This window comes from Kitasatospora sp. NPDC085879 (genome assembly GCF_040686255.1).
In the GTDB taxonomy this organism is placed as follows: Bacteria; Actinomycetota; Actinomycetes; order Streptomycetales; family Streptomycetaceae; genus Kitasatospora.
This window is the reverse complement of sequence record NZ_JBFBJZ010000016.1, coordinates 1-56,335: the sequence shown is the minus strand read 5'-3', so window position 1 is coordinate 56,335 and position 56,335 is coordinate 1. Positions and strand designations below refer to the sequence as shown.

Here is a 56,335-nt window from a genome sequence, read left to right as displayed (position 1 = left end):
CGGCTGACCGGCTCCGGCTTCGCCCGCCACTTCGTCCCGCGCCGCTGGGGCGGTGCCGAAGGGAGTTTCACCGAGCTGGTGGCGGCGACCGCCGCACTGGCGGAGGGCTGTACCTCGACCGCCTGGTGCGCCGCCCTGCAGGCGGCCCACGGGCGGCTGGCCGCCTTCCTCCCGGAGGCCGGCCAGCAGGAGATCTGGGGCGACTCCCCGGACGTCCCGATCGCGGCCGCCCTCGTCCCCCCGACCGGCCGGCTGGAGCGCACGGCCGACGGCGGGGCGCTGATCACCGGTAACTGGCGGTGCGTCAGCGGGGTGCGGCAGGCCGTGTGGGTGCTGCTCGCACTGCCCGACCCGGCGGCCCTGCCGGGCGACTTCCTGATCGTGGCCGTCCCCCGGGCGGCGGTCACGGTCCACGACACCTGGCACAGCAACGGATTACGGGGCACCGGCAGCCACGACGTGAGCGTGGCGGAACCGCTGGCCGTCCCACCGCACCGCTGTGTCGGCTTCATGGACCTCGTGCGGGCGTCCGCCGCGACGGACCGGGCCCGCTGCCACGGCGTGCCGCCGCGGCTGGTCGCCGGGCTCGCCTTCGCCGCGCCCGCCGTGGGGGCGGCGCGCGGCGCGCTGAAGGCCTGGGCGGCGCCGCTGGCGGACGCCCACGGGCCCGGCGGACCGGCCGTCAGCCCGGCCCGGTGCGAGGTGATGGCGCGGGCCTCCGCGGAGATCGACATCGCCGCCTCGCTGCTGGCGGACGCCGCGCTGCGGGCGGACACCGGAGCGGTCGGCGACCGCGCCGTCGGCCGCAACCTGCGGGACACCGCGCTGGCGGTCGAACTCACCGTCTCGGCGGTGGAGCGACTGTTCCGGGCCGGCGGGGTGGCCGCCCAGTGGCCGGACTCGGCGCTCCAGCGGGCCTGGCGGGACGTCCATTCGCTGGCCGCCCACGGCGCGCTCAACTGGGACGCCGCGGCGGCCGAGTACACCCGGACGGGCCTGGCCGCTTTCGCCGGCTGACATGCGGGAACGGTCCGGGGACCGGCGGGGTTTCGCGCCCCCGCCGGTCCCCGGACCGCGTGCCCCGGCGCGGGGGCGCGACCCGCGCCGGGGAGTCCGGTCAGGCCGACATCTCCTTGGGCAGCAGCATGTCGCGGGCGATCTGCGGCAGCATCTCGTCGAAGAGCTGCTGCCCGCGCAGCTCGCCGTCCAGGGTGTACGGGATGTCGTCGACCGGGATCACCAGGGCGGGCAGCGCCGGGACGAGCCGGGCGCAGGCCGCCCGGGCGGCCCGTTGGGTGGACTCCTCGTACTGGGCGTCGGCCGGTACGAAGGCGACCAGCAGCAGGTCGCCGTAGTCCGGGAGTTCGCCGATCAGGACGGCGGTCTGGCGGGCGGCGGGCAGCTCGCTGAGCGCCCGCTCCAGGGAGAGCAGCCGGGTGTCGAGGTCGGCCTCGTCCAGCTGGTCGTCGGAGGTGTGCGGCGGAACCGGCGTGGTCATGCGGGGATCTCCGTAGCTGACTGCTTGTCCAGGTGGATGTAGAGGTTGACCAGCGGCATGATCTCGGTGAGCAGCTCGCCGGTGCGGATGGTGCCGGTGGGGCTGTACGGGATGGCGTCGACCGCGATGACGTGCGCGGAGATCCACGGCACGCGGCGGGCGCAGGCCGCGCTGACCGCCCGGTAGGCGGCCGCCTCCAGGTCCCGGGCGACCGGGACGAAGGGCACCGCCAGCACCGGCCCGTGGTCGGGCACGGTGACCCGCAGGACGGCGAGGTCGCGGACGGCCGGCTGGTCGAGCAGCTCGGTCTCCAGGCCGAAGAAGGCGGTGTCGCGGTCGCCGTCGGTGCGGGCCCGCACGGGGCCGCCGGTGCGGCCGGTGAGTTCGAGCCGGCCCTCGTAGTCGATGACGCCGTCGTCGCCGGTGACCAGGAAGGGCCGCGGGCCCTGGCCGTCCCCGAGGTCGACCAGCACGGACGGCGCGGGGGCGTCCCCGTAGGCGTCCATCAGCTGGTAGCTCGCCACCGCGACCCGGCCGCGGACGCCGGGCGGCAGCGGGCGGTGCTCGGCGTCCAGCACGGCGATGCCGATGCCCGGCATGGCGCGGCCGGAGCGGCACGGCGAGAGCGCCAGCTCGTCCGGGCCGAGCAGGGTGACCAGGCCGGTCTCGGTGGAGCCGTAGTAGTGGTGCAGGACGGGGCCGAAGCGGTCCCAGGCCTCGTTGACGATCCAGCGGTTGAGGTGCTGGCCGCCGGTGAGCAGGAAGCGCAGCCGGGAGGTCCGCCGAAGCTCGGCGGAGGCCGGGTGGGCGAGCAGCCGGGAGAGCACCGGCGGCACCATCAGCGTGGCGGTGACGCCCTCGTCGGTGATCAGCCGGCACATCTCGCCGAGGTCGTGGTACGGGCCGAGCACCACGGTGCCGCCGAGGGCGAAGAAGACCCGTGCCCAGCCGGGGCTGGAGGCGTGGTACATCGGCACGGTGACCAGGTAGGTGTCGTCCTCGTCGAAGGCGAACTCGTCGACCAGTTCGGCGAGTCGGCGGGCCTCGAAGGAGCGGCGGCGGATCACCAGCCGGGAGTCGCCGGCGGCGTCGTAGCTCACCGCGAAGTGCTCGTAGGGTTGGGAGATCGGGGCGGTGACCGCGGTCTGCGCGGCGGCCAGCGTCGAGTAGTGCACCGGCTCGCCGGCCTGCGGCTCGGGGACGACCGGCTCGGGTGCGGCGAGCTCCTCGCCCACGCCGTGCAGGTGGACCTGCAGGACGCCCTCGCGGTCGGACCAGCCGGACGCGATGAGCAGCGGGCGGTGCAGCTTGCTGCTGACCACGACGGTCGGACGGAGCTGTTCCAGGGCGTGTGCGGTGGCCTCGGGCCCGGCCTCGAAGTCGAGGCCGGTGATCGGCACGCCCAGGGTCTCGAAGGCGGCCATGGTGACGACCAGCTCCCAGCCGTTGCAGCAGAGGAAGGCGGCGCGGGCGGGCCGTCCCTCGGGCAGCACTGCGGCCAGGCCGCCGGCCACCTTGGCTATCTCGTCGGCCAGTTCGCTCCAGGTGATCCGGCGTCCGCCGTCCACGAGCGCGACGTGGTCCGGCCGTTCAGCGGCGTGCCGCAGGGCGTCTTGCAGCTTGATCATCTCGAACTCCGTTCCAGTGGGCTGGAGTTGGCCCTTCTGGTTCATCCATCGGTTGGGGCGCCGGAACACCTGCCCGGCGGTCTCGCTGGGGAAGGTCGGGCTCTTCTTCGCTGCATGCGGTCGCCGCCGAATGCGCGGGCACGCGTCGGGACACCCACCCGATGGAAACAAACCTTCCCGAAGGTATCAACAGCAATCGGCAGCTCTGATGCGGAGCCCGCCGCCCCTCCCCCGAGCTGCCGGAACCACTCCCACCTGGGCACATGCCCGACGTGCGCGGATCCACGACGCCCGGTGCGCGGACCGGCAACACCCCCGTCCGGGCGGTCGGTAGCTTCGGCCGGGCACCGTCCCACCGCGCCAAGCCAGCGTCCACCGTGGAAGGAACAGCCCCATGAAGCGCCGTTTCGTCGCCCTCGCCGCCGCCCTCGCCATCTCCGCAGGCGGCGCCACCCTCGTCGCCGGCCAGGCCTCCGCCGACGACGGCACCGCAGCCGCGACGACCGCCACCACCCGCACCGCCCTGCCCCCGTTCGCGGGCAAGACCTACCTGATCACGGTCGACAACGGGAACGTCTACAAGAACACCTACTCCGCCGACGGCACCTCGCTGCACTCGGTGACCGTCGCTGGCACCGGCGTCGGCGAGACCTTCGACGCCACCCTGGCCACCGCCCAGGTCGGCTGGGGCCTCTACTTCACCAGCTGGGTCGAGCCCAACGGCGTGACCGTCAGCCACGTCATGAACTTCAACAACAACACGGTGAAGGTCTACTTCACCTTCGCCACCGCCACCGGCACCCGCCTCGGCCAGCTGCACAGCGCCACCCTGAGCTGCGTGGCCTGACGCCATCGGCCCGCATCCGGGGCGCCGGCCCGACCCCCCTTCCGGCCCGGCGCCCCCGGCCGTGCCCGGGTACCGTCCCACCCGGCGGTACCCGGGCACCCCGGCCGACAGTGGTTGACTGGAGTCCATGAGCATTCACGAGAACCTGCTCGGCGGCCCGCCGCCGACCCACCTGCCGGCCGAGCCCGGTCCGCTGGAGGCGCTGGCCCAGGGCGCCTCGCCCTCCGAGGTCGCAGCGAAGTTCCCGACCTCCTCGCTCGCCTGGGCGCAGCTCGCGGACGACGCCTACGCCGCCGGCCGGGTCGTCGAGTCGTACGCCTACGCCCGCACCGGCTACCACCGCGGCCTCGACGCGCTGCGCCGCAACGGCTGGAAGGGCCACGGCCCGGTGCCGTGGGAGCACGAGCCCAACCGCGGGTTCCTGCGCGCCCTGCACGCCCTGGCCCGGGCCGCCGCCGCCATCGAGGAGAAGGACGAGGCCGAGCGCTGCGCCCAGTTCCTGCGCGACAGCTCGCCGACCGCCGCCGACATGCTGGGCTGACCGCCCGCACTCGTCCGCGGGCGGTCGCCACGGCCGCCCGCGGACACCCGGCGGTCCCGCCGCCGGGCAGGCCCCGCCCGCCCGGATTCGCCCGCCCCGACCCGCCCGCCCGGCCGGCCCGTCGGCCCGGCAGACTGTGCGCCGGCACCGGACGGCGACAGGGGCGGGCACGGCATGACGGAACACCGGCGCAGGACACGGCAGCTCGCCTGGGCGGGCCTGGCCGCGCTCGCCGTCCTGGGCATCGGCCTGTGGGCCGGCCGCTCGGGCGGCCCGCTGCTGGTCGCCCGAATCTGCGACCACCCGGTGGTGCTGGGCACCGTCGCGCTCGTCCTGCTGACCGCGGCGCTGGTGCGCCGGACGCGCTCGCGGATCGTCCGGGCCGAGACGGTGCTGGTGGCCGCTCTGCTGACCCCGGTCCTCCCGGCGGCGCAGTTCCTCGGGCTGTTCTGGAACGGCGAGGTGACCGTACGGCAGGCCGCGCCCGGGCGCCCGGAGCGCACACTGGTGGTCGAGGAGGCCCCCGACCTGATCGACACGCTCAGCCGGGTCTACGTCGACGACGGCACCGGGCTCGCCGAGCGGCGATGGCACGTCGGCGAGTTCACCGATGACGACCCGTCGAAGGAGCTGACCGAGGTGGGCTGGGACGGCCCGGACCGGCTGCGCATCACCATCGGCGACGAGGTGCACCTGGTCGAGCTCGCCCCCGGCGGCCGGCCCGCCCGCTCCTTCCACCTGCGCTGACGCCGCCGGCCCGGGTGCCCGCCCGGCCCGCAACCGGCTCCGGTTGCCGCGCGTCTCCACTCGTGCCCGGGGCCCCGGCCCGACCCGCGCGGGGCAGCCGATGCATACCGGGTATGTGGACATGCGGGCCGCTTGCGTGCGAGGGTGGATCGACGGTATCGATCGCGCAACATCATGACGTTCCGTCACGTCCCGTCGTCGACCAGAGAGCCCCTCGTGCGAGCAGCCTCCGCCACCAGGAACGCACCCGCGCCCAGCAGACGCCGCGCCCGACAGCAGCGGCGGCGGCGGGCGCGGCGGCGCACCGCCTTCGGCATAGGCCTGCTCTGCTCACTGACGGTGCTGGGCGGCACCGCGTTCATGGTCATCGGGAGCGGCGGCGACACCGGCGCCGGCGGCCCGACCGCCCAGGCCCGGCCGATCCCGCCGCTGGCCAGCAGCGCCGCACCGGCCGTCCAGAAGACCGAGACGCCGACACCCACGCCCACCCCGACTCCGACCCCCACCACGGTCGTCGAGAAGGGCAAGGGCACCTTCACCATCGCCACCTCGAAGGGCGGCGCGGTCGGCAAGGGCACGATCCGCCGCTACCGGGTCGAGGTGGAGGACGGCATCGGCATCGACCCGCAGGCCGCCGCCCAGCAGGTCCAGGCGATCCTGAGCGACAAGCGCAGTTGGACGGCCGACGGCAAGAACGGCTTCAAGCTGGTCTCCGACGGCGTGTACGACTTCACCGTCAAGGTGGCCTCGCCCACCACGGTGGACCAGATCTGCGGCTCGGCCGGCCTGGACACCAAGGGCGAGGTCAACTGCGACGTCGGCAAGCAGGTGGTCGTCAACTCCAAGCGCTGGCTGACGGGTTCGCCGCAGTTCAGCGGCACGCTGGACGACTACCGGGCACTCATCGTCAACCACGAGGTCGGGCACCGGATCGGCCACGGCCACGAGGGCTGCCCCGGCAAGGGCAAGCCGGCGCCGGCGATGATGCAGCAGATCTACGGCCTCAACGGCTGCGTCGCCAACGCCTGGCCGTACACCGCGGACGGCACCTACATCAGCGGCCCGAGCGTCCCGTAGCCGCCCGGCGGCTGCCGCCGGGCGGTGCCACGGCGGCAGCCGTTCACGCCGTCAGAAGCGGATCGCCGCCACGCCCTCCCCGGTACCGGCGGCCAGCAGCCCGTCGACGAGCGCCAGCGCCCAGATCTGCGAGCCCAGCCGCAGATCGAGCGGCGCGTCCGCGCCCGGGACCCTGAGCCGGACCAGGCCGTCCGCCCAGGCGGCCGCGATCACCGGCCCGGCCGGAGTGTCCGCCGCGGCGACGGCGGTGACCTGGCTGTCCCGGCGGTCGACCGGCTCGGCGGCCGCGCCCTCGGCGGCGGTGTCCCAGCGCCGCACCGTGCCGTCGAACCCGCCGCTGACCAGCAGCGCGGCCGTACCGGCCAGTGCGGTCACCGGGCCCTCGTGCAGCTTCTCGCCGACCGTGCCGCCCTCGGGCCGGCAGCGGTGGACCGTCCCGGCGTCGTCGGCCACCGCCGGCAGGCCCTGTCCGCCGGATACGGTGACGGCGCTCAACTCGCCCTGGACGGCCGCCCGCAGGGCCTGCAGGGCCTGTTCCGCGGCGGCCTCGCCCGGGGTGCCGGGGGCGCCGGAGGAGTCCGGCAGGACGGCCGCGGTGCCGTCCGCGTCCAGCAGCAGCACGGTGCCGTCCGGGGCCGAGGCCAGCCCGCGCAGCGGCCGGGCCTCCGGCAGGGCGACCCGGGCCAGCGGCCGCCCCGACGCCGCGTCCACCGTCCGCACCACTCCTGCGGGGTCGGCCAGCAGCAGCTGCCCCGCGGTGGCGCCGCCGCCGACCGCCAGCCCGGCCACCGGGCCGGGCCAGCCCTTCGAGGAGCCCGGCCACATCGCCCACTCGGCCCGCCAGGGCGCGGGCACCTCGGCGAGCCGCTCGGCGGCGGTGTCGTCCATGCCGATCAGGCGGGTGCGCAGCACCGCGGCGCGGACGGCCGGATCGTCCTCGCCGACCAGTGCCGGCCCGGCCGCCGTCCAGGCGTCGGGGACCGGCCCGTTGACGAAGTCCAGGGCCGCGGTGACGGCCACCGGTTCGGCCCGGCTGAGGAGTTGGGCGTCGGCGAGCAGCCCGGCCACCGAGCCGTCCTTGGCGGCGGCCGTCCACAGGTCGCCGAGCAGCGCGGCGTCGGCCGCCCCGAGGTCGGGGCTGCCGTCGGGGTGCCGCGGCACCCGGGCGATCAGCTCCGCCGCCGTCTCGGCCGGCCGCCCGGCGGTGCCGTCGGCCGCGCCGGGGCTGGGGTAGCCCGCCGGGTCGGCACCCACCGCGGCCGCCCAGGCGGCGAACCGGGCGGGGTCGGTCCACTCCGGCCGGTCCAGGTCCAGGACGGCGGGCTCCGGCACCACCGCGGCGAAGGCGGCGGCCGCCGCGCCGCCGTCCGGCGCCTCGACGACCATCCGCACCAGCTCGGACTCGGCGAGCGGGCTCAGCAGCCTGGCCACCAGGTGGGAGGGGTGCACCGCGCGGCCCAGGTCGGGGACGCAGAGCACCACCGGCCGGCCCTCGTCGGTGATGGCGGTGAGCAGCTCCTCCGGGCTGCCCGCCAGGTGGCCGAGCCGGCGGCCGAGCAGCCAGAGCGCGCTGTCGACGGTGAGCCGATCACCGGCGAGCACCGCGTCCACCCGCTGCCGCTCGGGCACCTGCTCGCCGGTGCAGGCCTCGGCGAGCCAGGTCAGCAGGTGGGTCTTGCCCGCGCCGGGAGAGCCCGCGACGCGGCACAGCCGCGGTGCGCGCGGGTCGGCCAGCCAGCCCAGCAGCGCCTGTCCGGCCGGTCTGCGGCCCGCCCTCAGCGGCGGTATCCGACGCGCGCCGTCACTCATGCCCTGGTCCCCTCGTAGCTTGGTGAACGACCCATGAGCTTACTGAGCGCCGGCGCACCGACGGGCCGTCACCCCGCTGCCGCCGTGCCGACCGGGCGGGCGGCGCCGGCGCAGTGTCAGCCGAGGACGGGCAGCAGGCCGCTGAGGTCGCTGCGCTCGCCGCCGGCGTGCACCTCGGCGGCCTCGACGGCGTCCGGCCAGGCGCGCCGGCCGGTGGCCAGCCGGATCCAGGTCAGCGGGTCGGTCTCGACGACGTTCGGCGGGGTGCCGCGGGTGTGCCGCGGGCCCTCGACGGCCTGCACGACCGCGTACGGCGGGATCCGCACCTCGACGGCGCCACCGGGCGCCTGGTCGGCGAAGGCGTCGGCGAGCAGCCGGGTGGCGGCGGCCACCGCCTGCCGGTCGTGCGGGAAGGCGGCGGTGCCGAGGGCGTCCGCGAGGTCGTCGGCGTGCACCACGGTCTCCACCAGCCGGGTGACCAGGAAGTCGGCGAGCGGCATCGGGCCGAAGCGCATCGCGATCAGCCGGCCGGCCTCGGTCGCGGACGGGCCGGAGAGGACCGCGAGGAGTTCGTCGCAGCGCCGGTCGAACTCGGCGGCCACCTCGGCGGGTGCCCCGGCGAACGGGCCGGCCGCGAGCTCCTCGGCGATGTCGTTGATGGTGGCGGCGGCGGTGCGGGTGCTCCGCGCCCAGTCGAGCGGGGTGACGGCCGGCTGCTCCGGCAGCGGGTCGTCCAGGTGGGCCGGCACCCAGCTGACCACCATGCCCAGGTGGGACACCAACTCCCGGACCCGCCAGTCCCCGAGGCGGGTCGGCAGATCGAGCTGATCCGCGGTCAGGCCGCGGACGGCGCCGCGCAGCGCCTCGGTCTGCCCGGCGAGCGCGGCGCGCACCTTGGCCGGGTCGTACGTGCGGGTCTTGGTCGGCATACCCGGCAGCGTACGCCGAAGGGCGGCCGGCTCCGCAGAGCCGGCCGCCCCTCGGGACGTGCGACGGTCAGGCCAGCAGGGCCTCGATGACGCCGGTGTGGGCGTCCTTCAGCTCCGCCAGCGTGACGGTGAACTGACCCTGGACCTCCAGGGCGTCGCCGTCGACGACACCGATCCGGGCGACGGGCAGGCCGCGGGCACCGCACATGTCGTTGAACCGGACCTCCTCGCTGCGCGGCACGGCGACCACCGCGCGGCCGGCCGACTCGGAGAACAGGAACACGAACGGGTCCATGCCCTCCGGGACGACCACGCGGGCGCCGTTGCCACCCTTGAGGCAGCTCTCCACCAGGGCCTGGCCGAGGCCGCCGTCGGAGAGGTCGTGCGCGGCGTCGATCATGCCGTCGCGGGAGGCCGCGATGAGGATCTCGCCGAGCAGCCGCTCGCGCTCCAGGTCGACCTTGGGCGGCAGGCCGCCGAGGTGGTCGTGCGCGACCTGGGCCCAGGCCGAGCCGCCGAGCTCGTCCTCGGTGTCGCCGAGCAGGTACAGCAGCTGGCCCTGCTCGCCGAAGCCGATCGGGGTGCGGCGGGTGACGTCGTCGATGACACCGAGCACCGCGACCACCGGGGTCGGGTGGATGGCGGTCTCGCCGGTCTGGTTGTACAGCGAGACGTTGCCGCCGGTGACCGGGGTGCCGAGCACCAGGCAGGCGTCGGCCAGGCCACGGGTCGCCTCGGCGAACTGCCACATCACGTCCGGGTCCTCGGGGGAGCCGAAGTTGAGGCAGTCGGAGACGGCGAGCGGCTTGGCACCGCCGGCCGCGACGTTGCGGTAGGCCTCGGCCAGGGCCAGCTGGGCGCCGGTGTACGGGTCCAGCTTGGCGTAGCGGCCGTTGCCGTCGGTGGCGACCGAGACGCCGAGGTTGGTCTCCTCGTCGATCCGGATCATGCCGGAGTCCTCGGGCACCGAGAGCACGGTGTTGCCCAGCACGTAGCGGTCGTACTGGTCGGTGATCCAGGCCTTGGAAGCCTGGTTCGGCGAGCCGGCGACCTTGAGCAGGGCGTCCTTGAGCTCGTCGCCGCCGGCGGGGCGGGCGAGCCGCTCGGCGGTGGGGGCGTCGGCCTGCAGCGCGTCCTGCCAGCTCGGGCGGGCGTACGGGCGGTGGTAGGTCGGGCCCTCGTGGGCGACGGTGCGCGGCGGCACGTCCACGACCTGCTCGCCGTGCCAGAAGATCTCCAGGCGCTCGCCGTCGGTCACCTCGCCGATGACGGTGGCGATGACGTCCCACTTCTCGCAGATGGCGAGGAAGCGCTCGACCTTGTCCGGCTCGACGATGGCGCACATGCGCTCCTGCGACTCGCTCATGAGGATCTCCTCGGGCGAGAGCGTGTTGTCGCGCAGCGGCACGGTGTCGAGGTCGATCCGCATGCCGCCGGTGCCGGCCGAGGCGAGCTCGGAGGTGGCGCAGGAGAGGCCGGCGCCGCCGAGGTCCTGGATGCCGGCGACCAGGTTCTCCTTGAAGATCTCCAGGGTGCACTCGATGAGGAGCTTCTCCTGGAAGGGGTCGCCGACCTGGACGGCGGGGCGCTTGGCCGGGCCGGTGGCGTCGAAGGTCTCCGAGGCCAGCACGGAGACACCGCCGATGCCGTCGCCGCCGGTGCGGGCGCCGTAGAGGATGACCTTGTTGCCGGGGCCGGAGGCCTTGGCGAGGTGGATGTCCTCGTGCTTCATGACGCCGACGCAGAGCGCGTTGACCAGCGGGTTGCCCTGGTAGCAGGAGTCGAAGACGACCTCGCCGCCGATGTTGGGCAGGCCCAGGCAGTTGCCGTAGCCGCCGATGCCCGCGACGATGCCGGGCAGCACGCGGCGGGTGTCCGGGTGGTCGGCCGCGCCGAAGCGCAGCGGGTCCATCACCGCGACCGGGCGGGCGCCCATCGCGAGGATGTCGCGGACGATGCCGCCGATGCCGGTGGCCGCACCCTGGTAGGGCTCGATGTACGACGGGTGGTTGTGCGACTCGACCTTGAAGGTGACCGCGTAGCCCTGGCCGACGTCGACGACGCCGGCGTTCTCGCCGATGCCGACGAGCATGGCGTCGTTCTCCGGGGCCTTCTCGCCGAACTGCTTCAGGTGGACCTTGGAGCTCTTGTACGAACAGTGCTCCGACCACATGACGGAGTACATCGCGAGCTCGGCGCCGGTCGGGCGGCGGCCGAGGATCTCCCGGATGCGCGCGTACTCGTCCTCCTTGAGGCCGAGTTCGGCCCAGGGCTGGGCCGCGTCCGGGGTCTGCTCGGCGTTCTTGACGGTGTCGAGGCTCATCAGGCGTTCACCAGCTGCTTCAGGACGGAAGTGAAGAAGCCCAGGCCCTCGGTGGTCGGGCCGGTGAGCGGCTCCACGGCGTGCTCCGGATGCGGCATCAGGCCGACGACGTTGCCGGCGGCGTTGGTGATGCCGGCGATGTCGCGGTACGAACCGTTCGGATTGACGTCGAGGTAACGGGCCACGACCCGTCCCTCCGCCTCGAGTTCGTCCAGGACGTGCTCGTCGGCGACGAAGCGGCCCTCGCCGTTCTTCAGCGGTACGACGATTTCCTGGCCGCTCGCGTAATCGGACGTCCACGCTGTGTCGGCGTTCTCGATGCGCAGCTTCTGGTCGCGGCAGATGAAGTGCAGCGAGTCGTTGCGGGTGAGCGCGCCGGGCAGCAGGTGCGATTCGCACAGCACCTGGAAGCCGTTGCAGATACCGAGGACGGGCATTCCCTGCCGGGCCTGCTCGATGATGGTGTCCATGACCGGCGAGAAGCGGGAGATGGCCCCGCAGCGCAGATAGTCGCCGTACGAGAATCCGCCCGGCAGCACGACGGCGTCGACCTGGTGCAGGTCCTTGTCCCGGTGCCAGAGGGCGACCGGCTCGGCGCCGGCGAGACGGACCGCGCGCTGGGCGTCGCGGTCGTCGAGAGAGCCGGGGAAAGTGACGACGCCGACGCGGGTTGTCACTTCGCCTCTCCCTCGACGCGGACGGTGAAGTCCTCGATCACGGTGTTGGCGAGAAACTTCTCGGCGGCCTCGCGGATGCGGGCGAGCGCGGCGTCGTCCACCGGCCCTTCCAGCTCCAGTTCGAAACGCTTGCCCTGGCGGACGTCGGCGATCCCGGCGAAGCCGAGACGCGGCAGTGCGCGCTGCACCGCCTGTCCCTGGGGGTCGAGGATCTCCGGCTTGAGCATGACGTCGACTACGACGCGTGCCACTGGCACTCCCGGTGGTGATTGCGTGAAGGCGGGGGACCTTCAGACTACCTGGGATTTCGGGGCTCTCGGCGGGTCGCCCCTGGTGACGCGCGTAGACAAACGCCCCTTACGCCACAAGGGCTCCGGGCCTTCGAGACCCGCCCGGGCACCCCATTTCGCCGGATTCAATCCCCGCCCGGCCGACCGGGCCGAGAACACCCGAATACCGGCACTCCGGACATGTCGACCACGACTATCCCGCTCTATCCGGCATCCTCGTGAAGCCTCGTGAATATCCGGAAAAAAGGAATGCCGAGCCCTTCGATTTCCAGCCTCTTTGGGTGCAGAATAGGGCGACCGGCGGCAGCGAGCGGCTGTCATTCGGCATGGCATGTCCGCATGCCGTCATGCGCGCGCCACCGGCGGACGGGCCACCGGACACCAGCACCCGGCGGCCGAATTGCCCGAGAGGATTGACACCCATGGCTCAGCGTGTAGTCGTCACGCTCTCCGACGACCTGGACGGCGGCACTGCCGCAGAAACCGTCCACTTCGGTGTCGACGGGAAGTCGTACGAGATCGACCTCTCCGTGGAGAACGCGGAGAAGCTGCGGGAGGCCCTCGCCCCGTTCGTCGCGGCCGGCCGTCGGCAGAGCCGCACCGGCAAGTCCTTCCGCCGCACCGCCCTGACGCCCGACCCGCAGGCCGTTCGCGCCTGGGCGCAGTCGCACGGCATGGACCTCCCGGCCCGCGGCCGCATCCCCAAGGCCGTCTACGAGCAGTTCGCCGAGGCCAACTGAGCGTGCCGACGCCCCGCCCCGGTACCCCTCCGGGGAAAGGGTGGGGCAAGCACGTCGATCGATGGGGTAGAGTATTTCTCGTCGCCGCAACCGGAGGCCGAAAGGCAGCCGGGTAAGGCGGCCGGTGCCCAGGCACCGTGCGGACGTGGCTCAGTTGGTAGAGCATCACCTTGCCAAGGTGAGGGTCGCGAGTTCGAATCTCGTCGTCCGCTCGCAGTGTTCCAGCAACACAGCAGTACAACTCAACAGCATGCGGACGTGGCTCAGTTGGTAGAGCATCACCTTGCCAAGGTGAGGGTCGCGAGTTCGAATCTCGTCGTCCGCTCCGAGTACGAAGGGCTCCCTCGCAGAGGGGGCCCTTCGTCGTGTTCCCGGTGCTCGTTCCGGGCCTCCGGCGGCCCGATGACATTTGTCACCGCCGACCCGTGCAAGCGCACGGGCAGTCGGTGACGGCACGCACTGACCGTGCGCGTCGGGCGCCGGGAGGCTGGAGGCATGAAGGACACCAGCCACTCCGGGCCCGCCGTCGAGGCCGTGGAACTGCACCGCCGCTACGGCCCGTCCGGCCCGGGCGGCTTCGACGCCGTCCGCGGCCTCGACCTCACCGTCCACCGCGGTGAGCTCTTCGCCCTGCTCGGCACCAACGGCGCGGGCAAGACCTCCACCATGGAGCTCCTCGAAGGGCTGGCCGCGCCGACCGGCGGGCAGGTCCGGGTGCTCGGTCACGACCCGCACCGCGAGCGCACCGCCGTCCGCCCGCGGATCGGCATCATGCTCCAGGAGGGCGGCTTCCCCGGTGACCTGACCGTCGCCGAGACCTGCCGCGGCTGGGCCGGGCTCACCAGCGGCGCCCGCCCGGTCGACGAGGCGCTCGGCCTGGTCGGCCTCGGCGCCCGGGCCGGGGTGCGGGTCAAGCAGCTCTCCGGCGGCGAGCGCCGCCGCCTGGACCTGGCGGTCGCCCTGCTCGGCCGCCCCGAGGTGCTCTTCCTGGACGAGCCCAGCACCGGCCTCGACCCCGAGGCACGCGCGGCCGTCTGGCGGCTGGTCCGCGAGCTGCGCGGCGAGGGCACCACCGTGCTGCTCACCACGCACTACCTGGAGGAGGCCGAGGAGCTCGCCGACCGGCTCGCCATCATGCACGCGGGCCGGATCGCCGCCACCGGCACCGTCGCCGAGGTCATCGCCGACCGCCCGTCCCGGATCACCTTCGAACTCCCGGAGCGCTGCGGCCCGTACGAGGCGATCGGCCTGCCCGCCCTGCCCGCCGCGGAGATCACCGCCGAGGGCCGCCGGATCACCGTCCGCACGCCGCAGCTCCAGGCCGACCTCACCGACCTCCTCGGCTGGGCCGCCCACCACGGCGTCGCGCTCGGCGGCCTCGAGGCCCGCGGCGCCACCCTCGAGGAGGCCTTCCTCGCCATTGCCGCCGACGCGGCCGCCACCCCCGAGACGATCGGCAGCCCCCGATGACCGTGCCCGCCGTGCCCGCCGCGACCACCACCACCGCCGGCCGCATGCTCGCCCTCGGCCGCACCGAGGCCACCCTGCTGCTCCGCAACCGCACCGCGCTCTTCATGGCCGTCGCCCTGCCGATGGTGATGATGGTGTCCCTCAAGGGCATCCTCGACCAGCAGGCCGAGACCACCCCGAACCTCGACCTCCACGCCAACCTGGTCAACGGCGTGGCCGGGCTGATCCTGCTCTTCGTCGTCTACTACAACCTCACCACCGCCTACGTCGCCCGCCGCGGCGAGCTGGTGCTCAAGCGGCTGCGCACCGGCGAGGCCCGCGACCTGGAGATCATGCTCGGCACCGCGCTGCCCTCGGTCGTCCTCGGCCTGCTGGAGTGCGGTGTGATCGGCGCGGTGGGCGCCGCCCGGCTGGATCTGCCCACCCCGGTCAACCCGGTGCTGATGGCCGCCGGCCTGCTGCTGGGCACCTCCCTGCTGATCGCGCTCGCCGCCGCCACCAGCGCCTTCACCAAGTCGGTGGAGACCGCCGGCATCACCACCCTGCCGCTGCTGCTGGTCTCCCAGCTCGGCGCCGGACTGCTCATCCCGCTGGAGACCATGCCGGACGGGCTCGCCACCGCCTGCCGGCTGCTGCCGACCACCCCGGCCTTCCAGCTGATCCGGCTCGGCTGGTTCGGCACCGACGGCTCCGACGCTCCCACCGACTTCCTGGGCAGCTGGCCGGAGGCCCTGCCGCACCTGGGCCTCGGCCTGCTCTGGCTCGCCGCCGCCGTCTGGGCCGCCCGTCGCTGGTTCCGCTGGGAGCCGCGCGGCTGAACCGCGCCACCGGGCCCGGGGCACGGCCCCCGCCGGTCCGCCGCCCCTGCCGCACCGGAGGAATCCGGCGGCCACCGCTGATGGGAGGATCTGACGACCGTGCATCCGTCGAGAGGGGACGACGTGGACATGCCGAAGCCGTCGCGGCGCTGGCGGGACCTGGGCAAACCGAAGCTCACCGAGATCTTCATCCGCTGGTCCCTCTACCTGACCGGGCTGCTGCAGCCGCTCCTCCTCGGCGGAGCCCTCTCGGGGCAGAAGGAGAAGGAGCTGCCCGGCGCCGTCGCCATCGCCGTCGTCGCCGCCTCCCTGGCCTCCACGGCGCTCTTCATCGTCTGCTGCCGCACCGGCCTCGCGCACTACCTCGGCCGCCGGGCCCGGCCCACCGGCTGGCTGGCCGCCTTCAGCGCCGGCACGTTGGCGGGCTACTGGGTCTTCCTCGGTGCCGGCCACCCGACCGTCGAGGAGCCCGTCCCGGCCGGCGTCGCCACCGCCACCTGGCTGCTGGTCTTCTGGTTCGCCCCGCTGGCCATCGCCCTCCCGGTGAAGGCCTCCGCTCCGCTCGGGCTGGCGGGGCTGGCGGTCAGCGTCCCCGTCGCCGTGCTGGCCGGCGTGCCGGCCGGCGCCGCGGTCGGCCTGGCCGTCGGCGCCGGAATCGCGATGGCCATGGTCGGTGCCACCTGGCGCGGCTCCGCCTGGATCGTCGCCGTGGTCTGGGAACTCGACGCCGCCCGCGAGGCCCAGGCCCGGCTCGCCGTCGCCGAGGAACGCCTGCGCTTCTCCCGGGACCTGCACGACGTGCTCGGCCGCAACCTCACCACCATCGCGCTCAAGAGCGAGCTCGCCGTGCAGCTCGCCCGCCGCGGCCGGACGGAGGCCGCCGACCAGATGGTCGAGGTCCAGCGGATCGCCCAGGAGTCGCAGCGCGAGGTCCGCGAGGTGGTCCGCGGCTACCGCACCGCCGATCTGGCCGCCGAGGTCGCCGGGGCACGCTCGGTCCTGCGTGCGGCCGGTGTCGAGTGCGAGATCGACCTCGGCCCGGACGCCGCCGCCCTGCCGGCCGTCGCCCAGTCCGTGCTCGGCTGGGTGGTCCGCGAGGCCACCACCAATGTGCTGCGGCACAGCGAGGCCGCGCACTGCACCGTCACCCTGCGCCTCGACGGCGGCCACGTCCGGCTGGAGGTCGAGAACGACGGCGTCACCGAGCGGACCGCCGGCCGCGAGCAGCCCGGCACCGGCCTGCTCGGCCTGCGCGAGCGGCTCGCCGCCCACGGCGGCGGGCTCGCCCTGCCGGCCCCCGGCGCCGGCCGCTTCCGACTCACCGCATCGCTCCCCCTCGCCCTTCCGGCCCTGGAGGTGGCCGCCCCGTGACCGATCCCGTCCGCATCCTGCTCGCCGACGACGAGCACCTCATCCGCGGGGCCCTCGCCACGCTGCTCGGGCTGGAGGACGATCTGCAGGTCGTCGCCCAGGCCGCGTCCGGGCCGGAGGCCCTGGCGATGGCCCGCGCGCACCGGCCCGACGTCGCCGTCCTCGACCTGCAGATGCCCGGGCTGGACGGGATCGAGGTCGCCGCCGAACTGCGGCACGTCCTGCCGGGCTGCCGGACGATGATCGTCACCGGGCACGGGCGGCCCGGCTACCTCAAGCGGGCGCTGGAGGTCGGGGTCCGCGGCTTCCTGCCGAAGACCGTCTCCGCCTCCGACCTCGCCGGGATCATCCGCACGGTCGTCGCGGGCGGCCGCTACGTCGACCCGGAACTCGCCGCCGACGCCATCAGCGCGGGCGACAGCCCGCTGACCCCGCGCGAGACGGACGTCCTGGAGCTGGCCGCCCACGGCGCCCCGATCGCCGAGATCGCCGAACGGGCCGCCCTCTCCCCCGGCACCGTCCGCAACTACCTCTCCTCCGCCGCCGGCAAGCTCGGCGCCGAGAACCGCCACGCCGCCGTCCGGATAGCCCGCGAACACGGCTGGCTCTAGGCCCGACGCCGGCAGGCAAGGCCGAGGGGCAGCCACCCTCGGTGCGGAAGTTCCGCACCCCGGTGGCTGCCCCTCGGCGGCGCTCCTCTCAGACCCAGGAGGTGCCGGTGAGACGCTCGTAGGCCTCGATGTACTTGGCGCGGGTCCGCTCGACGATCTCCGCGGGCAGCGCCGGCGGCGGCTCCTCGCCGGTGCGGTCCCAGCCGGACTCCGGCGAGGCCAGCCAGTTGCGGATGATCTGCTTGTCGAAGGAGGGCTGCACCTGGCCGGGCTTCCACTCGTCTGCGGGCCAGAAACGGGAGGAGTCCGGGGTCAGCACCTCGTCGCCGATGACCAGCTCGCCGTCCAGCAGGCCGAACTCGAACTTGGTGTCGGCCAGGATGATGCCCCGCTCGCGGGCGATGTCCCGGGCGCGGGAGTACACGGCCAGCGTGGTCTGCCGCAGGGTGGCGGCGAGTTCGGCACCGAGCCGGCGGGCGGTCTCCTCGTAGGGGACGTTCTCGTCGTGCTCGCCGACCTCGGCCTTGAGGGCCGGGGTGTAGAGGGGAGCGGGCAGCTCGGAGCCGTCCTCCAGGCCCTCGGGGAGGGCGATGCCGCAGACGGTGCGGGAGTCCCGGTACTCGGCGAGGCCGGAGCCGGTCAGGTAGCCGCGGGCGACGCACTCGACGGGCACCATGTCCAGGCTGCGGCAGATCAGGGTGCGCCCCTTCCAGTCCGCGGGGGCTCCGGCCGGCAGCTCGGTGGAGACGACGTGGTTGGGCACGATGTCGGCGATCCGCTCGAACCACCACAGCGAGAGCTGGGTGAGGATGCGGCCCTTGTCCGGGATCTCGTTGGGCAGCACCCAGTCGAAGGCGGAGGTGCGGTCGCTGGCCACCATCACCAGGTCGCCGTTGGCGGCACGGTACAGGTCGCGCACCTTGCCGGTGTGCAGGTGGACCAGGCCGGGTACCTGGACGGGCTCGGGCTTGGTGACAAATCCGCTCAAGGTCGTCTCGTCCTCAGGGAAGGGGGCTGACGGCCCGAGTCTTTCACGCCCGCACCCCGGCCTCCTTGCAGAGGTGGTCGAGCAGGTTGGCTGTGGCGCGCTGGACACGCTCGTCGGTGTGCCCGGGACGGTCCAGCGCGGGCGACCAGGCGAAGGTGCCGGCCGCGAAGACGTACGCGCCGCTCGGTGCCCGGTACAGGGAGCTCTGCTGGTGGCGCAGCCGCCCGGCGCTGTCCCGGTACGGGGAGTGGGCGAGCAGGATCCGTTCGGTGTGGTCGGGCAGCGGCGCCCGCGGGTGGTAGTGGTCGGCCTCCCCGGCCACCAGGCCGGGCAGCGGGTCGCCGTCCTGCAGGCCGGTGCCGGCCCACAGCCAGTGGCCGGTGTTGCGGGCGATCATGGGGGCGGGCACGGGCACCCGGCCGGCGTACTGCACGCCGAGCAGTGCCTGTTCGGGCTCGCCCGCCTCGCGCCAGAGCGCCCCCGCGGTGCCGGGCAGCCCGGCCGCCGGGCTGCCCGCCGGGACCTTCTGCCGCTTGCGGCAGTTGAGCAGCCGGTGCGGCTCGCCGGACGGCCCCGGGGAGAGGTCGACCCGCCAGTACATGGTGTTGGCGGAGAGGAACACCAGCGAGGTGCCGGTGTCCCGGGCGTGCTCGACCGTCCGCCGCATCGGCTCCGACCAGTACTCGTCGTGCCCGGGGAAGACCATCGCCCGGTGCCGCTCCGGCTCGACCAGCCCGGCGTGCAGATCGGTGGCGGTGGCGTAGGCGAGGTCGTAGCCGTACCGCTCGGCCCAGCGGATGAAGTCGTAGGCGTGCCCGACGTGCAGCGGCAGCCCGGCACCGGCGTGCGGGCGGTCGAAGGAGACGGTGACGGCGGCCTCGGCCTCGCCGACCAGCCGCCCCTCGCCGTCCCAGGCGTGGTAGAGGCTGGCCCCGGTGTGCCCGTCCTCCGGGAAGAGGTTGTACGCCTGCCAGGTCACGTCGGGCAGGACGAGCAGCAGGTCCGCGGGGTGCGCCGGGTCCGCGTCCCGGACGGTGAAGGGGACGTGGCTGCGGTGCCGGTTGTCGGCGGTGGTGAGCACCGCGACGTACGCCCCGGCACGCCAGTGCGCGGGGATGTGCAGCCGCCAGGACTGCCACCAGTGGTGGCAGGAGACCGTCCGGCCGACGACCAGCGGCGGAGCCTGCGACAGCCCGGAGATCAGCGGGCTGGAGGAGACCTGGCGGGCGCCGTCGCCGCCGTAGTGGCCGATCCGGTAGACGTCCACGGTGAACTCGCGGGGCGGGTTCACCGTCACCCGGAAGTCCACCGCGCCGCCCGGCCGGACCACACCGGCCGAGGCGAAGCCCTTGATCTGCTGGTCGACGTCGTCGGAGTTCGCCGGGCTGTTGACCGGCGGTGCGGGCCTGGGCGCGGTCAGCGGCTGCTGGCCGGGCGCGTCCACGCTGACGTACCAGGGCACCCCGCCGTCGGCGAGGTACTGGTCGGGGCTGCGCAGCCACGGCAGCGGCCCCTGGCCGAAGGGGTCGGACACGCCGTGCGCCAGCGTGCCGGACTCCCAGCGGCGGTTGAGTTCCGTCCCCACGCGCCCCTCCCACGGTCGCCGGCGTCAGGCTCGGCCCGCCCGTCCGCGACTGGCATGTGCCACACGGATGTGCGTGCGGTCCAGCACACCACAGGTTGCTGGCACTGCGTCACCCCACCGTAGCAACTGGTAGGCAAGACGCCCGATTAGGCCTGATTCATCATCAACTGCGCACGGGGCGCGCGAGCCGCACGCCCGCCGTCTCCAACCAGCCGCGCAGCGGTGCGTCCTTGCCGAGTTCGACGGCCTGGCCGACCACGGCCACGAGGTCGGCCCGCCGCACCCCGCCCATCAGCAGGACGGGGCCGTCCAGCCAGTCCAGGCCGGGGACGGCGGCGCCCGCGTCCACCACCGCGCAGCAGACCATCGCGGTGAGGTGGTCCGCGAGCAGGTCGCGCGCGTTGCGGCCGAGACCGGCGGGGCCGCAGCGGGCGGCCAGGGCGGCGGCAAGTGCGTCACCGCCTTCGGCGGCGAGCCGGGCGAGCACCTGCGCGAGCGGCGGCCCCTCCCGGCGGCCGGAGCCGGCGCCGTCGAGGGCGGCCTGCAGCACGGCGGCCTTCTCGCGCCAGCCGCGGGCGGCGACCTCGACCGGGTAGGCCTCCCAGTCGAGCGGCTGCCAGCCGTTGGACGGCACCTGGTGGAGCAGCTCGGCGGCGAGCAGCGAGACGGCGGTGTCCACCCGGCCCGGCTCCTCCAGCAGGTCGCAGGCGGGCCGGTCGCCGAGCCGCGTCTCGTAGCCGTCGGCGAGCCGGTCGCGGCGGGCCAGCTCGGTGAGCGCGGCGACCACGCCCGCGTTGAGGTGCTCCGGGTGGCGGCCGAGCCGCCAGGCGGGCAGCGCGACCCGGGTGAGCAGGCGGTCCCAGCCCGCGTAGGCGAGGCCGACCTGCTCCTGCGCAGCGATCCGCATGCCGTAGTCGACCGCCCTGGCCTGGTGCGAGGCCCAGGCGGCGGCCGAGCGCTCCAGCTCCGCGGAGTGGTCGCGGCAGGCGCCGAGCAGGGCGCGGTTGATCCGGTCGATCACGGCGGCCGGCCCGCGGTGCGGCTCGCCGAGCGCCGCGTCCAGGCTGCGGACGAAGCGGCGGGCGGCGGCGATGTCGGTGTCGGCGGCGACGGCCGTGCCGGCCACCACGGGGGCCAGCAGGGCCCGCAGCTCACCGGCCCGCATCCACCACAGGAAGGGCGAGCCGATCACCAGCACGGGCGCCGGGTGCGGGGCGCCCCGGCGGTGCGGGCCGGGCGGCTCCTCCAGCCAGCTGTCGCAGTCCGGGGTCAGCGCGATCCCGGAGGGCGCCGGCACCTCCAGGCGCTCCGCGAGGTCGGCCAGCAGCCGGTAGAGCTCCGGAGCCTCCTCGGGGCGGACCGGGACCGCCGGGGTGACCGGCGGCACGGCCGTGCGGTGCGAGCGGCGGACCAGCCAGCCCGTCACCAGGGCCAGGACGGCGACGGCGGCCACCGCCCAGCGGACGGCGTCCCACGGCCCGGCGTCGGGCGAGCCCGGCGCGCCGATCCGGCCGGTGAAGCGGCCCGCCAGCAGCACGACGGCCAGGGCGGCGGGGAGAACGGTGGCAGCCAGGGCCCAGCCACGGATTCGCAGCACGGCCTGGGCATGCGCGCGTGCGGCGTCGACAGCGGCCATTCGGCGCGGCACCCCCTTCGGAGCGGTCGGACGCCGGTCGGCCTTGGTCGAAAGGACCGGCGGCCAGGACGTCCGAGCGACTCGAAATGATCAGTATCCGACCGGGACACGGCGGCAGCCGCCCCCGGTTGTGCATCCTGCATGGCTCTTCTGACAGTTTTGACGCCCTCGTACAGGTGGGTGTTCCGGATCGCACCGCTTTCCACTCGTCCTGGTGACGGCACGGACAATCCGGACGCCCCCAGCATCCCCCCGGGAGCGTCGCCCCACCCGGTGGCGGCCGCGGTGGCGGCACCGCGGGCGGGCGCGATTCAGCGCACCCTACGACCGGAGCCCCGGTTGCGTCAGCCGGATGCCCGAGGAGTCACCCGAAGGGCTGGATTCCCGGCCTCGGGGAACCTCCCACGCGCCGGCGCGGGGCCCGGGAAACGGCCGAGGGCGCTGCGCCCATGGGGGTGTCCCCCGCGGAGGCAGCGCCCTCGGCGCCGTCGGACGGCGTGCGCTACTGCGCGGCCTTCAACGCGATGTCGGTGCGGTGGTGCGCGCCCTTGAGCGAGATCCGCGCGATGCCGCGGTAGGCGCGCTCGCGCGCCTCGGCGATGTCGGCGCCGGTCGCGGTGACCGACAGCACGCGGCCGCCGGCGCTGAGCACCTCGCCGCTCTCCCCCGTGCGGGTGCCCGCGTGCAGCACGTAGGTGTGCTCGTCGGCGACCTCGTCCAGGCCCTCGATCGGGTCGCCGGTGCGCGGCGCGGCCGGGTAGCCCTCGGAGGCCAGCACCACGGTCACGGCGGCGCCCTCGTCCCAGCGCAGCGGCTCCAGGCCGCCGAGGGTGCCGTCGGCGGCGGCCAGCAGCACGCCGGCCAGCGGGGTGCGCAGCCGGGCCAGCACGACCTGGGTCTCGGGGTCGCCGAAGCGGGCGTTGAACTCGATCACCCGGGTGCCGCGCGAGGTCAGCGCCAGACCGGCGTAGAGCAGGCCGGAGAAGGGGGTGCCGCGGCGGCGGAGCTCGTCCACGGTCGGCTGGAGGACGGTGGCGAGCACGTCGTCGACCAGGCCCTCGGGCGCCCAGGGCAGCGGGGAGTAGGCGCCCATGCCGCCGGTGTTGGGGCCCTCGTCGCCGTCCAGGGCGCGCTTGAAGTCCTGCGCGGGGACGAGCGGCAGCACGGTGGTGCCGTCGGTGATCGCGAAGAGCGAGACCTCGGGGCCGTCCAGGTACTCCTCGATCACCACGCGCTCGCAGGCCGCGGCGTGGGCCAGCGCGGCCTCGCGGTCGGAGGTGACCACGACGCCCTTGCCGGCGGCCAGGCCGTCGTCCTTGACCACGTAGGGGGCGCCGAAGGCGTCCAGCGCGGCGGCCGCCTCGTCGGCGGTGGTGCAGACGTAGGAACGGGCGGTCGGCACGCCGGCGGCGGCCATCACGTCCTTGGCGAAGGCCTTGGAGCCCTCCAGCTGCGCCGCCTCGGCGGACGGGCCGAAGACGGGGATGCCGGCCGCGCGCAGCGGGTCGGCGACGCCGGCCACCAGCGGGGCCTCCGGGCCCACCACCACCAGGTCGGCGGCGAGCTCGCGGGCCAGGGCGGTGACGGCCGCGCCGTCCAGCTGGTCGACCGGGTGCACCGCGGCGACCTGCGCGATCCCGGCGTTGCCCGGGGCGCAGTGCAGCTCGGTGACAGCGGGATCGAGGGACAGTGAGCGGCACAGGGCGTGTTCGCGGGCGCCGCCGCCGATTACGAGGACCTTCACGCTTGGCAAGGGTAGTCGGTGGCCGGTTCCGCCCTCCCGCCGCCCGTGGCGAAACCTCCAATGGTGCCGCTTTTCGGCGCATCCGATCTGGAGGATCGTCCAATCCGAGGTGGTCCGGTGCGACGCCAAGGGGCCGCGGTCATGTCCGGAGGCGCTCCGGGCCTCGCTCGGAAGAGTGAAATCTCGCCGCCCGACGAAACCCTCTCACCTCGGCTTCCGGACCCGAATTCAAATAACGATCACAGCCGAAGCGCCCCCACGGTAAGCCATTTGGGGGTAAGAAGTGCTGATGGACGAGAACCGGCGAACTGCCGGAGCACGGCACCATGGGCGGCTCACACCCCCCGCGCACGGAGCCATGTCAGACGATGCGTCGGTTCGACACACCGTCAGCCTGGTGTCCAGCCAGGACTGCACTGTCACCCGCCACAGGGAGCCCCACAGGTGAGCCAGCCGGAAATGCAACCCGAGGAGAGCCCCTGGGGCAAGGACGTCGGCGAGGAGGACCAGCCCCCGGTGGCCGCGGCCGGCCGCACACCGACGCGCCACCGCACCGATCTGAGCGCCCGTCAGTTCCCGCTGGGTGACTGGGGCGAGCCGGCCGAGCGGCTCGAGGAGCTCTACCGCTGGTCCGAGGAGCGGGCCGTGGAGGCGATCGACTGGTACCGCAAGGACCGTGTCTGGAAGCGCCGTTGGGCCCGACTGCTGCGCTTCTGCGCCGCGGTCACCGGGGTGGCCGGGGTGAGCGCCCCGCTGGTCGGGCTGACCGGCGCGCTGGAGAGCTCGGCCGGCTGGGGCTACGTCGGCCTGGCGCTGTCCGCGGCCTGTCTGCTGACCGACCGCGCCTTCGGCCTCACCTCCGGCTGGATGCGGGACGTCTCCACCGCGCAGGCGCTGCAACGGCGGCTGGAGGCCTTCCAGTTCGACTGGGCCTCGGAGTGCGTCCGCGAGGTGCTCGGGCCCACCGAGGGCACCGCGGGCGAGGCCGCCGAGCGGTGCCTGGGCGTGCTGCGGCGGTTCTGCGAGGACGTCTCCGACATGGTCCGCACCGAGACCTCGGAGTGGATGCTGGAGTTCCGCGCCTCGATGACCCAGCTGCCCACCCAGTCGCCCGGCGTCTGGGGCGGCCGCTCCGAGGGCGGGATCGGCGCCCAGGTGCGGGTACTGCCGCCGCCCGGCAACCGGCCCACCATGCCGCGCCAGCGCCCGCCGGAGGGCCCGCTGCGCTGACCGCGCACCGCGAACGCAGGGCGGGCCCCACGGGCCCGCCCTCAGTTGTCCCCCGGGGCGGACCCTCAGGCGAAGACGATCATCGAGCCCTGGGTGACACTGCGGGTGGCCGCCGCGTAGAGGCCGGCCCAGGCGTGGCGCTCCCGCGCGAACGGGTGGTGGGCCTCGTCCAGCGGCGGGGCGAAGGGCTGCTCCAGCCCGGTCGGCGAGAGCGGCCGGGTCGGCGACGGCGGTTCGAGCACATCGATGCCCAACACCGGCGCCACCGCCTGCAGTTCGCGCAGCAGCCCGTAGGAGGAGCCGAGCGGGCCGCCGGTCGCCAGCAGCGCGTCGTCCACCAGCGGGACGGGGAACTCCACCGGCACGTAGGCCCCGGCATGGTCGAAGTGCCAGACCAGGTGCGACTGTTCGGCGGTGGACTCGAACATCTCCAGCAGCTGCTCGTAGTCGCCGCCGAGCGCGTCCACCGGGGTGATCTGGAAGCCGGTCACGCCCAACAGGTAGGCGCGGCGCAGGAAGTGGAGCGAGTCGTAGTCGAAGGCGGCTATCGGCTCGACCTCACCGGTGATGCCCGGCGCGTAGCCGTGCACCGGCACCTCGGGCAGCCCGTGGCCGGCCAGCACCGCGTTGTAGCGGACGAGGTCGTCCCGGAAGGGGTTCTCGGGGCTGTAGGTGAGGACGTCCACGAGCGGGACGAGCCAGAGGTCGCAGGCCATGAGCCGGCTCATCCTCTCCGGGGTTCGGGACGGGCGGGCGCCGCCGACGGTGGTCGGGGAACGAGCGCCACCCTACCGGTGCCCGCGGGAGCGGCGGGCCGAGGACGGCGGGCGCGGGCTCAGGACGGGGAGGTCCGGTCCGGCACCGGCCCGGTCGGCCGCACCGGGCGTCCGAACCGCCCCGGCGGGACGGCGCGCGGCAGCGGCACCCGGGTGGCCTCGTCCGGCGCCGCGGTCCGGGCGGCCGGCGGCGGGCCGTCCGCCGCGGCGGCCGCGAGCGGGGCGCGCAGCAGTGCCAGGACCGGCACCGACTCGACGTCCTCCCCCGCCAGCCGGGCCAGCAGCTCCACCGTGAACAGGTTGTAGTCGTTGACCACCCGGTGCGCGCCGGCCAGGTCGCGGGCCTCGATCCGGTCGACCAGGTCGCCGTGCCGGTCCCAGCAGGTCCCGCCGAGGTCGGCGACCTGCCGCAGGTACGGGGCTGCGAACATCCAGGACTGCACCCGCAGCCAGCCGAGGTAGTCGGCGATCCGGGCGTTCCCGAGCAGCGCCGCGGCCTCCTGCCAGAACCGCAGGTCGCAGCCGACCAGCACGTCGAGCTGGCCCTGCCGGGAGGCGCGGGCCGCAGCGTCGGCCCGGCGGCGCAGTGAGGGCATCCGGGACCAGTCGTAGCCGCCGGAGCCGCTGGCCGGGTGGGCGGTGAGGCGGCGCAGCGCGCTGTCGGTGAGCAGGGTGCGCGCCTCGAAGATCTCCAGGAAGTCCCGCCAGGTGAAGGCGGGCACGGTGAAGCCGCGGTGGTGCTCGGTACGGAGCAGGCCCTGGGCGGCGAGGTCGACCATCGCCTCGCGGGCCGGGGTCGCGGACACGCCGTAGAGCTCGGCGATCTCCTTGACGGTGAAGTTCCGGCCGGCCGCCAGGCGGCCGGCCATCATCTCCTCGCGCAGCGCGTCGGCGATCTGCTCGCGCAGGCTGTTGCGCTGGATCGGGGGACGGGCGGCACCGGTGCCGTACATGCGGGCCACCCCTCCTCGGCTGGTGTCACGGGGCCAGCGCGGAAGGCGATGGCGGCTCATCTTCTCAAAGACGACCCCGTGGTGCACAAGTCCCCCATCACGCCCATATCCGGACAGCCCGCGTCGGCGGGCGGTCCGGCCCGGACTCGCGGCACGGCAGGACCGCGGGGCGGGCCCGCGGGGACGGTCGGGTCAGCGCTGGACGGGGGCGGGAATGCCGAGCAGCCGGTCCCGGTGCACCGGGAAGTCGGCGCGGGCCTTGCCCACCTCGGCCGGGTCGAACTCCACGGTGAGGACCTCCTCGTCCTCGCCGGCCTCGCCGAGGACCCGGCCCCACGGGTCCACCACCAGGCTGTGCCCGGCCTGCGGGACGCCGCCGTGGGTGCCCGCGGTGTTGCAGGCCAGCACGAAGGCCTGCTCCTCGACGGCGCGGGCACGGGCCAGCAGGGTCCAGTGCTCGCGGCGGCGCGCCGGCCAGGCGGCCGGCACCACCAGCAGTTCGGCGCCGTCGTCCAGCAGCGCCCGGAACAGCTCGGGGAAGCGCAGGTCGTAGCAGGTGGCGAGACCGAGCCGGCCCAGATCGGTGGCGGCGGTGACGATCTCCTGGCCCGCGCCCATCACGACCGCCTCGCCGCTGTCGAAGCCGAAGCGGTGGATCTTGCGGTAGGTGTGGGTGAGGCTGCCGTCCGGCGCGAACAACAGCGAGGTGTTGTAGATCGGACCGTCCGGATCGCGTTCGACGATCGAACCGGCGTGCAGCCACACCCGGGCGGCCCTGGCGGCTGCCGACATCGTCTCCGCGGTGGGCCCGTCCAACGGTTCCGCCCCGGTCGACCACGCCTCGTAGGCGAAGCCGCCGAGCGGCCACAACTCGGGAAGCACCACGAGATCGGCCGCCTCCTGGGCCCTGACCAGCGCCGCAGCGCGGGACCGCCGCTCGGCGGGCGGCTCGGCGTCGGAGACCGCGAGTTGGATCAATGAAGCGCGCACAGTACCACCGTCCACGGCAAGAGTCCTACGATCATCACCCGAAAGCGCTGCCCTGCTGTGACCCGACAGCGTAACGTGCGGGTAGCACTTGCGCCCCCAGGTCCCGGCGGCAGGCGGCGGCGCGTGTTGGAAGCTGACGGAGGGCCGGAGATTCCCGTGACGGACAACCAGACCGTGCAGGCTTACACCGACGCGTGGACGCAGTCCATCGAGTCCGTGACCGAGCTGCTGGCCCCGCTGCCGACCGACTCGTGGAACCGGCCCACCGAGTGCCCCGGCTGGTCGGTCCGCGACGTCGTCTCGCACATCATCGCCGTCGAGTCCGAGCTGCTCGGCGATCCCCGGCCGATCCACGCCCTCCCCCGCGACCTGCGACACGTCACCACCGAGTTCGCCCGGTACGTCGAGCTGCCGGTCGACAAGCGCCGCTGCCACACCCCGGTGGAGATCACCAGCGAGCTGGAGTACACCGTCATCCGCCGCTCGCGCGCACTGCGCAACGCCCGCCAGCAGCCGGACGACCTGGTCCGCTGGCCGGCCGGCCCGCTCGCCCGGGACATCAGCTACGCCGAGCTGCTGCGCAACCGCGCCTTCGACGTGTGGGTGCACGAGCAAGACCTGCGGCGCGCCCTCCGCGTCCCCGGCAACCTGAACTCCCCCGGCGCCGAGGTCACCCGCGACTACCTGGTCCAGGGCCTGCCCAAGGTGGTCGCCCGCCTCGCCGGCGCCCCGGCCGGCTGCACGGTGGTCTTCGACGTCAGCGGCCCGCTGGAGTTCCTGCGCACCGTCCGGGTGGACGCCTCCGGCCGCGGCAGCGTGGACACCTCCGTCGGCCTGGCCCCGGACGTCCAGTTCCACCTCGACTGGGAGACCTACCTCCGGCTCGCGTGCGGCCGCGTCCGCCCGGAGATCGCCGCCCAATCCGTCCGCGTCGACGGAGACACCGAGCTGGCCGCCCGCATCCTCGCCCACTTCGCACTGACTCCCTGACCCCGTCCCGGGAGCACCACGCGCGCGCCGCCGTACCCCCGCACGACGCCCGCCGACCGCCAGATCACCCGTTCGGCCTCGTGAGGGGCTCGAAGAGCGTCTACCTGCCCGCAGTCAGTGCCCGGCCTTCCGGCGGAGCCGGAAGATCATGAAGGTGCCGAGCGCCAGCGGCACGTACTGCCAGCAGAAGGCCCAGCGGTAGGCCTCGGCGGAGTGGGTGCCGCCGGTGTCGGCGAGGGCGTCGAGCAGGACGCCGATGCCGAACAGGGTGACGACGGCGCCGACGAAGCCGCCCATGTTGGCGATGCCGGAGGCGGTGCCGAGCCGCTCGGCCGGGTTGTGCGAGCGGGCGTAGTCGAGGCCGACCAGCGAGGCGGGGCCGTTGCTGCCCATGACGGCGATCAGGACGACCAGCAGCCAGAGCGGCGGGCGGCCGCCGGGCCAGCCGAGGGTGGCGGTCCAGCAGAGCGCGGTCGCGGTGATCACCGCGAGGGTGAGCGGCATCCGGCTGCGCGGGTTGCGGGAGACCGCCCGGCCGAAGACCAGCGCGAAGACCATGTTGCTGACCACCAGCAGGGTGAGCAGTCCGCCGGCCGCGGTGCGGCTCATGCCCTGTCCCTCGACCAGGTAGGGCATGCCCCAGAGCAGGCCGAAGGCGGCGGCGGGGAAGGCGGTGGTGAAGTGCACCCAGAGGCCGAGCCGGGTGCCGGGTTCGGCCCAGGCGTCCCGGATCTGCCGGCGGACGGGAACGGGGACGGCGGGAGCAGCGGTGCTGCTGCGACGGGTCCGCCGGTCGTGGCCGGGCCCCTCCCGCAGGACGAGCCCGACGAGCGCGAAGATCCCGACGCCCGCCAGTGAGATGGCCCCGAAGGTGGCCGTCCAGCCCTGCTCGTGCAGGGCGCGGGCGAGGACGACGGTGGTGACGAGGTTGCCGCCGACCCCGACCAGGCCGGTGAGCTGGGCGATCAGCGGGTTCCTGGCGGCCGGGAACCAGTGCGCCGCGATCCGGAGCACGCTGATGAAGGTCATGGCGTCGCCGCAGCCGAGCACGGCCCGGGAGGCGAGGGCCGGGCCGAAGGAGATGGCGAAGGCGAAGGCGAGCTGGCCGGTGCTCATCAGCAGGACGCCCAGCAGCAGTACCCGTCGTGCGCCCTGGCGGTCCACCAGCAGCCCGACCGGGATCTGCATGGCGGCGTACACCAGCACCTGCAGGATGGCGAAGGTGGAGAGGGCGGAGGCGCCGATGCCGAAGCGGGCGGCGGCGTCCAGGCCTGCGACGCCGAGGCTGGTGCGGTGGACCACCGCGAGGACGTAGACCGAGGCGCCGACCGCCCAGGCCGCCCAGGCGGCGCGGCCGCCCGGCGGGACGGGCCGGGCGAGGGACGGCGTCGGGACGGCGGGAGACGGGGGACGGGTGGTGCCGACAGGGTCCGCGCTCATGGCCCCTGAGCCTAGTCATCCCATGACCGGATCAATCCGGCAGGGTACGAACCGGATGGCTCCCCGGACGTCCGCGGACCGTCCTGTCCGGTCGGGGCCACGGGGCTGCCCGCTCAGCCGGCCAGCGTCCAGCTCACGGTGCGGGTCATGAAGCGATCCCGGAAGGCCTCGTCCCGCACCCAGTCGGTGGTGTCGCGGACGGTCGCGGTGACGGTGGCCCGGGCGCCGGGCGCGAGGTTGAGGCCGGCGGTGTCGAGCCAGGTGCCGCCGGGGGCCGCGACGGGGCGCCCGTTGACCGTCCACTCGACGGCGAGTTGGCGCGGGCCGTCCAGCGGCACGGCGCTCACCTGGAGCCGCGGCCGTCCGGAGACCACCCCGGGCGTGGGCGAGGCGCCGTCCAGCGGTTTCACCCGGCGGTAGATCTGCTCGACGATCGCCTCGCGCGAGGGCAGGTTGTACTGGCCGCCCAGGGTGCGCATCACGGAGTCGGCGGTGGGCCGGTAGAGGCCGTTGGCGCTGCGGTAGGCGCCGACCACGCCGCCGCCGTCCGGTGAGACGGCGCCGAGCCAGCGCCACCACTTGGTGTGGCTCCGCAGCATCTCGTCCGCGTCGACCGCCGAGAGGTTGGCGTAGTCGGGGTCGTCGGGGGCGCTGTCGTACTCGTCGCCGAGGTCGCCGACGGTGTGCCCGATCTCGTGCTGGATGATCCGGCCCGCGTCGGGGCTGCCGCCGGAGAGGGTGGTCACGCCGGTGCCGCCCGCGCCGCCGTACTCCTCGGAGTTGGCGAGCGCTATCAGGTACTGGGGTCCGGCGTCCTCGCCGGCGTAGCGGGCGGTCGCGGACTCGTCCGCACAGAGCAGCCGGGCGGTGCCCTCGCACCAGAAGTGCATGCCGAGCGGGGTGCCGGCGGGCCGTCCGTCGTCGCCCTCGGCTATGCCGGAGACCGGGGAGACGACCTCGACCCGCCGTATGTTGAAGAAGTTCTGGTAGGTGCGGAACGGCTCGATCTCCATCAGCGCCCGCCAGGCCCGGTCGGCCTCCTCGCGGAAGAGCGGCTGCTGGGCGGCGGTGTAGCCGTCGCCGAGCAGGACGAGGGTGATCCGGTTGGCGGGGTCGCCGGACCGGCGGATGTCCACGCTGGGGGCGGCGCCGGGTGCCCGGAGGTCGATCCGGTTCGGGGTGGGCGGCGCTCCCCGGTCGGTGAGCGGGCCGACGGGCGGCCCTATCACCGCGGAGGGTGCGGGTGCCGCGACTTCGAGCGCTGCGGGCAGCACGGCGGCCGACATCAGCACGAGAGCGGCCAGACTCCGGACGATCCGGCCAGGGTTGCCAGGCGGCATGCGGGTGCGTCCTCCGGGCTCCGGTCACCCGGCGGGGGCCCGGGTGGTGGTCGCACAGACGTACCCGTGACGACACGCCCGGCCGACCGGACGCACCCGAAGTTCGCCGGACCGGCCCAATGCCCTCTCGGCGTGTCGGCTCGCTTCCGGCCTCCCGGCCGCCCCGCGATCAGCCGCCGCGCAGGGCGGTGAGCGGATCGGTCCGGGCCGCCCGGACTGCCGGGTAGAGCCCGGCGAGCAGCCCGACCGCGGAGCCGATCAGCGGCGCCGGCAGGGTCGCCCAGGGCTGCAGCACGGCCGTCCAGTCGCGGGCGGCGGCCACCGCGAGGACGGTGAGCACACCCAGGCAGGTACCGATCAGGCCGCCGAGGGTGCCGAGCGCGGTCGACTCGGTGAGGAACTGCGCCGCGATGTGCCGGGTACGGGCGCCCAGCGAGCGCCGCAGGCCGATCTCGGGAGTGCGTTCGAGGACGGCGACGAGGGTGGTGTTGGCGATCCCGACGGCGCCCACCACCAGGCAGATCGCGGCCAGTGCCAGGAAGAGGCCGGTGAGGTCGGAGGTGACGCGGTCGCGCAGGCCGTGCGGGTCCGGCGGCGCGTTGACGGTCAGCAGGTCCGGGGCGTCCGGGCGCAGCGCGACGGCCAGTTGCCCGGCGACCACGTCGGCGGCGCCGGCCCGGGTGGCGGCGAGCAGGTGCGCCGCCTCGTCGCCGCCGGTGCCGGGGTTGCCGAAGCGCTCCAGCGCCGTGGAGCCGGGGACGATCACTCCGAGCAGGGTGTCCGGCAGCCGCTCGACCTGGTCGTAGACGCCGATCACGGTGTACGGCAGTCCCTGGATGAAGATCGCGGGCTGGGCGTCCAGTCGGGTCACCCCGAGTCTGGTCGCGGCCGTCCGGCTGAGCAGCACCACCGGCAGGGCCGCGCTCTGGGCGTACGGGTCGAGGGTGACCCCGGCGGCCAGGGTCGGGTGCATCGCGGCGACGGCGCCGGGGGTGGCGGCGAACAGGGCCAGCCCCTGGACGCCGGGGCCCGCCGCGGGGGCGGCGGAGATCCGCAGGTCGTCCGAGGGGATCCGCCACCACAGGCCGGCCGCGGTGACACCGTCGATCCGGCCGGCCCGGGCGTCGGAGTCGGCGGGAAAGCCGGTCGGCGGGTTGGCGCCGGGCGGGACGCCGTCCGTCACCGGGTGGTCGGTGGCGGTGACGGTGGTCGCCCGGGCCAGGTCGAACCGGGCACCGATCTGGCCGGAGGCGGTGGCGGTCAGGCCGAGAACGGCGACGAACGCGCCGATGCCGAGGACGGTGCCGAGCGTGGTGAGCGCCGAGCGTCCGGGGCGCTGCAGGACGCCGGCCACCGCCTCGGAGAGCAGGTCGCGCGCGCCCAGCTGGGAGGGCGGGCCGACCGGCCCGGTGCCGGCCATCAGACGGCCGCCGGTTCGGTCAGCCGGCCGTCCGCGATCCGGACGACCCGGCGGGCCCGGGCGGCCACCGCGGCATCGTGGGTGATCATCAGCAGGGTGTAGCCCTCGTCGTTGAGCCGCTCGAACTGCTCCAGCACGGCATCGGCGCTCGCGGAGTCCAGGTTGCCGGTGGGCTCGTCGCAGAGCAGCAGGTCGGGCCGGTTGACCAGGGCGCGGGCGATCGCGACCCGCTGCCGCTCGCCGCCGGACAGGGTGGTGGGCAGTGCCTCCGTCCGGTGGCCGAGGCCGACCCGCCGCAGCGCCTCCACGGCGGCGGCCCGGCGCTGCTCGCGGGGGGTGCGGTTGTAGACCTGGGCGAGCTGCACGTTCTCCTCGGCGGTGCGGTGCGGCAGCAGGTGGAAGGACTGGAAGACGAAGCCGATCCGGCGGCCGCGCAGGGTGGAGCGGTCCCGGTCGGAGAGCCGGCCGGTGTCGATGCCGTCCAGCGTGTAGCGGCCGGTGGTCGGGGTGTCGAGCAGGCCCATCAGGTGCAGCAGGGTGGACTTGCCGGAGCCGGACGGGCCGGTCACGGCGACGAACTCGCCGCGCCGGACCGCCAGGTCGCAGGGGTGCAGCGCGGTGACCGGCGGCGGGCCCGCGAAGCTGCGGCCCACCCCGTCGAGCCGGATGACCTCGTTCACCGGCCGACCACCACCTGGTCGCCCGGCTGCAGCTGCGCGGCCTGCACGGGAGTGACGGCCACGTACCCGTCGGCGTTCGCCCCGGTGGTCACCGGCACGGTCACCCTCCGGCCCCCCGAGCCGATCCGGGTGACCGCCGTCCGCCCGGTGGCGTCGGTGTACACGGCGGCGACCGGGACGCACAGCACCGGCTGGGCGGTGGCACTGCGCTGCACGGTGATGCGGACGTTCTGGCCGCTCAGCGCGGCGGGCAGCGCCTCGGCGGGGGTGATCCGCAGCGGCACGTACGCGGCCGCGGGCGGGGCGGCCGGCGCCGCGTTCGCCGGGGGCGCGGCCGCCCCGCCGGAGCCCGCGCCGGTGCCGGCCGGGGCCACGGCACCACCGATCGAGACCACCCGGCCGGCCGGCGCCACGGTGGTCCGTGGGCCGAGTTCGGCGACCTTGCCCTGCAGCACCGTGCCGGTCGCCTCGGAGAGGATCTCCACCGCCATGCCCGCGGTGATCCCCGGCGCCTGACCGGGAGTGAGCTGACCGGTGACCACCAGGTCCCCGCTGGTCAGCGAGAGCAGCGGTCCGGCGACCGGGGAGCCGACGGCCGCGTTGACGGCGGTGACGGCGGCCGGCAGCACGGGCAGGAACACCACTTCGCCGGCCGGTACCACCGGCCCGTCGGCCGCCTCGGCCTTGGCCAGGGCCCCCCGGTCGTCGGCCAGCCGCCGCTCTGCCTGGTCGAGCTGCGCGGCCAGGTCCGACGGCGCCGCCTCCGGCGGGGCGGAGAGCGCGGACGGTGCGGCGGCGGTGGAAGAGGGGCCGGCGGAGGGGGCGGCGGCGGTGCTCTGCCGGGCCGTGGCGGCTCCGGAGTTCTGGGCGGACTTCAGCTCGTCGACCGTGCGCTGGTCGGCCTCCACGGCGCGCTTCGCGGCGTCCACGGTCTGCTCGGCGGCGGCGCCCGCGGTCCGTGCCGGGTGGCCGAGCCCGCGGTAGAAGTCGGTGACGGCCTGCGCGGTGCCCGGCCCGTACTCGCCCTCGGCGTCCGGGCCCCGGCCGTGACCGAGTTCGGCCAGCGCGGCCTGCAGCTGGGCGACGTCCGGGCCGCTCGCGCCCGGCTTGAGGTCCCGGTAGGCCGGCACCGCCCCCTTGAGGACGAACAGCGGCCGGCCGGAGACCTCGGCCATCAGCTGCCCGTTGGCGACCGCGTCGCCCGCCTTGACGGCCAACGCGGAGACGTACAGCTGGGTGATCTCCGGCGAGGAGGAGGCCGGCGTGACGTCGTACCGGGTCGGCGGATAGACCTGGCCGCGGGTGACGGTGGAACGGGTCAGCACCTTCATCTCCGCCTCGGCCGTCAGCAGGGTGCCGGGCGGCGGGGCGGTGTCGGCGGCCCGCTCGGCGGGCGACCTGACGAGGCCGGCCGCGCCCAAGCCGCCGCAGGCGACCAGCGCCGCGGAGGCGGCGACCGCCACCAGGGCCCGGCGCCGCCGCACCATGCGCGAACGGCCGGGGCCGGCCGCCTCGGGTTCGGGCTCGGGCTCGGGTTCCTCCCCGTCGAATTCCCGGTCGGGTTCCCGAATCAGATCGCTCAATGCCATGTCACCAGCCATCGCCGCTGCTCGTCGGAGGAATTCACGTGCACCGGAGCGGATGATTCCGAATTCCCCACCGCATCCGGATCGAGCCGCCTCAGCCTACCCGCGAGGGCCGCCGCGCCATACGATCTGCGGGCCGCGAATGTCGCGCCGAATTGCCCGTACCCGCACGGAATTCGGCCGTTCGGGGCATTCCTCCGAGCACATCACGAGCAAGATCGCACCCTGGGTTCCGCCGTCCGGACGACGGCCGCGGCGAAGGGCGCCCACGAACCCGTCCCCGGTATTCGGGGCGATTCGGACGGAATGGCGCGGGATTCGGCGGAGGCGGTTCTCAGCCCCGGCGGTGGTGCAGCACGAGGTGGGTGGCGACACCGAGCAGCAGGCCCCAGAAGGGCGCGCCGATGCCGAACAGCGTCATCCCCGAGGCGGTCGCCAGGAAGGTCACCACGGCGCCGTCCCGGCCGTGCTCGTCGGCCACCGCGCCGGCCAGGCTGCCCTGGAAGGAGGCGAGCAGCGCCACCCCGGCGATCACCGCGATCAGCACGTGCGGCAGCCCGGTGAACAGGCTGACCAGCACGCCGCCGAAGCTGCCCACCACCAGGTACAGCGCACCGGCCGACATGCCGGCGACATAGCGCCGCCGGGGGTCGGGGTGGCTCTCCTCGCTGGTGCAGATCGCCGCGGTGATCGCGGCCAGGTTGACGCCGGGCGAGCCGAACGGCGCCAGCAGGACGGAGACCGCGCCGGTCGCCCCGACCAGCAGCCGGTCGTCCGGCCGGTAGCCGGAGGCCCGCATGATGCCGAGGCCGGGGGCGTTCTGCGAGGCCAGCGCGACGATGGTCAGCGGCAGTGCCAGGCCGACGGTCGCCGCCCAGGAGAAGGACGGTGCGGTGAGCACCGGGCGGGTCGGCCCGCCCGAGCCGAGGTGCAGCGGCAGCCCGACGGTGGCCGCGGCCAGCACCGCACCGGCCAGCAGCGCCAGCGGGACGGCGTACCGCGGCACCCACCGCTTGGCGAGCAGGAAGGCCGCGAAGGAGCCGAGCACCAGGACGGGAGCGCCTCGCAACTCGGTGAAGATCCCGGCGCCGAAGGTGAACAGGATGCCGGCCAGCATCGCGTTGACGATGCCGGCCGGGACGGCCCGCACCAGACGCCCGAACAGGCCGGTGGCGCCGAACACGGCCACCGCCGCGGAGGAGACCAGGAAGGCGCCGACCGCCTCCCGGTACGGATACGCGCCGAGGCTGCCCACCAGCAGGGCGGCACCGGGCGTGGACCAGGCGGTGATCACCGGTGTCCGGGTCCACCAGCTGAGCAGCAGGCAGGTGAGGCCGCTGCCGATCGACACCGCCCAGATCCAGGAGGCGGTGTGCGCCGGGTCCAGGTGACCGGCGGCGGCCGCGGCGAGCACCACCACCAGGGGCCCGGAGAAGGAGACGGCGATGCAGACGAGTCCGGCCAGCAGGGCCGGCAGCGAGACGTCACGCCGCAGCGAGGGCCGGGGCTCGGGCGGGGCGGGGGCGGCCTCGACCTGCACCGCGGTCTGACGATCGGACATGGGAGCAGTATCTCCGAGGGCCTTCGGAAGCCCCGAGAATATTTCTCGGAACGAGCTGCAACCTCTGGGCCCGCTGCACGTCTATGAGGGTGAAGGCACGGAGAGCGGGACCGGCGGGCAAAGCCGGGAGGCCGAAGCGCCGGGCACCTTCACCCACACACCATCAGCACACCGCCCTGGGGGGACCAGTCATGCGCGCGCCCGTTATCTCCCGTTTCGTCCGCAACGCCACCGTCACCACCACCGCCGCCCTCGCCATCGGCGTCGCCCTGCCCGTCCTCACCGGCGGCACCGCCGCCTGGGCCTGCGGCGAGCTCCCGAACCCGCAGCCCGCCGCGGCCGCCCCGGCGGCCTTCGTCGCACCGGTGCCGACGAGTGTCACCGCGGGCGGTGCCGCCGCGGAGTTCGGCCTGGAGCAGCTCAACGACACCGCGAAGCCGTACCCCGACATGGTCCCGAGGCTCTCGCTGTTCTCCGCCGAGATCGTCCCGGGCAGCGGCAAGCTGGTGCACGTGGCCCCCGAGGACCTGACGGTCGAGGTGATGTCCCACGGCCATTGGAAGCGGCTGCCGCTGCGCCACGCCTGCGACCCGGGCGTGCTGGTGGACACCTCGTCGCTCGCCGAGACGGTGCCGGCCGGCCAGGCCCACCGGTACATGTTCCGCGTCAGCGTCTCGGCGAAGGCCGCCGACGTCACACGGATCGACATCGCCACCGCACCGGGCGCCCAGGACCGGCTCGCCACCTTCCGGCTCGCCGTGAAGCACCCGAAGCCCGCGCCCAAGCCGACCCCCACCACGGCCAAGCCCACCCCCACCACGGCCGCGCTCGTCCCGACCGCCGCCACCCCGACCGCGACCCGCACCGCCACCCCCGCGGCACCCACCGCCCCCGCCACCGAGCTGGCCCAGACCGGCACCTCCTCGGCCACCGCCTTCCTCTTCGCCTCCGGCGCAGCTGCCCTCGCCCTCGGTGGCGCCGTCCTCCTCACCGTCAAGCGCCTCGCCCGCCGCTGATCCGCCCCGGAAAACCGGCCGGCCCCGCCCCCACGAAGGGGACGGGGCCGGCGGCGACAGCGGAGGGTCAGGCCCAGGTGATCAGGCGCTTGGGGCGCTCCAGGATCGCGGCGGTGTCCGCGAGCACCTTGGAGCCGAGCTCGCCGTCGACCAGGCGGTGGTCGAAGGAGAGTGCCAGCGTGGTGACCTGACGGGGCACCACCTTGCCCTTGTGCACCCACGGCATCTCCCGGACCGCGCCGAAGGCGAGGATGGCCGCCTCGCCCGGGTTGAGGATCGGGGTGCCGGTGTCGACGCCGAAGACGCCGACGTTGGTGATGGTGATCGAGCCGCCCTGCATGTCCGCGGGCGAGGTCTTGCCCTCGCGCGCGGTGTCGACCAGTTCGCCGAGCGAGACGGCGAGCTGGGTCAGGGTCTTGCCGCCGGCGTCCTTGATGTTGGGGACGATCAGGCCGCGCGGCGTGGCCGCCGCGATGCCGAGGTTGACCTGCCCCTTGATCACGATCTCCTGGGCGGCCTCGTCCCAGGCGGCGTTGATCTCCGGGTGCCGCTTCACCGCGGTGAGCAGCGCCTTGGCGACCAGCAGCAGCGGCGAGACGCGGACGTCCCGGCCGAGCTCGCCGGTCTCCTTGAGCGTGCGGACCAGCTTCATCGTGCGGGTCACGTCGATCTGGACGAACTCGGTGACGTGCGGCGCGGTGAAGGCCGAGGAGACCATGGCGGCCGCAGTGGCCTTGCGGACGCCCTTGATCGGCACCCGCACGTCGCCCGTGCCGCTCGCCACGGGGGCGGCGGCCGGCGCGGCCTGCGGGGCCGGCGCAGCCTGGACCGGGGCCGGGGCGGCAGGCGCCGGGGCCGCGGCGGCGTGCACGTCCTCGCGGGTGATCACGCCGTTCGGACCGGTCGGGACGACCACGCGGAGGTCCACGCCGAGGTCCTTCGCCAGCTTGCGCACGGGGGGCTTGGCCAGCGGCCGCTCCCCCGCCTGCGCGGGCACCGGCGCGGCGGCGGGCGCTACCGGAGCGACCGGAGCCGCCGGGGCGATCGGCGCGGCCGGGACGGGCGATGTTTCACGTGAAACCGGAGCGGCGGCCGTCGGAACGGCGGTCCGGCGGGCCCGGCGCTGGGTGCCGCCGGTGCGCGGACCGTAGCCGACCAGCACCTCGCGCCGCTCGGGCACCTCCTCCTCGGCCGGGGCGGCCGGGGCGGGGGCGGGGGCGGCGGCCGGGGCTGCCTCCGCGGGAGCGGCACCCGCGACCGCCACCGCGATGATCGCGGTGCCGACGTCGACGGTGGAGCCCGCCGGGAAGAACAGCTGCTCGACGACACCGGTGAACGGGATCGGCAGCTCGACCGCGGCCTTGGCGGTCTCGACCTCGCAGACGACCTGGCCGTCGGTGACGGTGTCGCCCGGCTTGACGTACCAGGAGAGGATCTCGGCCTCGGTCAGCCCCTCGCCGACGTCGGGCATCTTGAACTCGCGGAGCGCGCGAACTTCGGTGGTCATGTGCGTCGCTCCTCTCAGTACGCGAGCGCGCGGTCGACGGCGTCGAGCACGCGGTCCAGGTCGGGCAGGAAGGACTCCTCGACCCGGGACGGCGGGTACGGCGCGTAGTAGCCGCCGACCCGCAGGACCGGCGCCTCCAGGTGGTAGAAGCAGCGCTCGGTGAGCCGGGCGGCCAGCTCGGCGCCCATGCCCAGGAAGACCGGTGCCTCGTGGACGACGATGCCGCGGCCGGTGCGCTTCACCGACTCCTCGAGGGTGGCGAAGTCGACCGGGGTGAGCGAGCGGAGGTCGACGACCTCCAGGTTGCGGCCGTCCTCCTGGGCGGCCGCGGCGGCCTCCTGGCAGACCTTGACCATCGGGCCGTACGCGATCAGGGTCGCGTCGGTGCCGGGGCGGACGATCCGCGCGGAGTGCAGCGGCAGGTCGGAGCTGTCGCCGACGTCGCCCTTGTCCCAGTAGCGCCGCTTCGGCTCCAGGAAGATCACCGGGTCGTCCGAGGCGATCGCCTGGCGGAGCATCCAGTGCGCGTCGTGCGCGTTGGACGGGGTGACCACCTTGAGGCCGGCGGTGTGCGCGAAGTAGGCCTCGTGCGACTCGCTGTGGTGCTCGACGGCGCCGATGCCGCCGCCGTACGGCATGCGGACGGTGATCGGGAGCTTGACGTGCCCGAGCGAGCGGGCGTGCATCTTGGCGAGCTGGGAGACGATCTGGTCGAAGGCCGGGTAGACGAAGCCGTCGAACTGGATCTCCACCACCGGGCGGTAGCCGCGCAGGGCGAGGCCGATCGCGGTGCCCATGATGCCGGACTCGGCGAGCGGGCTGTCGATGACCCGGTCCTCGCCGAAGTCCTTCTGCAGGCCGTCGGTGATTCTGAAGACGCCGCCGAGCTTGCCGATGTCCTCTCCCATGAGGAGGGTCTTCGGGTCGTTCTCCAGCGACTTGCGGAGCGCCTCGTTGAGCGCCTTCGCGATGCTGAGCCGGTCTGCCATCAGTTCTGCTCCCCGCCCTCGAAGGAGGCCGCGTAGGCCACGTACTCGGCCCGCTCCTCGTCCACCAGCGCGTGCGGCTCCGCGTAGACGTGGTCGAAGATCAGGGTCGGGTCCGGATCGGGCATGGAGCGCACGCCCTCGCGGACCCGGAGGCCGAGCTCGTCGCTCTCGGCCTCGACGCCGGCGAAGAACGCGTCGTCGGCGAGGCCCTCCTTCTCCAGGTGGGCCTTGAGGCGGGTGATCGGGTCCTTGGCCTTCCAGGCCTCGGTCTCCTCGGAGCCCCGGTAGCGGGTCGGGTCGTCCGAGGTGGTGTGGGCGCCCATGCGGTAGGTGAAGGCCTCGATGAGGACGGGGCCGTTGCCGGTGCGGGCGTGGTCGAGCGCCCAGCGGGTCACCGCGAGGCAGGCGAGCACGTCGTTGCCGTCCACCCGCACGCCCGGGAAGCCGAAGCCGGAGGCGCGGCGGTAGAGCGGGATGCGGGTCTGGTTGGTGGTCGGCTCGGAGATCGCCCACTGGTTGTTCTGGCAGAAGAAGACCACCGGCGAGTTGTAGACCGAGGCGAAGGTGAAGGCCTCGTTGACATCGCCCTGGCTGGAGGCGCCGTCGCCGAAGTAGGCGATCACCGCGTCGTCCGCGCCGTCCTTGGTGATGCCCATCGCGTACCCGGTGGCGTGCAGGGTCTGCGCGCCGATCACGATGGTGTAGAGGTGGAAGTTCTTCTCGTTCGGGTCCCAGCCTCCGTGGTTCACGCCGCGGAACATGCCGAGCAGGTTCAGCGGGTCGACGTCGCGACACCAGGCGACGCCGTGCTCACGGTACGTCGGGAAGGCGTAGTCGCCGGGTCGCATCGCACGGCCGGAACCGACCTGCGCAGCCTCCTGGCCGAGCAGCGAGGCCCACAGGCCCAGCTCGCCCTGGCGCTGCAGCGAGGTGGCCTCGGCGTCGAACCGCCGAACCAGCACCAGGTCGCGGTAGAGCGCGCGCAGCTCCTCGGGGGTGGTCGTCAGCGGGAAGTCCGGGTGCTCGACCCGGTCGCCTTCCGGCGTGAGCAGCTGGACGAGCTCCGGCGCGGCGCCCGTGCCTGCGCGGAGGTTGTCAGGGACGCCGGGGGCGGCCTTCTTGCGCGCCCTCGCCGTGCTTTTGACGGTCACGTTCACTCCTCGGTCTGTCCGGCCGCCCGGGGTCGCCGGTGACCGGTCCGGTCACCTCCGGGCAAAGCGCGCTGGGTGTGCGCACCGGCTGCTCGGCAGGTGGTGATCCTTCTCCGACGGCGTCCCTCACGAGAACGTTACCCAGCGGCGCCCCTTGGCGCGCTTGCGCTAGGACGTCCTACTTGTTCCTGTCCGAGAACCGCCGGTGTGGTGCGGGTCTCAGGTCGGTGCCGTCAGGACACCAGCGCACGGTATCCGGGCAAAGCTCTCCGCGTAAGGGGGTAACGGGCATCGATTCGGTGTCCTCCGCGCCCGGCTGTCCTCCGGGGAGCGGCCGGGAGCAGGGATTTCGACACGATGGCGTGGAAGGATTCCCCCATGACAGGAAACGGACATATCAGGGTATTCCTCCTCGACGACCATGAGGTGGTGCGGCGCGGCGTACACGACCTGCTCTCCACCGAGGAGGACATCGAGGTGGTCGGCGAGGCCGGCACCGCCGCCGAGGCACTGGCCCGGATCCCGGCGGTCGCCCCGGACGTCGCGGTGCTCGACGTCCGGCTGCCGGACGGCAACGGCGTGGAGGTCTGCCGCGAGGTCCGCTCCCGGGTCCCGGAGGTGCGCTGCCTGATGCTCACCTCCTTCTCCGACGACGAGGCGCTGTTCGACTCGATCATGGCCGGCGCCTCCGGGTACGTGCTGAAGGCGATCCGCGGCACCGACCTGATCACCGCCGTGCGGGACGTCGCCGCCGGGCGCTCGCTGCTGGACCCGGTGGCCACCAGCCGCGTCCTGGAGCGGCTGCGCGAGGGCAGCGGCAAGGAGGACGAGCGACTCGCCCGGCTGACCCGGCAAGAACGGCGGATCCTCGATCTGATCGGCGAGGGGATGACCAATCGGCAGATCGGCAATGAACTTCACCTGGCCGAGAAGACGGTGAAGAACTACGTCTCCAGTCTGCTCGCCAAGATGGGCATGGAAAGGCGCACGCAGGCGGCCGCGTACGTGGCGCGAAACCGCCCTTCCGGTGCAAGATCAGATAGTTGACGATCTGTCAAGCACCCCCGCACAACCTCACTACGCTCACTCCGTGATTCCCAGCCCGGCCTCCCCGCCCGACGTCCGCGGGGACGGTGCCCTGTCCCTCCTCGTCCCCACCGTCCCCACCGCCCGCCGCAGCCTGCCGCAACGGCCGGCCGCCGCACCGGCCCGTCCCGACCTCTCCGCCCCGCCCGTGGGCACCCTCAGCCCGCCCGTCGCGCACGCCGCCGTGGCGGGCGTGCTCCGGCGCTTCGGCACCGCGCCGGCGGTCGCCGTCCGCCCGGTGGCCGAGGGCCTGCTGAACCGCGGGTACCGGGTCACCACCACCGAGGGCCGCTACTTCCTCAAGTGCTACGTCGACGAGGCCACCGCCTCCCGTGCCGCGATCACCGCGCAGCACCGCGCGACCACCGCGCTCCACGCCCGGGGGCTGCCGGTGGCCCGGCCGCTGCCCGCCGCCGACGGGGACTCCGTCGTCGCCCACGGCGGCCGGCTGTTCGGCCTGTATCCGTGGGTGGAGGGCGAGCACCGGCACGGGACGTCCCTCGACCTGTCGCAGTGCGCCGACCTCGGCGCGCTGCTCGGCCGGCTGCACGGCGCGCTGGCGCACGTCTGCGCCCCGGTACGCCAGCCCGCCGGGCGGCTGGCCGCCGACCCGGACGAGACCGCCCGCCTGGTCGGGGAGCTGCGCAGGCTCGCCGGGGAGCACCGCCCGCACACGGCCTTCGACGCGCTCGCCGAGGAACACCTCGCGGAGCGGATCGACCTGCTCGCCGCCCACCGCGGCCGCCGCCCCGCACCGGCCGAGGCCCCGCCGACCGGCTGGACGCACGGCGACTTCCACGGGCTCAACCTGCTCTACCGCGGTGGGGCGGTCGCGGCCGTCCTGGACTGGGACAAGCTGGGCCTGCAGCCCACCGCCGAGGAGGCCGTCCGGGCCGCCACCCTGGTCTTCAACGACCGGCTGAGCGGGGTGCTGGACCTCTGCCGGGTGCGCGCCTGGTCCAGGGCCTACCGGGCCGAGGCGGCGGCCGGCCCGGCCGAGCTGGCCGCCGCCGTCCACCGGGTCTGGTGGGAGCGGCTGAACGACCTCTGGATGCTCCAGTGGCACTACCAGCGGCGCGACGGCCGGGCCGACCCGCTCTTCCCGGCCGCGGCCGGCCAGCTGCGCTGGTGGTGCCAGGAGTACGAGCAGGTCCTGGACGCCTTCACCAACTGAGCCGCCCGAGCCGCCGCTCCGCGGGCGCGGGCCGTCAGCCGGCGCCCGCTCCGCCGGGCCCTGGCGACGTGGCGCCCCCGGTCGGCCCCGGCGTGGACGGTTCGCCGGTCGGGGTCGGGGTGGCCTTGGTCGGGGTCGTCGTCGGCGACGGCGTGGACGTGTCGGTCGGCGAGGCCGAAGCCGAGGCCGAGCCCGTCGCACTGGCGCTGCCGGTCGGCGAGTGCGACCCGAAGGTCGGCTCGGTCGGCCGGGTCGTCCCGCTCTGGGTGCGCGACGGGGCGGCCGTGGTCGGCTCCTCGGTCGGCTGCCCGGTGTCCGCCGGGGCGGTGGTCTGCGTCTTCTGCTGGGTCGGCGTGTTGCCGCCGCCGCCCCCGCCGCCGCTCAGCGCGAGGCCGATCCCGACACCGGCCGCCACCAGCACGGCGAGGACACCCATCACCCAGCCCCACGGGCTGCGCTTGTCCTCCGGCTCGTAGCCGTCGTGGCCGCCGCCCCCGCCGTACCCGTGGTCGCCGTCATAGCCCTGGCCCCCGTAACCCTGACCGCCGTAGCCCTGCCCCCCGCCGGTCGGCGGGTAGGGCTGGGAGGGCGTCTGGTAGGGCGAGGTGACCTGGAAGGGCATGGCGGCCGTCGGGTCCGCCGGGTCCGTGCGGCCGAGCGGCTCGGTGACGGCGGTGCCGCCGTTGTGGGTGCCCCCCGGCCCGGAGCGGCCGTTGCCGTTGCCGTTCCCGTTGCCGTTGCCGCCCTGGACGGTGGCGGCCAGCCCTGCCGCGGCGGCCGCCGCTGCGGCGGCACCGGCCGCGTAGCCGACGCCCTGGGCGCCGTGCATGGTGCGCAGCGCGTGCTGCACGTGGGCCCGGAACTCGTCGGCGCTCTGGAACCGGTCGTCCGGGTTCTTGGCCAGCGAGCGGAGCACCAGCTCGTCGAACTCGGTCGGCACCCGGCCGTTGGCCCGGGACGGCGGCACGGGGTTGTCCTGGACGTGCTGGTAGACCACCGAGAGCGGAGTCTCGCCGGTGAACGGCGGCCGCAGCGCCAGCAGTTCGTACAGCATGCAGCCGGCCGCGTAGAGGTCGGAGCGGTGGTCGACGGGCCGGCCGAGCGCCTGCTCCGGCGACAGGTACTGCGGGGTGCCCATGACCATGCCGGTCTGCGTCATGGTGGTGGCCGCGCCGGTGAGGGCCCGGGCGATGCCGAAGTCCATCACCTTGACCGCGCCGTTGGTCGTGATGATCACGTTGGCGGGCTTGATGTCGCGGTGCACGATGCCGTGCTTGTGGCTGTAGGCCAGAGCCTCCAGCACCCCGGCGATGATGATCAGCGCCTGGTCGACCGGCGGCGCCTCCTCGTCCACCAGCAGCTCGCGGACCGTCCGGCCCTCGACCAGCTCCATCACGATGTACGGCGTGGACTCGCCGTCCAGCACTTCCTCGCCGGTGTCGTACACCGCCACGATCGAGTGGTGGTTGAGCGCGGCGACAGCGTGCGCCTCGCGCGTGAAGCGGAGCCGGGCGATGTCGTCCTCGGCCAGATCCGCGCGCAGCAGCTTGACGGCGACGGTCCGGCCGAGCCGGACGTCCTGGGCGGAGAAGACCTCGGCCATGCCGCCGCGGCCGAGCCGGCCGGTGATCCGGTACCGGCCGTCGCCGACCGTCCCGAGCAGGGCCTTGGTGCCGCGGCCCGGGGTGTGCCCGAGCGGCGGGCCGGACACGATCTTCGTCTCGGCGGTCTCCGGCTCGCGGCCCGTCGTCTCGTCGGTGGAGGCCTGGACGTCCGCATCCTCGCCGTTGCCCGGCCGATCGCTCTGTGCCATCGCTCCTCGCCCCGGGCCCTCGCTCGGCGCGCAGTCGCCCTGTCGGTTACGTCCTGTGAAACGCTACCGCTTCGGCGCGGTCACCGTGGACCGCTGAAGGGACCGCGGTCTCAGTTCCGGCCGTCCTGCGGCAGCTCCAGCACCCGGGAGACCACCGGGCCCAGGGAGGAGCTGCTGTAGCTGTTGCCCTTGTTCTGCTCGCCCTTGGCCGCCGCGATCAGCACGATGATCACCGCGAGGACGATCACGCCGAAGATCACGCCGACCACGACCAGCGCCGTCGAGCAGCCCGCGTTGTTGTTGGCCGGCTGCGGCTTCGCCACGAAGGGGCCCGGCTGGGCCGGCATCGGCCCAGCCGGATGCGCCTGCTGCGGGAAGGGCCGCGGCGTCTGGTACGGCTGCGGCTGCGCGAACGGCTGCGGGGTGTGCGCCTGCGGGAAGGGCTGCGGCGTGTGCGGGGCCTGCGGGAACGGCTGCGGCGTGTGCTGCGCCTGCGCCTGCGGGAAGGGCTGCGGCGTGTGCTGCGCCTGCGCCTGCGGGAAGGGCTGCGGCGTGTGCTGCGCCTGCGCCTGCGGGAAGGGCTGCGGCGTGTGCGGCGCCTGCGGGTACGGCGGCGGCGTGCTGGCCTGCGGCTGGTACGGCTGCTGCACCTGCGGGGTGGGCGTCCGGATGTCCCCGGAGACCTGCGGGAAGTTGGTCAGCGACGGCGCGGCGTGCACCGAGCGCGGGCCCTCGCTGATCACCAGCGGCGTGGAGGCCTGCAGCGACGTGCCGCCGGACTGCGCCGTGGACTCGACCCGCTCGACCTCGTCGCGCATCGCCTCCGCGGTCGGGAAGCGGTGCGCCGGGTCCTTGCGCAGGGCCCGGGCGACCAGTGCGTCCACCGCGGGCGGCACGGTCGTGTTGATCGTGGACGGCGCCGGCGGCTCCTCCTGCACGTGCTTGTACGCGATGGAGAAGGCCGAGTCGCCGTCGAAGGGCAGGCCGCCGGTCAGCAGCTCGAAGAGCATGCAGCCGACCGAGTACAGGTCGGAGCGGGCGTCCACGCTCTTGCCGAGCGCCTGCTCGGGCGAGAGGTACTGCGGGGTGCCGACGACCATGCCGGTCTGCGTCATGGAGGTGACACCGGACTGCAGCGCGCGGGCGATGCCGAAGTCCATCACCTTGACGATGCCCTTGGTGTTGACCATGACGTTGCCCGGCTTGATGTCCCGGTGCACCAGGCCCTGGTCGTGCGAGGCCTCCAGGGCGGAGAGCACCGCGGCGGTGATCTTCAGCGCCTGCGCGGTCGGCATCGCACCGTGCTGCCCGATCGCGTCGTTCAGCACGTCGCGCAGGGCCCGGCCCTCGACGTACTCCATGACGATGTACGGGGTGGACGCGCCGTCCGCGGCGATGTCCTCGCCGCTGTCGTAGACCTGGACGATGTTGGTGTGCTGGAGGCGCGCGACGGCCTGCGCCTCGCGGCGGAACCGCTCCTTGAACGAGGCCTCCCGGCCCAGCTCGGTGTGCAGGGTCTTCACCGCGACCTGACGGTCCAGCACCGTGTCGTACGCCAGGTGCACGGAGGCCATGCCGCCCTGCCCGAGCAGGCGCTGCAGCACGTACCGACCGTTGCCCAGGGCGTGGCCCTCGACCGTGGAGCCGTCCTCGCTCATGTCCCCCTGCTTCCAGGTCTCGTCCGGGCGCGCCCGGTGTCGGGCCCGCGCTGCCGCCGGCCCCCGCCGGCGGCGCGGAGGCCGACGGCAGGGGCCCAGGGTATCGGCTCCCGCCGACCTGATCGGGTGCAGGGGCGCAGCTGTGTCCGGCCTGCAACGCGGTTGCCGAACAGCTGCGACACTCGCCCGCTACAGGTACGGACCCGAACGGATGCCGCGGCCCGGGCCGTCCTCCTCGTCGCCGGGCTCGGCGCCGTGCAGACCGGGCGGCAGGGCGCGCCGCATCTGCTCCAACTGCGCCCGGGCCGCCATCTGCTGGGCGAAGAGCGCGGTCTGGATGCCGTGGAAGAGGCCCTCCAGCCAACCGACGAGCTGCGCCTGGGCGATCCGGAGCTCGGCCTCGGTCGGGATGGTGTCCTCGGTGAACGGGAGCGAGAGCCGCTCCAGTTCCTCGACCAGTTCGGGCGCGAGGCCCAGTTCGAGCTCCTTGATCGAGCTGGCGTGGATGTCCTTCAGCCGGGCGCGGCTGGCCTCGTCGAGGGGCGCCGCGCGGACCTCCTCCAGCAACTGCTTGATCATGCTGCCGATCCGCATGACCTTGGCCGGCTGCTCGACCATCTCGGTCACCGGCAGCTCGCGCGGCTCCCCCTGGTCGCCGCCTCTGCCCAGCCCGGGGACGGCCCCCACCGGCATCCCGTCCGGGCCCACGATCAGCACCTTCGGCGCCTCGTCCGGCTGCCCGCCCGACGCCTCGACGGCCTGCTGGAAGGAGCGCTCGTTCATCGGGTTCGTCATGAAGGGCATTCTCCCTCACCGGGGTTCGGTCCGGGGAGTGCTCGAGGATCTTGTTCGGGCCCGATCCGCGGACGTCGACCGGCGGGCTCAGCCGCGGCGCAGCTTCACGCCGACCAGTGCCAGCCCGAGGCCGATCAGCGTCAGCCCGGCGCCGAGCGGGAGCTGACGGGTGGCCGGGTCGGACCAGCGCAGCGGGGCGGCCAGATCGGCGGCGTCCTGCGGGACGGGCGCGGCGGCGGTGACGGAGGGCTGCCCGTCGGCGGCATCCGTGGACGCGTCCGGGGTGGCGGGCCGGGCGGCCGTGGTGGGCGCGCCGGGCGTGCGGGAGCCGTGGCCGGGGTGTCCGAGGACGGCGGCGGACCTGGTCCGGCCGTGCACCGCGGGGGCGGACGAGGGGGCGGCGGCGATCGCGGCGGGGCTCGCCGAGTCCTCCGCGGCGGCCTGGCCGGTGGCGGCGGCCGCGCTCGAGGGGTCGGCGGTGTCGAGGCCGTCGGTCTCCTCGTCGCAGTCGTCGCTCCCGGTGTTCCCGGAAGCCCCGGTGTTCTCGGCGTCCTGGCCGCCCGCGGAGCCCTGGGCGGGCCCCGTCCCGGGCTCGGGGTTGCTGTCGGTGCCGGGTCGGCCGGGTCGGCCGGGTCGGCCGGGGCCCGTGACCGTACCGGCGGTCTGGCCGGCCGCGCCGGCCGAGGGCTGCGGGGCGGTCGGGCCGCTCGGTTCGGGCACGGTCGCCGGGCTGCTCAGCGGCGGCCTGACGGGAAGTCCGGACATGCCGGAACCCCCCGGGGCGGTGGGCAGCGCGGCTGCGGGTATCCCCGCCTCCGGCAGGGCCGAGACCGCTTGTTGGACGGCCTGCTGCACGGCCGCCTCGACCTGGGCGCGGGACGGCGCGGAGGCCTCGGCGCCGTCGGCCGAGGCGGGGAAGGCCAGCAGGACGGGGAGGGCGAGGCCCGCCCCGGCGAACGCCGCCCGGCGGCAGCCCGCGGGGAGCGCGGAGGAGAGAGCACGGAACGCGTACGGAAGTGCAGCCACGGCGGGAAGTCCTTCCGACGGGCGGCCGCGGCGGGACGCGGTCGGCGGCGGGACAGCTCCGAACCAGACTCACACAATCCGACAACCCGGGCATTTCGTACGCTCACTCCCCGCGCACGCCCTGGTCCGTGCCACGGTCAGCGCAGCCGCAGCACCACCTTGCCGACGTGCCCGCTCCGCTCGACCAGCCGGTGCGCCTCGGCCGCCTCCTCGATCGGCAGCACCTCGTGCACCACCGGCTTCACCACCCCGGACTCCACCAGCGGCCACACGTGCTCGCGGACGGCCGCCACGATGGCCGCCTTCTCCGCGACCGGCCGCCCCCGCAGATTGGTCGCGGCGACCGCGCCCCGCTTGCGGAGCAGGGTGTTCAGGTCGAGTTCGGCCTTGATCCCGCCCTGCAGGCCGATGATCACCAGCCGTCCGTTGACCGCCAGCGCGTCCACGTTCCGCTGCAGGTACTTGGCGCCCATGATGTCGAGGATGACGTCCGCCCCGGCCCCGCCGGTCGCCTCCCGGACGGCCTGCGTGAAGTCCTGCTCGCGGTAGTCGACGAGGATGTCCGCGCCGAGCTCGGCGCAGCGCGCCAGCTTCTCCGCGCTGCCGGCGGTGACCGCCACCCGGGCGCCCACCGCCTTGGCCAGCTGGATCGCCATGGTGCCGATGCCGCTGGCGCCGCCGTGCACCAGCACCGTCTCGCCGGGGCGCAGGTGGGCCACCATGAAGACGTTCGACCAGACCGTGCAGACGACCTCCGGCAGCGCCGCCGCCTCCACCGCGGACAGCCCCCGCGGCACCGGCAGCAGCTGGCCCGCCGGCACCGCGACCCGCTCCGCGTAGCCGCCGCCGGTGAGCAGCGCGCAGACCTCGTCGCCGACCGCCCAGCCGGCCACGCCCGCGCCCAGCGCGACGATCCGGCCGGCGCACTCCAGGCCCGGGTAGCGGGACGAGCCGGGCGGCGGGTCGTAGAAGCCCTGCCGCTGCAGCAGGTCCGCGCGGTTGACGGCGGTGGCGGCGACCTCGATCAGGACCTCGCCCTCGGCGGGCTCCGGATCGGGCACCTCGGCCCAGGTCAGCACCTCGGGCCCGCCGGGCTGGGGAATGGTGATGGCTCGCATGGCCGCCACGCTACGCGCGCCGCGCCGGCCGCCCGCGGTCGGCCCGCCGACACCGCCCGCCCTCAGGCCCGGTTGACGCCCCGTCGGACGGTGATGATCCGGTCGGTGATCTGCAGCACCGCCACCTCCGGGTCGGTGAAGTTCAACAGCCGGCGGCCGCGGACGACCGCCACCACCAGGTCCGCGCACTCGCGCGGGGAACGGCCCGCCTCGGCCTTGGTGACCGGCCGCTCGGCGAGGTCCAGCCCGGAGCCGACGGTCAGCAGGTCCTCCATCACCGCACCGGCGTGCGGGCTGAGGATGGACAGCCCGAGCAGCCGGCCCGCCGAGCTGGAGCTGGTCACCACCACGTCGGCGCCGCTCTGCCGCAGCAGCGGCGCGTTCTCGTCCTCCCGGACGGCCGCGACCAGCATCGCCTCCGGGTTCAGCTGACGCGCGGTCAGCGCCACCAGTACCGCGGTGTCGTCCCGGGCCGGGGCGATCACCACCTTCTCGGCGCGCGGCAGTTCGGCCCGCAGCAGGGTGTCGGTGCGGGTGGCGTCGCCGAGCACCGCCGTCAGGCCGTCCCGGCCCGCCTGGTCGATCGCCTTGCGCTGCGAGTCGACTACGACGACCGACTCCTTGCGCAGCCCCTGGCCGAGCAGCGCGGTGACCGCGCTGCGGCCCTTGGTGCCGTAGCCGACGACGACGGTGTGCTCCCGCACCGGACCTCCAGCGGCCTGCCGAGTCAGGGCGGCACCGCCCGGGCCGCCGCAGGCGACGATACCGCCGACCGGGCGCGCGGTCCGGAAGCGGGGAACCGCCCCCGGACCGGCACGGCGCCTCCACCGGACCGCCCCCGCGCGGCGGTGGCCCGGATGATCGCCGCCCCGCCATGCTGGTGCCCGTGACCCACGGCACCCAGTCCCCCGGCCCCGACGGCAGACTCTCCCGGCTGCGCGCCGGCCGCACCGCCCGCACCCGGGAGACCGAGGTCGCGGGCGGCCGCGTCTTCCTGCCGACCAGGACGCCCCCGCCGCCGTTCCGGCAGGTCTCCCGCCGGCTGCTGCTGGCGTTCGGCGTCCTGCTCGCCACCACGCTGATCGTCTGGCTCGACCGGGACGGCTACCACGACGACGCGGGCGGTCCGCTGGACCTGCTGGACGCCGCCTACTACGCCACGGTCACCCTCTCCACCACCGGCTACGGCGACATCACCCCGGTCAGCGACGGCGCCCGGCTGACCAACATCTTCGTGATCACGCCGCTGCGCGTGCTGTTCCTCATCATCCTGGTCGGCACCACCCTGGAGGTGCTCACCGAGCGCACCCGCCTGCAGTGGCGGATCGGGCGCTGGCGCTCCACCGTCCGGGACCACACCGTGGTCATCGGGTACGGCACCAAGGGCCGCAGCGCCGTCGGCGCGCTGCTGGGCCAGGGCATCGACCGCGGCTCGATCGTGGTGGTCGACCCGCAGCCGCGCACCGTCGAGCAGGCCACCCTGGACGGCCTGGTCGGGGTGGTCGGCGACGCCACCCGCACGGACACCCTGCTGCGGGCCGAACTGCCGCGGGCCGCCCGGGTGGTGGTGGCCCCGGAGCGGGACGACACGGCCGTGCTGATCACCCTGACGGCCCGCCAGCTCAACCGGGCCGCGACCGTGGTCGCGGCCGTCCGGGAGGACGAGAACGCGCCGCTGCTGCGGCAGAGCGGCGCCGACGTGGTGGTGACCAGCTCCAGCTCGGCGGGCCGGCTGCTCGGCATGTCCATCCTCAGCCCGCACGCCGGTGCGGTGATGGAGGACCTGCTCACCCACGGCACCGGGCTGGACGTCACCGAGCGGCCGGTCACCGCCGAGGAGGCGGGCCGCTCCCCGCGCGAGTGCGCGGACCTCGTCGTGGCGGTCGTCCGCGGCCGCCGGCTGCTGAACTTCACCGACCCGGACGCCGCCACACTGCAGCGCGGCGACCGGCTGATCGTCATCCGGGACGCCCGCAGCCGCGCCTGAGGCGGCGGCGCCACCGGGCCCCGCGCTCAGGGCAGCTCCAGCACCTCCGCCCGGCCGCCCGCGGGGACACCGCCCGGCGGCACCACCGCCACCGCCTCGGCGAGCGCCAGACCGCGCAGCATCGCCGGGCCGTCGAAGCGCAGCGGCACCAGGCCGTCGGCCGTCCGCACCACCGGTACCAGCCGGGTGTCCTCCGGGTGGCCGGGCAGGTCGACGGCGGCGGGCTCGGCGCGGGTGGTCGGCTCGGCGCGGCCGGCCAGCGCGTCCAGCAGCGGCAGCGCCAGCGTCAGCGCACCGGCCGCGGCGGCCAGCGGATTGCCGGGCAGGCCCACCAGGTGCCGGCCGCCGGGCAGCGCCGCGAGCAGCATCGGGTGCCCCGGCCGGACGGCCACACCGTCGACCAGCAGCCGGGCGCCGGCCTCGCCCAGCGCGGCGTGCAGGAAGTCCGCCGGGCCGGCCGCGGTGCCGCCGGTGGTCACCACGACATCGGCGGGCGAGTTCCGCAGGGCGTCCCGCAGCAGGGTGCGGTCGTCGCCGATCCGGCGCGCCGGAAGCGTCTCGGCGCCGGCCGCGGCCAGCCAGGGCGGCAGCAGCGGGCCCAGGGCGTCCCGGACGAGCCCCGGCCCCGGCACCCCGGAGTCGCGCAGTTCGTCGCCGAGCAGCAGCAGCTCGACGGTCGGCCGCCGGCGCACCGTCAGGACGTCGTGGCCGGCCGCCGCGGCCAGGCCGAGCACCGCCGCGGTGACCCGGGTGCCGGCCGGCAGCAGGGTCTCGCCGCTGCGGCACTCCTGGCCGCGCGGCCGGACGTCCTGGCCGGGCCCGACCTCGCCGTGCAGCAGCCCGTGCGCCGTGCGGCCGTGCTCGCGGCGCAGGACGCCGGTGGCGCCGGGCGGCAGCTGGGCGCCGGTGGCGATCTCCACGGCGGCGCCGTCGGCGAGCGGTCCGGGCGCGGCGCCGGCCAGCAGCCGCCCGGCCGGGCGCCAGGGGCCGGGGCCGGCGACGGCCCAGCCGTCCATGGCCGAGGTGTCGAAGCCGGGCAGGTCGGTGACGGCGGCGAGCGGCTCGGCCAGGGTGCGGCCGAGCGCGGCGGCGAGCGGGACGGGTTCGGTGGGCAGCGGCGCGGCGGCGGCCTGCCGGGCCGTCCGGCGGGCCTGCTGCCAGGGCCGGTCGTGCGCCGCGGATTCGGCGGTCGGCGCGGCGCGGGGGCGGTCCACGTCGGCGAGGGCGCCCGTCACGCCTGCTCCGGCGGGTGCTTCGCGGCCCACCGTTCCGCGAGGGCGGCCGTCCGGGCGGTGGCCTCCGCGACCGCCTCGGGCCCGCCGCCCCGGGCGGCCGCCGCGTACCCCACCAGGAAGGCGGTCAGCGGCGCGGCCGGGCGGGCGACCCCGTGGGCGACCACCCGGGCGAGGTCCAGCAGCCCGTGCACGTCGACCTCGAAGTCGACACCGAGTTCGGCGCCGACCTCGGCGATCCAGTCATCCAGCGTGCGCTCCATGGCCCCATGCTGCCCGATCCCGCCGCCGTCGGCGGATCCGCGGTCGTGTGCGGCGCGGGTCGGGATGCTCACCGGCGGGCCCGTGCCGCGGTGAGGTCAGGGCTCGGCGCGCTCGCGCAGTTCCCGCTCGCGGGCCTGGGCGAGCTCCTCCCAGGTGTCGCAGTCGTAGGCGACGGAGTCGACGTCGGCCAGCCGGACGGTGCGCAGCGTACCGGTCAGGCGCCGCAGCGGGCGGCCGGCCGGGCTGTCCAGGGCGGCGAGCGAGGCGCGCAGCGCGACGGTGCGGTAGGCGGCGGCGAGCGGCTGGTCCCGGCCGGCCGCGTCGACCAGGACGGCCGCCTCGGCCTCGGTGTCGTCCAGGGCGTCGAGCAGCCGGTGCACGGTGCGGCGGTCCAGGAAGGGCAGGTCGGCGGCGAGCAGCAGGACCCGGTCGGCGGTCACCCCGGCGAGTCCGGCGGCGACGGCGGCGACCGGGCCGCCGCCGGGCGGCGCCTCGCGGGCCCACCGGACACCGGTCCGGGCGACCCGGCGGACGGGGCCCACCACGACGGTGGTGCGGGCGTCGGCGCACGCCTCCAGCACCCGGTCGAGCAGGGTGCGGCCGCCCACGTTCAGCCCCGGTTTGTCCGCCCCGCCGAGCCGGCTCGCCGCGCCGCCGGCCGGCACGATCACGTCGAAGACCGTCATGCCGCCAGTATCCGCCGCGCGAGGGGCCGCCGGGGGCGGCTCAGTCCTCCTCGACGATCTCCGCGTCGACGATCTCGTCGTCCTCGGCCGGCACGGTGTTGGCGGCGGCGCCGAGGTCGAGGATGGCCGGCAGGGTGAGCGCGCCGTACCGCTCGTTCATCGCGGCGGCCAGCGCCTCGGGGTCGTGCGGGTGGGCGGCCAGCGCGCGGTCGAAGTCCTGCAGGTACTCGCCGGTGAAGGCGAGCACCCGCAGGGCGTCGTCGTCGGCGCCGGGCGCGCGGTGGCCGGCGACCACCCGGTCCGCGCCGAGGTCGGCGATCCGGGCCAGGTTGTGGGCCCAGTCGATCCGGCGGTAGGCGTCGGTGTCGGCCGTCCAGACGTGGGTGCCGTTGTAGACGAAGTCCCCGGCGAGCACGGTGCGGATGCTCGGGATGTGCACCACCGTGGAGCCCTCGCAGTCGCCCTGGCCGAGGGCCAGCACCCGGATCGGCTGGCCGTCGATCATCAGCGGCTGCGGGAGCAGCGGCGCGGGCAGCAGCGGCTGGTCGGGGATGTCGTCCCCGTAGACCGGCTTCCACTCGGCGACCTTGGCGGCGGCGGTCCGGGCGATGCCGTCGACCACCGGCGGGGCGGCCAGCAGCCGGGCCTCGGGGAAGAGCTTCAGCACCTCCTCGGCGCCGAAGTAGTGGTCGGGGTGCCGGTGGGTGACCACGATGGCGAGCAGCCGGCGTCCCTTGCCTGCGATCCACTCGGCGAGTTCGCGGCCGGCGCTGCGGGTGAGCTGGGCGTCGACCAGGATCGCGGCGGTCTGCCCCATGATCAGCACGGAGGTCGCGAAGAAGGCGCTCTCCGGGCCGGTGAAGACGTCGATCTCCAGCACCGGGTGGCCCGGCCCGGGGGCCGCGCGGTCTGGTCCGGCGGTCTCGTCGGGCGGGTTGGGCGTCACGTCGGCTCCCTGGTCGGCGGGGCGGCCCCGGGGCGGGCCGCTCGTTCGTACCAGCTTGGTCGGTGGGGGTGCCGATCGCCGGTCAGGCGCGCCCGGGCGGGTGGGCTGGGCCGACCCGCCCGGGCGGCGCCGCGGTCAGGCCGCGACGCGGGTGTTGACGGCCTCGCCGCGGGCCGCCGCGTCCGCGAGGGCCTGCGCCTTGGAGGCGTCCGCGTGCTCGGCGAACTGGGCCAGCGCCGGGTTGACCCGGGCCAGGGTGAGCTCGGGCACCACGAAGTCGACCTCCAGGCGGAGCATGCCGGTCAGCACCTTCTCCAGGTAGGTGGTGACGAACTCGAAGTCCTCGCGGGGGGTGCCCGGGCCGTACGCGCCGCCGCGGGAGGCGACCACGGTGACCGGGGTGCCGGCGGCGGAGGGCTGCTCGCCCGCGCTGCGGCCCATCAGGATCACCTGGTCCAGCCAGGCCTTGAGGCTGGAGGGGATCGTGAAGTTGTACATCGGGGCGCCGATGACCACGGCGTCGGCCTGCTCCAGCTCGGTGATCAGCTGCTCCCGCAGCGCCCAGGCCCGCTGCTGCTCGGCGGTGCGGTGCTCGGCGGGGACGAAGCCCGCCGTGGCGCCCGCGGCGTCCAGGTGCGGCACGGGCTCGGCGGCGAGGTCCCGGTGGACGACGGTGCCACCGGGGTTGGCGGCCTCCCAGGCCGCGCGGTAGGCCGCGGAGACCTCCCGGGAGACGGAGCCCTCGAAGAGCGCGGACGAGTCGATGTGCAGCAGCGTGGGCATGGCATGCCTCCCTTTCGGTAGTAGCTGCATCTTCGTGAGCAGCTTCCACAACAGTAGCAGCTTACTTTTCTATAGTCACTTGCCGCATGGCAGTACTCTGGACGCATGGCGCAGGAAACGGCACCGGCCCAGCCGGCCTGTACGGGAGTGGACGTCACCATCACCCGGGTCTTCGCCCTGCTCGGAAAGCGCTGGACGGGGCTGGTCGTCGCCGTGCTCAGCCACGGGCCCGCGCACTTCGCGGAGCTCCGCCGCGCCATCCCCGGCATCAGCGAGCGCATGCTCTCCGACCGGCTGACCGAGCTCGCCGAGGCCGGACTGCTCCTCCGCGAGGTCGACGAGGGCCCGCCGCTGCGGGTCCGCTACCGGCTCACCGAGTCCGGCTGCGCCCTCGGCCCGGCCCTCACCGAGCTGCGCACCTGGGCCGAGCGCTACCTGCCGCCGCTGCCGCCCGCCGGCTGCCCGTAGGACGTGTCTTCAAAGGCGCATGGGCACCCATAAGGGGCGCTGGGGGCACCTCCCGGCCGAAGGCTGGGGGCGGAACTGCACAATTCGGATGCGGCCCACCGTGCAATTCCCGGCCTGGCCCGCATTGCCATGGCTCCCGCCCCCGGACACAACGAAGCGCCCCGCCGCGGTCGCCGAGCACACGCTCGGCACCGCGACGGGGCGCTCCCGTCGGCCCTGAGGGGCTACTTCTTCTTGTTCTTGCCGGTGATCTTGTCGAGGCGGGAGGTGATGCCCCAGGCGGTGACCCGCCAGAGGGCCTCGACGACGATGTTGCGGCTCATCTTGGAGGCGCCGTGCTC

48 protein-coding genes, 2 tRNA genes and 3 pseudogenes (1 of these 53 cut by a window edge) are annotated in these 56,335 nt (G+C 74.7%); 19 read left to right on the top strand and 34 right to left on the bottom strand.

Annotated features, from left to right (window positions below; translation table 11 throughout):
* Positions 1-1,017, top strand: partial view of an oxidoreductase gene (locus AB0P35_RS14950; RefSeq protein ID WP_363510650.1) — the 3' portion only. The gene continues 144 nt to the left of window position 1, outside the view; 1,017 of the gene's 1,161 nt are visible here — the last part of the coding sequence; its start codon lies beyond the left edge, outside the window; the stop codon is at positions 1,015-1,017.
* Positions 1,018-1,117: 100 nt separating this feature from the next.
* On the opposite strand, the gene AB0P35_RS14945 is transcribed toward AB0P35_RS14950, so the two are convergent.
* Both AB0P35_RS14945 and AB0P35_RS14940 read right to left on the bottom strand, forming a co-directional pair.
* Complete coding sequence (locus AB0P35_RS14945; protein ID WP_095873915.1) at positions 1,118-1,498, bottom strand: hypothetical protein; 381 nt, start codon at positions 1,496-1,498, stop codon at positions 1,118-1,120.
* The gene (locus tag AB0P35_RS14940; RefSeq protein ID WP_363510647.1) at positions 1,495-3,126 is read right to left on the bottom strand and encodes a class I adenylate-forming enzyme family protein; all 1,632 of its coding nucleotides are present in this window, start codon (positions 3,124-3,126) and stop codon (positions 1,495-1,497) included. Before AB0P35_RS14940 ends, AB0P35_RS14945 begins: the two co-directional genes overlap by 4 nt.
* A gap of 394 nt (positions 3,127-3,520) precedes the next feature.
* On the opposite strand from AB0P35_RS14940, the gene AB0P35_RS14935 reads away from it, so the two are divergent.
* The 4 genes from AB0P35_RS14935 to AB0P35_RS14920 all read left to right on the top strand — a co-directional run bounded on the left by AB0P35_RS14935 (position 3,521) and on the right by AB0P35_RS14920 (position 6,338).
* The gene (locus AB0P35_RS14935; RefSeq protein WP_363510644.1) at positions 3,521-3,973 is read left to right on the top strand and encodes a hypothetical protein; all 453 of its coding nucleotides are present in this window, start codon (positions 3,521-3,523) and stop codon (positions 3,971-3,973) included.
* Between the two features lie 127 nt (positions 3,974-4,100).
* Positions 4,101-4,514: a DUF3151 domain-containing protein gene (locus tag AB0P35_RS14930; RefSeq protein WP_095873912.1), complete on the top strand. Its 414-nt coding sequence runs from the start codon at positions 4,101-4,103 to the stop codon at positions 4,512-4,514.
* A gap of 174 nt (positions 4,515-4,688) precedes the next feature.
* Entirely contained in the window at positions 4,689-5,261 is a 573-nt protein-coding gene (locus AB0P35_RS14925; RefSeq protein ID WP_363510641.1) for a hypothetical protein, read from the top strand.
* 216 nt (positions 5,262-5,477) lie between these two features.
* Positions 5,478-6,338: a DUF3152 domain-containing protein gene (locus AB0P35_RS14920; RefSeq protein ID WP_363510638.1), complete on the top strand. Its 861-nt coding sequence runs from the start codon at positions 5,478-5,480 to the stop codon at positions 6,336-6,338.
* A 51-nt stretch (positions 6,339-6,389) separates the two neighbouring features.
* Here the strand turns inward: AB0P35_RS14920 and AB0P35_RS14915 are convergent, their stop codons facing one another.
* The 5 genes from AB0P35_RS14915 to purS all read right to left on the bottom strand — a co-directional run bounded on the left by AB0P35_RS14915 (position 6,390) and on the right by purS (position 12,333).
* Positions 6,390-8,147 carry a hypothetical protein gene (locus tag AB0P35_RS14915; protein WP_363510635.1) on the bottom strand — a complete coding sequence of 586 codons (1,758 nt, stop codon included), beginning with the start codon at positions 8,145-8,147 and terminating at the stop codon, positions 6,390-6,392.
* Between the two features lie 116 nt (positions 8,148-8,263).
* Positions 8,264-9,076 (bottom strand): sterol carrier family protein, encoded by an 813-nt coding sequence (locus tag AB0P35_RS14910; RefSeq protein WP_363510632.1) that lies wholly within the window; start codon positions 9,074-9,076, stop codon positions 8,264-8,266.
* A 67-nt stretch (positions 9,077-9,143) separates the two neighbouring features.
* Positions 9,144-11,399, bottom strand: coding sequence for a phosphoribosylformylglycinamidine synthase subunit PurL (gene purL, locus AB0P35_RS14905; RefSeq protein ID WP_363510629.1), 2,256 nt, complete (start codon positions 11,397-11,399; stop codon positions 9,144-9,146).
* Positions 11,399-12,076: a phosphoribosylformylglycinamidine synthase subunit PurQ gene (purQ, locus tag AB0P35_RS14900; protein WP_095873906.1), complete on the bottom strand. Its 678-nt coding sequence runs from the start codon at positions 12,074-12,076 to the stop codon at positions 11,399-11,401. Before purQ ends, purL begins: the two co-directional genes overlap by 1 nt.
* The gene (gene purS, locus AB0P35_RS14895) at positions 12,073-12,333 is read right to left on the bottom strand and encodes a phosphoribosylformylglycinamidine synthase subunit PurS (RefSeq protein ID WP_179419427.1); all 261 of its coding nucleotides are present in this window, start codon (positions 12,331-12,333) and stop codon (positions 12,073-12,075) included. The genes purQ and purS overlap by 4 nt, the downstream gene beginning before the upstream one ends.
* A gap of 455 nt (positions 12,334-12,788) precedes the next feature.
* Here purS and AB0P35_RS14890 point away from each other — a divergent pair, with 455 nt between their 5' ends.
* The 7 genes from AB0P35_RS14890 to AB0P35_RS14860 all read left to right on the top strand — a co-directional run bounded on the left by AB0P35_RS14890 (position 12,789) and on the right by AB0P35_RS14860 (position 17,376).
* Complete coding sequence (locus tag AB0P35_RS14890; RefSeq protein ID WP_030274670.1) at positions 12,789-13,106, top strand: Lsr2 family protein; 318 nt, start codon at positions 12,789-12,791, stop codon at positions 13,104-13,106.
* Between the two features lie 139 nt (positions 13,107-13,245).
* Positions 13,246-13,318 (top strand) — tRNA-Gly (locus AB0P35_RS14885).
* Between the two features lie 40 nt (positions 13,319-13,358).
* Positions 13,359-13,431 (top strand) — tRNA-Gly (locus AB0P35_RS14880).
* 170 nt (positions 13,432-13,601) lie between these two features.
* Positions 13,602-14,576 (top strand): ABC transporter ATP-binding protein, encoded by a 975-nt coding sequence (locus AB0P35_RS14875; RefSeq protein ID WP_363510624.1) that lies wholly within the window; start codon positions 13,602-13,604, stop codon positions 14,574-14,576.
* The gene (locus AB0P35_RS14870) at positions 14,573-15,394 is read left to right on the top strand and encodes an ABC transporter permease (RefSeq protein ID WP_363510621.1); all 822 of its coding nucleotides are present in this window, start codon (positions 14,573-14,575) and stop codon (positions 15,392-15,394) included. The genes AB0P35_RS14875 and AB0P35_RS14870 overlap by 4 nt, the downstream gene beginning before the upstream one ends.
* 129 nt (positions 15,395-15,523) lie before the next feature.
* A complete protein-coding gene (locus AB0P35_RS14865) occupies positions 15,524-16,765 on the top strand; it encodes a sensor histidine kinase (RefSeq protein WP_363510618.1) in 1,242 nt (413 codons plus the stop codon).
* Positions 16,762-17,376 (top strand): response regulator transcription factor, encoded by a 615-nt coding sequence (locus AB0P35_RS14860; RefSeq protein WP_363510615.1) that lies wholly within the window; start codon positions 16,762-16,764, stop codon positions 17,374-17,376. Before AB0P35_RS14865 ends, AB0P35_RS14860 begins: the two co-directional genes overlap by 4 nt.
* Positions 17,377-17,464: 88 nt before the next feature.
* Here the strand turns inward: AB0P35_RS14860 and AB0P35_RS14855 are convergent, their stop codons facing one another.
* The 4 genes from AB0P35_RS14855 to purD form a co-directional block, all read right to left on the bottom strand.
* Entirely contained in the window at positions 17,465-18,364 is a 900-nt protein-coding gene (locus AB0P35_RS14855; protein ID WP_363510612.1) for a phosphoribosylaminoimidazolesuccinocarboxamide synthase, read from the bottom strand.
* Positions 18,365-18,407: 43 nt separating this feature from the next.
* A complete protein-coding gene (locus AB0P35_RS14850) occupies positions 18,408-19,949 on the bottom strand; it encodes a N,N-dimethylformamidase beta subunit family domain-containing protein (protein ID WP_363510609.1) in 1,542 nt (513 codons plus the stop codon).
* Between the two features lie 163 nt (positions 19,950-20,112).
* A complete protein-coding gene (locus tag AB0P35_RS14845; protein ID WP_363510607.1) occupies positions 20,113-21,585 on the bottom strand; it encodes a hypothetical protein in 1,473 nt (490 codons plus the stop codon).
* A 502-nt stretch (positions 21,586-22,087) separates the two neighbouring features.
* Positions 22,088-23,329, bottom strand: coding sequence for a phosphoribosylamine--glycine ligase (gene purD / locus AB0P35_RS14840; protein ID WP_363510604.1), 1,242 nt, complete (start codon positions 23,327-23,329; stop codon positions 22,088-22,090).
* A gap of 444 nt (positions 23,330-23,773) precedes the next feature.
* Between purD and AB0P35_RS14835 the strand changes: the two genes are divergently transcribed.
* The gene (locus AB0P35_RS14835) at positions 23,774-24,559 is read left to right on the top strand and encodes an SLATT domain-containing protein (RefSeq protein WP_363510602.1); all 786 of its coding nucleotides are present in this window, start codon (positions 23,774-23,776) and stop codon (positions 24,557-24,559) included.
* Positions 24,560-24,624: 65 nt separating this feature from the next.
* On the opposite strand, the gene AB0P35_RS14830 is transcribed toward AB0P35_RS14835, so the two are convergent.
* From AB0P35_RS14830 to AB0P35_RS14820, 3 genes are all read right to left on the bottom strand, one after another.
* Complete coding sequence (locus AB0P35_RS14830; RefSeq protein WP_363510600.1) at positions 24,625-25,275, bottom strand: hypothetical protein; 651 nt, start codon at positions 25,273-25,275, stop codon at positions 24,625-24,627.
* A gap of 119 nt (positions 25,276-25,394) precedes the next feature.
* Positions 25,395-26,288: a GntR family transcriptional regulator gene (locus AB0P35_RS14825; RefSeq protein WP_363510597.1), complete on the bottom strand. Its 894-nt coding sequence runs from the start codon at positions 26,286-26,288 to the stop codon at positions 25,395-25,397.
* A 192-nt stretch (positions 26,289-26,480) separates the two neighbouring features.
* Positions 26,481-27,278, bottom strand: coding sequence for a carbon-nitrogen family hydrolase (locus AB0P35_RS14820; protein ID WP_095873895.1), 798 nt, complete (start codon positions 27,276-27,278; stop codon positions 26,481-26,483).
* A gap of 156 nt (positions 27,279-27,434) precedes the next feature.
* On the opposite strand from AB0P35_RS14820, the gene AB0P35_RS14815 reads away from it, so the two are divergent.
* Positions 27,435-28,268 carry a maleylpyruvate isomerase family mycothiol-dependent enzyme gene (locus AB0P35_RS14815; protein ID WP_095873894.1) on the top strand — a complete coding sequence of 278 codons (834 nt, stop codon included), beginning with the start codon at positions 27,435-27,437 and terminating at the stop codon, positions 28,266-28,268.
* Positions 28,269-28,382: 114 nt separating this feature from the next.
* On the opposite strand, the gene AB0P35_RS14810 is transcribed toward AB0P35_RS14815, so the two are convergent.
* The 6 genes from AB0P35_RS14810 to AB0P35_RS14785 form a co-directional block, all read right to left on the bottom strand.
* Positions 28,383-29,708, bottom strand: a complete 1,326-nt coding sequence (locus AB0P35_RS14810; RefSeq protein WP_363510593.1) for an MFS transporter — start codon at positions 29,706-29,708, stop codon at positions 28,383-28,385.
* 113 nt (positions 29,709-29,821) lie between these two features.
* Complete coding sequence (locus AB0P35_RS14805) at positions 29,822-31,048, bottom strand: M64 family metallopeptidase (RefSeq protein ID WP_363510590.1); 1,227 nt, start codon at positions 31,046-31,048, stop codon at positions 29,822-29,824.
* A gap of 169 nt (positions 31,049-31,217) precedes the next feature.
* Entirely contained in the window at positions 31,218-32,468 is a 1,251-nt protein-coding gene (locus AB0P35_RS14800; protein WP_363510587.1) for an ABC transporter permease, read from the bottom strand.
* The gene (locus AB0P35_RS14795; protein WP_363510584.1) at positions 32,468-33,148 is read right to left on the bottom strand and encodes an ABC transporter ATP-binding protein; all 681 of its coding nucleotides are present in this window, start codon (positions 33,146-33,148) and stop codon (positions 32,468-32,470) included. Before AB0P35_RS14795 ends, AB0P35_RS14800 begins: the two co-directional genes overlap by 1 nt.
* Complete coding sequence (locus AB0P35_RS14790; RefSeq protein ID WP_363510581.1) at positions 33,145-34,731, bottom strand: peptidoglycan-binding protein; 1,587 nt, start codon at positions 34,729-34,731, stop codon at positions 33,145-33,147. The genes AB0P35_RS14795 and AB0P35_RS14790 overlap by 4 nt, the downstream gene beginning before the upstream one ends.
* A gap of 337 nt (positions 34,732-35,068) precedes the next feature.
* Entirely contained in the window at positions 35,069-36,295 is a 1,227-nt protein-coding gene (locus AB0P35_RS14785) for a benzoate/H(+) symporter BenE family transporter (protein WP_363510578.1), read from the bottom strand.
* Positions 36,296-36,486: 191 nt separating this feature from the next.
* On the opposite strand from AB0P35_RS14785, the gene AB0P35_RS14780 reads away from it, so the two are divergent.
* Positions 36,487-37,311, top strand: a complete 825-nt coding sequence (locus AB0P35_RS14780; RefSeq protein WP_363510575.1) for an LPXTG cell wall anchor domain-containing protein — start codon at positions 36,487-36,489, stop codon at positions 37,309-37,311.
* A 67-nt stretch (positions 37,312-37,378) separates the two neighbouring features.
* Here AB0P35_RS14780 and AB0P35_RS14775 read toward each other — a convergent pair whose 3' ends face one another.
* From AB0P35_RS14775 to pdhA, 3 genes are read right to left on the bottom strand one after another with little or no spacing between them, the layout of a single operon-like run.
* Entirely contained in the window at positions 37,379-38,818 is a 1,440-nt protein-coding gene (locus tag AB0P35_RS14775) for a dihydrolipoamide acetyltransferase family protein (protein ID WP_363510572.1), read from the bottom strand.
* Positions 38,819-38,832: 14 nt separating this feature from the next.
* Positions 38,833-39,810, bottom strand: a complete 978-nt coding sequence (locus AB0P35_RS14770; RefSeq protein WP_095875549.1) for an alpha-ketoacid dehydrogenase subunit beta — start codon at positions 39,808-39,810, stop codon at positions 38,833-38,835.
* Positions 39,807-40,964 (bottom strand): pyruvate dehydrogenase (acetyl-transferring) E1 component subunit alpha, encoded by a 1,158-nt coding sequence (gene pdhA, locus AB0P35_RS14765; RefSeq protein ID WP_363510569.1) that lies wholly within the window; start codon positions 40,962-40,964, stop codon positions 39,807-39,809. The genes AB0P35_RS14770 and pdhA overlap by 4 nt, the downstream gene beginning before the upstream one ends.
* A gap of 372 nt (positions 40,965-41,336) precedes the next feature.
* Here pdhA and AB0P35_RS14760 point away from each other — a divergent pair, with 372 nt between their 5' ends.
* Together AB0P35_RS14760 and AB0P35_RS14755 are read left to right on the top strand one after the other, a co-directional pair.
* Entirely contained in the window at positions 41,337-42,005 is a 669-nt protein-coding gene (locus AB0P35_RS14760) for a response regulator transcription factor (protein ID WP_095873884.1), read from the top strand.
* Positions 42,006-42,192: 187 nt separating this feature from the next.
* Positions 42,193-43,218: a phosphotransferase gene (locus tag AB0P35_RS14755; RefSeq protein ID WP_095875548.1), complete on the top strand. Its 1,026-nt coding sequence runs from the start codon at positions 42,193-42,195 to the stop codon at positions 43,216-43,218.
* 34 nt (positions 43,219-43,252) lie between these two features.
* Here AB0P35_RS14755 and AB0P35_RS14750 read toward each other — a convergent pair whose 3' ends face one another.
* The 6 genes and pseudogenes from AB0P35_RS14750 to AB0P35_RS14725 all read right to left on the bottom strand — a co-directional run.
* Positions 43,253-44,821: a protein kinase gene (locus AB0P35_RS14750; RefSeq protein ID WP_363510835.1), complete on the bottom strand. Its 1,569-nt coding sequence runs from the start codon at positions 44,819-44,821 to the stop codon at positions 43,253-43,255.
* A gap of 320 nt (positions 44,822-45,141) precedes the next feature.
* Positions 45,142-46,689 (bottom strand): protein kinase, encoded by a 1,548-nt coding sequence (locus AB0P35_RS14745; protein ID WP_363510566.1) that lies wholly within the window; start codon positions 46,687-46,689, stop codon positions 45,142-45,144.
* A 189-nt stretch (positions 46,690-46,878) separates the two neighbouring features.
* Positions 46,879-47,472: a bacterial proteasome activator family protein gene (locus AB0P35_RS14740; RefSeq protein ID WP_257019298.1), complete on the bottom strand. Its 594-nt coding sequence runs from the start codon at positions 47,470-47,472 to the stop codon at positions 46,879-46,881.
* A 99-nt stretch (positions 47,473-47,571) separates the two neighbouring features.
* A complete protein-coding gene (locus tag AB0P35_RS14735) occupies positions 47,572-48,510 on the bottom strand; it encodes a hypothetical protein (protein WP_363510563.1) in 939 nt (312 codons plus the stop codon).
* Between the two features lie 137 nt (positions 48,511-48,647).
* Positions 48,648-49,628 carry an NAD(P)H-quinone oxidoreductase gene (locus AB0P35_RS14730; protein WP_363510560.1) on the bottom strand — a complete coding sequence of 327 codons (981 nt, stop codon included), beginning with the start codon at positions 49,626-49,628 and terminating at the stop codon, positions 48,648-48,650.
* 62 nt (positions 49,629-49,690) lie between these two features.
* Positions 49,691-50,332: pseudogene (locus tag AB0P35_RS14725) on the bottom strand (NAD(P)-binding protein); the annotation flags it as partial.
* A gap of 290 nt (positions 50,333-50,622) precedes the next feature.
* Here AB0P35_RS14725 and AB0P35_RS14720 point away from each other — a divergent pair.
* A complete protein-coding gene (locus tag AB0P35_RS14720) occupies positions 50,623-51,615 on the top strand; it encodes a potassium channel family protein (protein WP_257019297.1) in 993 nt (330 codons plus the stop codon).
* A 26-nt stretch (positions 51,616-51,641) separates the two neighbouring features.
* Here the strand turns inward: AB0P35_RS14720 and AB0P35_RS14715 are convergent, their stop codons facing one another.
* The 4 genes and pseudogenes from AB0P35_RS14715 to AB0P35_RS14700 all read right to left on the bottom strand — a co-directional run bounded on the left by AB0P35_RS14715 (position 51,642) and on the right by AB0P35_RS14700 (position 55,526).
* Positions 51,642-52,829, bottom strand: a complete 1,188-nt coding sequence (locus AB0P35_RS14715; protein ID WP_363510831.1) for a molybdopterin molybdotransferase MoeA — start codon at positions 52,827-52,829, stop codon at positions 51,642-51,644.
* Between the two features lie 17 nt (positions 52,830-52,846).
* Positions 52,847-53,797, bottom strand: a pseudogene (locus AB0P35_RS14710) (NTP transferase domain-containing protein).
* A 40-nt stretch (positions 53,798-53,837) separates the two neighbouring features.
* Positions 53,838-54,743: an MBL fold metallo-hydrolase gene (locus tag AB0P35_RS14705; RefSeq protein ID WP_363510557.1), complete on the bottom strand. Its 906-nt coding sequence runs from the start codon at positions 54,741-54,743 to the stop codon at positions 53,838-53,840.
* Positions 54,744-54,878: 135 nt separating this feature from the next.
* Positions 54,879-55,526 carry an NAD(P)H-dependent oxidoreductase gene (locus AB0P35_RS14700; protein WP_363510554.1) on the bottom strand — a complete coding sequence of 216 codons (648 nt, stop codon included), beginning with the start codon at positions 55,524-55,526 and terminating at the stop codon, positions 54,879-54,881.
* A 105-nt stretch (positions 55,527-55,631) separates the two neighbouring features.
* On the opposite strand from AB0P35_RS14700, the gene AB0P35_RS14695 reads away from it, so the two are divergent.
* Positions 55,632-55,994: a helix-turn-helix domain-containing protein gene (locus AB0P35_RS14695; protein ID WP_095873873.1), complete on the top strand. Its 363-nt coding sequence runs from the start codon at positions 55,632-55,634 to the stop codon at positions 55,992-55,994.
* 224 nt (positions 55,995-56,218) lie between these two features.
* Here the strand turns inward: AB0P35_RS14695 and AB0P35_RS14690 are convergent.
* Positions 56,219-56,335: pseudogene (locus AB0P35_RS14690) on the bottom strand (dolichol-phosphate mannosyltransferase); the annotation flags it as partial.

Excerpts from the sequence above, each read along its gene's own strand:
- AB0P35_RS14945 (WP_095873915.1), bottom strand. The coding sequence starts at position 1,498 with ATGACCACGCCGGTTCCGCCGCACACCTCCGACGACCAGCTGGACGAG.
- AB0P35_RS14940 (WP_363510647.1), bottom strand. The coding sequence starts at position 3,126 with ATGATCAAGCTGCAAGACGCCCTGCGGCACGCCGCTGAACGGCCGGAC.
- AB0P35_RS14935 (WP_363510644.1), top strand. The coding sequence starts at position 3,521 with ATGAAGCGCCGTTTCGTCGCCCTCGCCGCCGCCCTCGCCATCTCCGCA.
- AB0P35_RS14930 (WP_095873912.1), top strand. The coding sequence starts at position 4,101 with ATGAGCATTCACGAGAACCTGCTCGGCGGCCCGCCGCCGACCCACCTG.
- AB0P35_RS14925 (WP_363510641.1), top strand. The coding sequence starts at position 4,689 with ATGACGGAACACCGGCGCAGGACACGGCAGCTCGCCTGGGCGGGCCTG.
- AB0P35_RS14915 (WP_363510635.1), bottom strand. The coding sequence starts at position 8,147 with ATGAGTGACGGCGCGCGTCGGATACCGCCGCTGAGGGCGGGCCGCAGA.
- AB0P35_RS14910 (WP_363510632.1), bottom strand. The coding sequence starts at position 9,076 with ATGCCGACCAAGACCCGCACGTACGACCCGGCCAAGGTGCGCGCCGCG.
- purL (WP_363510629.1), bottom strand. The coding sequence starts at position 11,399 with ATGAGCCTCGACACCGTCAAGAACGCCGAGCAGACCCCGGACGCGGCC.
- AB0P35_RS14890 (WP_030274670.1), top strand. The coding sequence starts at position 12,789 with ATGGCTCAGCGTGTAGTCGTCACGCTCTCCGACGACCTGGACGGCGGC.
- AB0P35_RS14875 (WP_363510624.1), top strand. The coding sequence starts at position 13,602 with ATGAAGGACACCAGCCACTCCGGGCCCGCCGTCGAGGCCGTGGAACTG.
- AB0P35_RS14870 (WP_363510621.1), top strand. The coding sequence starts at position 14,573 with ATGACCGTGCCCGCCGTGCCCGCCGCGACCACCACCACCGCCGGCCGC.
- AB0P35_RS14865 (WP_363510618.1), top strand. The coding sequence starts at position 15,524 with ATGCCGAAGCCGTCGCGGCGCTGGCGGGACCTGGGCAAACCGAAGCTC.
- AB0P35_RS14845 (WP_363510607.1), bottom strand. The coding sequence starts at position 21,585 with ATGGCCGCTGTCGACGCCGCACGCGCGCATGCCCAGGCCGTGCTGCGA.
- AB0P35_RS14830 (WP_363510600.1), bottom strand. The coding sequence starts at position 25,275 with ATGGCCTGCGACCTCTGGCTCGTCCCGCTCGTGGACGTCCTCACCTAC.
- AB0P35_RS14825 (WP_363510597.1), bottom strand. The coding sequence starts at position 26,288 with ATGTACGGCACCGGTGCCGCCCGTCCCCCGATCCAGCGCAACAGCCTG.
- AB0P35_RS14810 (WP_363510593.1), bottom strand. The coding sequence starts at position 29,708 with ATGAGCGCGGACCCTGTCGGCACCACCCGTCCCCCGTCTCCCGCCGTC.
- AB0P35_RS14805 (WP_363510590.1), bottom strand. The coding sequence starts at position 31,048 with ATGCCGCCTGGCAACCCTGGCCGGATCGTCCGGAGTCTGGCCGCTCTC.
- AB0P35_RS14800 (WP_363510587.1), bottom strand. The coding sequence starts at position 32,468 with ATGGCCGGCACCGGGCCGGTCGGCCCGCCCTCCCAGCTGGGCGCGCGC.
- AB0P35_RS14785 (WP_363510578.1), bottom strand. The coding sequence starts at position 36,295 with ATGTCCGATCGTCAGACCGCGGTGCAGGTCGAGGCCGCCCCCGCCCCG.
- AB0P35_RS14780 (WP_363510575.1), top strand. The coding sequence starts at position 36,487 with ATGCGCGCGCCCGTTATCTCCCGTTTCGTCCGCAACGCCACCGTCACC.
- AB0P35_RS14775 (WP_363510572.1), bottom strand. The coding sequence starts at position 38,818 with ATGACCACCGAAGTTCGCGCGCTCCGCGAGTTCAAGATGCCCGACGTC.
- AB0P35_RS14760 (WP_095873884.1), top strand. The coding sequence starts at position 41,337 with ATGACAGGAAACGGACATATCAGGGTATTCCTCCTCGACGACCATGAG.
- AB0P35_RS14750 (WP_363510835.1), bottom strand. The coding sequence starts at position 44,821 with ATGGCCGAGGTCTTCTCCGCCCAGGACGTCCGGCTCGGCCGGACCGTC.
- AB0P35_RS14745 (WP_363510566.1), bottom strand. The coding sequence starts at position 46,689 with ATGAGCGAGGACGGCTCCACGGTCGAGGGCCACGCCCTGGGCAACGGT.
- AB0P35_RS14740 (WP_257019298.1), bottom strand. The coding sequence starts at position 47,472 with ATGAACGAGCGCTCCTTCCAGCAGGCCGTCGAGGCGTCGGGCGGGCAG.
- AB0P35_RS14730 (WP_363510560.1), bottom strand. The coding sequence starts at position 49,628 with ATGCGAGCCATCACCATTCCCCAGCCCGGCGGGCCCGAGGTGCTGACC.
- AB0P35_RS14700 (WP_363510554.1), bottom strand. The coding sequence starts at position 55,526 with ATGCCCACGCTGCTGCACATCGACTCGTCCGCGCTCTTCGAGGGCTCC.
- AB0P35_RS14695 (WP_095873873.1), top strand. The coding sequence starts at position 55,632 with ATGGCGCAGGAAACGGCACCGGCCCAGCCGGCCTGTACGGGAGTGGAC.